Raw genomic sequence first — 57,671 nt, 5'->3', positions numbered from 1 at the left:
TTTTAAAGTCACACAATATAAATAAGTAGATATAGGATATGTCTGATTTTTAATATTTTCAGTCGTTGGCTCAACACCATCAACAGATAATATTTTTACATTTTGTTCTTGATGAAGCCCTTCTAAAAAGTATCTAAATGTATATCCAATGGCATCTTTTTCACCATTATATTGGGCTGTATCAGTAATAATACCAGTCATTGCTGAAACATATTCATATTGAAGAGGTTCCTTTAATGAAACATCTCCCATGAAATGGGTCATCATAGATTGACTGCCAGATCTTTCAGGTCTTTGAAAAGCAAGAATATCTTTGTTTAGTCCACCAACTTTCTGCCAGTTTGTTATATCACCATGATAAATATCTTTAATTTGTTGAGTCGATAGATTAGATACAGGATTATCTTTATTCACAAAGAAGACAAAAGCTTCCTGACCGATAGGTGTATATTCAAATTCGACACCAGCTTCTTTGGCTTCTGCTAATTGTGATTTTGAAGGTTTTGCGCCAAAGAACATATCAATATTCCCATTGATTAAACGGGTATAACCAACAGATGTATTAGTAAATGTGACAATTTTGCCATTAGTATTATAATAATTGTAGTCTTCTGACTCACTATATGCTTTTTCTATTTGATCAATATCTTTATAAACGGCTTTCGCAATAGCACTATAAACAGGATAACAAGCTTCCGCACCATCAAGAACAGGCATATCTTCTTCATTTTCAATGATAAAGGTACTTGGTTCTTGAAGTTCTACAAGTTGACTATCTTCAGTATATGGATAAAAAGGAGATAAGTCAGTGCAGGAATAACCATTCATATAGTCAAAGCCATGACCACCACTATATTTTCTGGCAGGTGATGTTTGGTATACATAAAAACTTGTTGTACAAAGAAGGACTAGACATAGAATTTTAACGATGTATTTCTTTATAGGAATTTGAGCTTGACTAAAAACATAAAGACTTACTAATTGAATGAACAAAAGAAGAATAGGACCAAATATCATTAACTGATAATGGGCAGTCAAGGAGCATAGAAGTAAAAATAAAGCAAAAGGAAAATAGAGTATGTAGTAATAATTCCATAACTGAGAAGAAAGATATCCTTGAGATAATAAACTGACAATGGTTAAGCAAACTAAAATGATAAGGATGATTGTTAATTGGATTTGAAATTGATGTGGATAAAGACGATTTTTTCTTTTCAGATAGTAAGTAAACAATACAACAAGGATTGCCATAATGATAAAGGCGGTCGTGGGCATAATGAAAAGACAAATGAAAGATAAAACGAAATAAAGAAGAACATAGCGAAAAATAAAGTATTTAAGATAGTCTTTCATAATGGATATCACCTCTTAAAGATATTGTACTATAAAGATGTGTATAACAAATGAAAATATATTTTTGTTTAACATAAAATTAATAAAATATTTATAAAAATGAGTCGAACAAAAATAAAAATTATGACATTCTATGAAAAGATGACATATGAAGGAGAATGATTTATGAGTGTTATAAAGAAATATTTTCATGTTTTGATTTGTTTGATATTACTGGTTATAGGGTGTTTATTTATGATGAATCGTCAAAGTCAAGATTTTTATAGTTATCTTATTCAAGATATATCAAAAAGAGATAGTCATTTTGAAACGATTGAAAAAGTAAAATATCAGGATAATTTGTATTTTATAGTTTATCAAGACGATCAAGCTCAAAGTCATTTGCTTATTTATGAAAATGTTCATAATTTATGGATGGATAACTATCAATTTTGGGGAGAGAGTTCTTCTTCCCAGGACATAGATACTTTCAATTATGCAGATTCTCATCAGGCTATGGTTGTTGTTTATGGAAAGAATAAACAAAATGCCTCTCAATATTCTTTTGTGAATAATGGGAAAGTTTATAAAAAAGAAATGAATGATTCCTATATTCTTGATATTTATATGTTAGAGGGGAGTTCATGTCATATAGCTGATTGGACTTTATATGATCAAAATCATCAAATTATACAAAATTGAAAAAATCAGCCTTGATGGGCTGATTTATTCTGTTTCAACTAAGATACAGGCAAGAATAGGTGTAATGCCTTGATCTTTCATATATTGTAATAATTGATCATCATATGTTCCTGGTTGCATCCATGCATAACGAATACCAATGCCAGACATTTCATCAATGTAATCATAGGCATATTTTGGATTGACCACAAAAACCACAACATCAATAGGATGATCAATAGCCTCTAAATGAGGATAAATATGATAATCATCTATATTTTGATAGATAGGGGATACACCATAAGTCTGATATCCCTTTTCTAATAAACGCTTAAAGATTTTATAACCGTATTTTTCTTGATTAGGAGTGACTCCTACAACTGCAAAATGATAATATTTTTCTAATATGTCTTTAGGATTCATAAGTTTTCACCTCAAAAGTATTATAGCATATGCTTCATTTTATGTGCAACAAAACTTCAAGATACCTAAAAGTTTTATCTATTAAGAATGTATGAATAATTCAATTTGATAATATGAATATTTTGTGCTAAGATGAAACAGATTAAAGGAGTGTGAGGGAAAATGTATGATGTCATTGTTGTAGGAGGAGGACATGCAGGAATTGAAGCATGTTTAGCTACGTCAAGAATAGGGAAGAAAACATTGTTAGTGACATCGAATTTTGAAAATGTAGGATCTATGCCTTGTAATACTTCTATCGGTGGACCAGCAAAAGGAATTATTGTCAGAGAGATTGATGCTTTAGGTGGTCAGATGGGGAAAACAACGGATGCGACATACTTGCAAATGAAGATGTTAAATACGGCCAAAGGACCAGGAGTTCAATCATTACGTGCTCAGGCAGATAAAAAAGCTTATCCACGTTATATGCAAAATGTCTTAAAACAACAGGAAAACTTAGATATCATAGAAGCTATGGTTGAAGGGTTAATCATTGAAAATCAGACAGTTAAAGGAGTCACTTTAGCTGATGGCACAGCTTATGAGGGACAAACTGTCATTTTAACAACAGGAACTTATTTAAAAGCTGAAGTCATGGTTGGAGATCAAAAGACACCAAGTGGACCTGATCAGGAAAAGCCATCATTGTATTTATCTGATCAACTGAGAGATTTAGGCTTCCGTATTCAAAGACTGAAAACAGGAACACCTCCAAGAGTAGAAATCAACAGTGTGGATTATTCAAAAACACAATTACAGCCAGGCACTGACGAACCTCTTGCATTTAGTTATGAAACAACAACATTTGTTCCTATTGAAAAACAAACTCCTTGTTATTTAACATATACAAATGAAACAACACATCAAATTATTAAAGATAATTTATCAAGATGTAGTATGTATTCAGGGATTGTCAAAGGAATAGGACCAAGATATTGTCCTTCTATTGAAGATAAAGTTGTGAAATTTTCTGATAAACCACAACATCAGATTTTCTTAGAACCAGAATCCAAAGAAATGAATACCATTTATGTTCAAGGTTTTTCAACATCCATGCCTCATGATATTCAAGAACAAATGATACGTACGATTCCAGGATTGGAAAACTGTCAGATTTTAAAATATGCTTATGCGATAGAATATGATGCGATTGATCCATTACAATTATGGCCATCATTAGAAACAAAAGTGATTAAAAATCTTTTTACAGCAGGACAAATCAATGGAACAAGTGGTTATGAAGAAGCAGCAGCTCAAGGATTAATGGCAGGTATTAATGCTGTGAAGGCAATCAATCATGAAGAACCATTAATTTTAAAAAGAAATGAGGCTTATATTGGTGTCATGATTGATGATTTGGTTACAAAAGGAACAAAAGAACCCTATCGTATGTTAACATCACGTGCTGAATATCGTTTATTATTAAGACATGATAATGCGGATGAAAGATTAAGACAATATGGATATGATGCAGGTCTTGTTAGAGAGGAAGTTTATCAGGCTTATTTAGAAAAGATGAATCATATTCATAATGAAATAGAAAGATTAGATACTATTCGTTTTACACCAAAACATGAAATCAATGAATTATTAGTACAATTAGGATCTACACCTTTAAAAGAAGGTATCAGTGCTAAAGGATTATTACAGAGACCAGAGATGGATTATCAGAAGTTAAAACCATATATTGAGGATGCTCATTTGACATTAGAAGAAGAAAAAAGAGTGACAATTCTTATTAAATATAAAGGATATATTGATAAGACTTTAAGACAAGTAGAAAAACAACGAAAAATGGAAGAAAAACAGATTCCTCAAGATATTGATTATGAAGATGTTTTAAATCTTTCTTTGGAAGCAAAACAAAAGTTATCTGAAATTCGACCAGTCACAATTGCTCAGGCATCACGTATTTCAGGAATCAATCCAGCTGATATTTCAGTCTTGTTGATCTATTTAAAACAACATTATTAAGAGGTATATATGAATCAGGAACAATTTATACAAGCCCTTTTAGATAAAGGTATCACTTTAACATCAAAACAACTTGAACAGTTTGAACTTTATTATCAAACATTAGTTGAATGGAATCAAAAAATGAATTTAACAGCCATTACTCAAAAAGAAGATGTTTATTTGAAACATTTCTATGATTCATTAACGATTTCATTTGATTATGCTTTGTCCAATCAATCTTTATGTGATGTAGGCGCAGGAGCAGGTTTCCCTTCTATTCCTTTAAAGATTGTCTATCCAGAATTAAAAGTTACTATAGTTGATTCACTTTCAAAGCGTATTACATTTTTAAAACATTTAATCCAAGTTTTAGATTTAAAAGATGTTGATGCTATAAGTGCGAGAGCTGAAGAATATGCAGTTAAACATCGTGAATCATTTGATATTGTCACAGCAAGAGCAGTCGCAAGATTAAATATTTTAGATGAATTATGCTTGCCTTTAGTGAAAGTTGATGGAGATTTTATAACTTTAAAAGGATTAAAAGCTCAAGAAGAGTTACAGGAAGCTATGCAGGGTATAGAAAAATTAGGTGGAGAAGTCATGAAACAGGAAAGCTTCACATTAACAGATGAAAATGATCATCGTTGTAACATCTATATACATAAAGTGAAGAGTACACCTTCTCAATACCCTAGAGATTTTAGTAGAATTAAAAAGAAACCATTATAACGCATCAGTTGATGCGTTTTTTCGTACATGATGATTTGATAAGCTTTTATATAATAAAAATCAGCTTTATATCATATAAAGCTGATTGAGGGGATATATGAACTATTTTATAGCATTATTCATATTTGTCTTATTGTATAAGATTCTATATATAGATACAACCTTCGTTTTTTTATCTACACCATAAAATACAATATAATTCCCTACTATAAAATATCTATATTGTTTCTTGAGTGGTTTTATAAAATCGTAATATTGATAAATTTCTGGATTTGTTTTTAATAGTTCTATTTTCTTTTGTACTTCATTGACTAATTTATGAGCTACAGGTTTATTATCAAGTTTTAATGTGATATATTTTACAATATCATTCAAATCGTCTTTAAATAATTGTAAATATTCTATTTTGTATTCATTCATTAAAGACTATCAATGAATTCATGCAAGTTATTAAATACTTCTTCATGGCTTAATCGTTTAGTATTTAATTCAGCATAAATTTTCGCTTCTTTCATTTTTAAATATATTTCATTGTTTTCAATCATTTCTTGATAAGCCTCCATACTCATGAGAACCATGTCTCCATATCCATTCTTTGTTAGATAAATAGGCTGGTTGCTTTCATGTATCTCTTTTGATATTTCAGTTAATTTCGTTCTCAAATCAGATATTGGTCTAATTGTAATATGTTCCATAATGAATCACCTCATTTATAGTATATCATATTTCTATATATATTTATACATAAATATATATAGAAATATAAAATGATAGAGAAAATAGTGTTGTTTATCATGGTTATGATTTATTGATGTGATTGTTTCATTGATTTGGATAGATCGTGAGAAGAAAAGATTTAATATTTACAAATAACAACTTCATAGATGATTAATTATCTAAATATGTAAACTTTTCTTCTATTTTGACTTATAAACAATTATAATAAAAGTATAGAAATCTAATAGGGGAAAGGGGAAATCATTATGCGTTGTGATGTATGTGATACAAAAATACCACCGGGAGCAGATAGGTGTCCAAATTGTGGCTATCGTGTTAGACACAGTTCAACAGCGACTCATACGCAGGCAACATCTGCAAATTATCCAGAGCCAGAAGTTTTTAAACCAAAACGTAATAAAAAAATTTATATACCACGTAGAGAAAAAACACGTAATCGTTCTCAACGAACAAAAACATCTACTTTTAGAAAATACATTATTTTTATAGTGGCATTGATTGCTGTTGTTCAGATGGCATCTGTTTTTATTGGAAATATTGTAAGTAATTATAATAGCCATAACTATACAGAAATTGAAGGAGAATCATTTCAGGAAGGTATTGATAATGGAGATGATGATGGAACAATGCAGATTGCATTGGATTATGAAAATGATTTGAAAACTTTCTTTAGTGATGAGTTGTTATTGCAAGATGTAGAGGCGAATGAAAATTATTATATTTATGGAGATAATTTAAGTGCTTCTACTAATGTATATGGATCTGATGATGTCATAAATTTAACAGCTTCTATTAGTTTTCAAAATCAGGAACCTTATCATCAATCTATAACATTATCATGGAATAATCAAGGAACGATTAGAGAAAATGACCTCAATTTAGATCAAGCACAGATAGAAAAGATTAATGAAAAGTTTAATATTGATATTTTTGGAGCTATTGAGGAATATAAATCAAAATTAAAAGTTGATGAAGATGATAATACACGTTTTGTTGTGAGTGATTATAAGGATGATGAAAGCATTTATTTGAGTGAATCTTATGGAATTGATGATGAATATTTCATTTATTTATCTTTAGGACAGGACATTGGTGATAACTAATGTCTTTTTATTTTCTCAATGAGAAAATGTATTGAAAACAATAAAAAATAATATATAATAAGATTAAACAATAAATACTAATAAAGGAGGATGAGAATGTTTGCGAAGGAAAGACAGGATGATATTGTTGAACAGGTGAATCAATCAGGCAGTGTTAAAGTCAAAGATTTAAGTTTGAAATATCAGGTTACAGAAGATTGTATACGTAAAGATTTGGCTGTCTTAGAGAAAAAAGGATTATTAAAAAAGACATATGGTGGAGCCATGAGTATTCGTACGAATCCTCATTTGTATAGCAGTTTACAACGTAAAGATATGAATAATGAAGAACGTATAGTCATTGCTGATAAAGTCATTTCATTATTAAAAAATCAGGATACTATTTTTCTGGATATCTCAAGAACGCATGTAGAGGTCGCTAAACTGTTAAATCAGTCGACATTAACGCTTAATGTCATCACCAATATGATAGAGATTTTAGATCTTTTAAGACATAATAAAAACATATCTGTTATTTTTATTGGCGGTGAACTGAATAAGGAAAGAGATGGTTTCTGGGGAGGATTATCTGTGCAGATGATTCAAAACTTTAAGATTGATAAGGCGTTTCTAGGTGTTGTAGGTGTTGATATGAATCATGGAAAGATTTCTACTTATTATGTGGAAGATGGTTTGATGAAACAGGCTGTTATGAAACAAAGTCAAATGAATTATATTGTATGTGAAGAAAGAAAACGAAGAGAAGATGGTCAATTTATCTATGGAAACTTAGAAGATTTAGATGGCATGATTGTAGCGGGTTCTTTAAATAAAGATGATCAAAAATATATCAAAGAGTATGACATAGATATCATATAGGAGGAAGCTATGGAAAAATTAATGAGTCAAAGAATTCAAATCTTAAAAGATAAAATGTTATCAGCACCACGTTATGCATCTATTGAACAGGCACGTATTATTACACGTGTTTATCAGGAAAATGAACATTTATCTATTCCTAAAAAAAGAGCCTTATCTTTAAAAGCAGCTATGGAAGAATTGGAAATAGGTTTTGAAAAAGAAGAGTTAATTGTTGGTAATCGTACAAAGGGTGTGAGATATGGTGTTGTTTTTCCAGAAAGTGGATGTTCATGGGTCAACAACGAATTTGAAACATTACCAACTCGACCACAAGATCAGTTTCATGTAAAAGAAGAAGATATTCAAGAATTTAGGGAAAAGATTTATCCTTATTGGAAAGGAAAATCAATGGAAGATGTCATTAAACATCATGGCGGTCAGGAAATTCAAAGTATTGCTAAGGTTGTAAAAATCAATCAAAAAGATCATGCTCAAGGTCATATTTGTCCTGACAGCGCATTATGGTTAAAGATGGGACCATTAGGAATCATGAATCAGGCTCAAGAAAAATTAAAGACATGTGAGGAATCACAAAAAGAGTTTTATGAATGTGTTGTTCTGGTTATGCAGGGTGCCTGTACATTTATGAAAAGATATCATGATATGATTATGGAAAATATTGATGAAGTGGAAGAACCTTATCAACAATCTTTAAGAACAGTCGCAAACAATTGTTTAAATCTCACAAAACGTCCACCTGAAACATTCCATGAAGCTGTGCAATCCTTATGGTTTTTATTCGTCCTATTGCATATGGAATCTAATGCGTCTTCTTTTTCTCCAGGAAGAATGGATCAATACTTATATCCTTATTATCAAAAAGATATAGAATCAGGAAAGATATCTATGGAAGATGCTTTAGACATCTTAGAATGTTTATGGTTAAAATTTAATCAGATCGTTTATTTACGTAATCAAAATAGTGCCAAATATTTTGCAGGATTCCCCATTGGATTTAATATTGCGATTGGGGGCGAGGATGAAAATGGTAATGACACCTATAATGAGCTTTCTTTACTTTGTTTACAGTGCCAATATGATTTAGGACTACCACAACCGAATTTATCAGTACGTTTAAATCGCAATAGTTCTCATGAGCTGATGCAAAAAGCCATTGAGGTTGTATCCAAAGGAAGTGGTATGCCACAATTCTTTAATGATGAAGCCATTGTTCATGCGTTAATGGAACTAGGTATTGAAAAGAAAGATGCTTTAAATTATGCAATCGTAGGTTGTGTAGAATTAACAACACATGGCAACAATTTAGGTTGGTCTGATGCAGCTATGTTTAATTTGAATAAAGCTTTGGAATTGACATTGAATCATGGCAAGTGTTTATTGACACATGAACAGATTGGATTGGATCTAGGAGGATTGGATACTTATCAGACATTTGAAGATTTAGAAAAAGCCTTTCAACAACAAATTGATTACTTTATAGACAAGATGATGCAATGTGAAGTCATCGTTGAAAAAGCTCATCAAGATTGTTTACCAACAGCTTTCTTATCATCAGTTATTGACGATTGTCTAGAAAATGGTTTAGATGTCACAAAAGGTGGAGCTAAATATAATCTATCTGGTATTCAAATGATTCAAATCGCAAACTTGGCAGATTCTTTAGCTGCTATGAAACAATTGGTTTATGATGATCAGGTTATTGATGCTAAGGAATTACTAGCAGCCTTACAATCAGATTTTAAAGGATATGAAATCATTCAGACAATGTTGTTAAATAAAGTGCCTAAATATGGAAATGATGTAGAATGGGTTGATCGTTTAGGAGCTAAATGGGCTGAGTATTTTAGATCAAGAATGAAAGATTATACGAATTATCGTGGTGGCCCATATCATACAGGTATGTATACAGTTTCAGCTCATGTTCCAATGGGAGAAAATGTTGGCGCTTCTCCTGATGGAAGAAATGCTTTAACGCCATTAGCTGATGGGGGTATGTCCCCTGTTTATGGACGTGATTTGAAAGGTCCAACAGCAGTTTTAAAATCAGTATCACGTTTAAACAATAGTTTAACAACGAATGGTGGCTTATTGAATATGAAGTTTTTACCAGAGTTTTTTGAAACAAAAAATGGAATGAACAAATTTGAAAACTTTTTAAGAGCTTTTGTTGATTTAAAAGTTACACATATTCAGTTCAATGTTGTCAGACGTGAAGATCTCGAAGATGCCCAGATTCGTCCTCAACTTCATAAATCATTAACAATACGCGTGGCAGGATATACAGCTTATTTTGTAGAGTTAGCGCATAAATTACAGGATGAAATCATTGAAAGGACAACATATGACAACATCTAAAGCATTAGTGTTTGATATTAAAAGATTTGCTGTACATGATGGGGATGGTATTAGAACAACCATTTTCTTTAAAGGTTGTCCCCTTCATTGTATATGGTGTCAAAATCCCGAGGGTATATCACCACAAAGACAACCTGTTTATTTTCAAAACAATTGTATACATTGTCGCTGTTGTGAAAAGTATGCAAAAGCAGGACAAATGATTTATCAAAATGATAGACCTTATTTCAATAAAGATTATCAAGGTGATTTTGATCAATTAATTCATGTCTGTCCATCGGCTGCAATTCGTTATGACAGTCAATATTATGATGTTGATATGCTGATGAAAGAAATTGAGTCTGATCGTGTTTTTTATCGTGATAGTGGTGGAGTAACTTTTTCTGGTGGAGAACCATTTATGCAGGGAGAGTTCTTAATTGATATTTTGAAACGTTGTCACCAACAATGTATTCACACTGCCATTGAAACAACACTTTATACGTCATTAGATTTCATTCAAAAAGCATTACCATATCTTGATCAGATTTATATTGATTTAAAAATCAATGATGAAGATATGCATCAAAAGTATGTTGGAGGTTCATTATCAACAATCAAAAAACATATTCAATATGTCTTAGAAAGTGAACATAGACATAAAGTGATTATCAGGACACCATTGATTCCTCAAATCACTGCAACAGAACAAAATATTCAATCTATTAGTCAATTTTTATCGCATATTTATCCAGATGTCCAATATGAATTACTCAATTATAATCCCTTGGCATCTGCTAAATATGAGTGGGTTGATTTTGATTATGGGATTGATTCAAAATATAAGAAATTAACAGATGAAGAAATGGAAACATTTTATCAAATTGTTTATCAAAATGGTATCAAAAATTTAATCAAAGAATAACAGGAGGAGAAGATTATGGAATTTATTATTGATACAGTTGATTTAGAAGAAATTAAGGAAGCCGTTGCTTATATGCCTATCGTAGGTGTTACAAGCAATCCTTCTATTGTCAAGAAGACAAGCCCAGAGGATTTCTTTGCACATATGCGAGCAATCAGAGATATTATTGGAAAGGATAGAAGTCTTCATATTCAGGTGATTTCTAAGGATTGTCAAAGCATGGTCAAGGAAGCACATAGAATTCTTGAAGAAATAGATAGACAGGTCTATATCAAAGTACCCGTATCTTATGAAGGAATCAAAGCGATTAAGATGTTGAAGGAAGAAAACATTCATGTCACAGCGACAGCGGTCTATGATTTGATGCAGGCTTATATGGCACTGGCAGCAGGGGCAGACTATATTGCGCCATATGTCAATAGAATTGGAAATCTAGGAGCAGATCCAATGGAGCTCATCAATGAATTATCAAATCGTATTGTCATGGATGGATATGATACAAAGATAGTCGCAGCATCATTCAAGGGAGTGCAACAGATTAGAGATGCCTTCAATTATGGAGCGCAGTCCATTACAGCACCAGTAGAGATCTTGAAACAGATTTTCAAGAATCCAAGCATAGAAAAAGCAGTAGATGATTTCAATGCCGACTGGTATAGCATGTATGGAGAAGGCAAAGGAATATGCGATTTATAAGACGAGGAAACTCGTCTTTTATGTTATAATGAAACTAAGGATGTGGAATGATGGATAAGTATTTATATATCAAACAGTTATTTGAAAATATGCAAGATCAAAATCAAGCTTTATCTATGGCCCAATATATGAAAAATCAGTTTGTTTTCTACGGAATACCAACCCCTCAAAGAAGAAAGCTTTATAAAGATTTTTTGAAACAGGAAAAGAAACACAAACAAATTGATTGGGATTTTTTAGATTTATGTTATCAAGATTCCCATAGAGAATTTCAATATTTTGTCTGTGATTATTTAAAAATGTTTCAAAATCAATTGGTTTATGAAGATATTCAGCATATGAAAGTTTATATAAAAGATAAACAATGGTGGGATTCTATTGATAATTTTGATACGATTATTGGTCAAATTGGATTAACAGACCAACGTGTTGATGATTTAATGCTGGAATGGTCATTAGATGATGACTTTTGGCTAAGAAGATTAGCTATTGATCATCAGTTAGGACGAAAAGAAAAAACAAATACCATCTTGTTAGAAAAGATTCTTGTGAATAATTTGAATAGTCATGAGTTTTTTATCAACAAAGCGATAGGCTGGATATTAAGAGATTATTCTAAAACAAATCCACAATGGGTTCGTGATTTTATTCAACAATATCATGAAAAAATGGCTAAACCTTCCATTAAAGAAGGCAGTAAGTATATATGATAGAATCTGATAGAGATTATTTTTTGAAGAAAATCAATAAGGAAAGGAAGTATTGAAAATGATAATGATAGGTGTTCTAGGCATTGTTTCATGTATGATTATTTTATATGTCATAGTAAGTCAAAATCGTTATTTTCAATGTCAACATTGTCATCGAACATGGAAACCTCACTTTTTTCAGGTTATAGGCAATGTGAATCGTCAGGTTCAAGATTATCATGTTCAATGTCCTTATTGTCATACGATTCAAAATATCAAGCTTTCAAAAAAGAAATAAGTTGTGTTAGAATAAAAAGTAAGAAAAGAGGTTAGGCGTATGAAGGAAATCATTTTAGGAAGTACAGGTATTCAAGTTGTACAAAATGGGTTTGGAGCATTACCTGTTCAAAGAGTTTCTAAAGAAGAAGGGGTCACTATTATAAGAAAAGCCTATGATGGAGGAATGCGTTTTTTTGACACAGCAAGAGCTTATAGCGACAGTGAAGAAAAATTAGGAGAAGCATTACATATTTATCCGCGTAGTAGCTATTATATTGCAACAAAGACAATGGCAACGACACCTGAGGAATTTTGGAAGCAATTGGACACATCATTATCGTTATTGAAAACGGATTATGTGGATATTTATCAGTTTCATTGTGCTTCACAAGTTTATGCACCAAATGATGGAACAGGTATGTATGAATGTATGTTAGAAGCTAAAAAACAAGGGAAAATCAGACATATTGGAATCACTGCTCATCAGTTACAAGTTGCATTAGATGCTGTTGATTTTCATCTCTATGAAACAATTCAATTCCCTTTTAGTTATTTATCATCTCAAAAAGAAATAGAACTGGTTCAAAAGAGTCAAGAAGCTAATATGGGATTCATTGCGATGAAAGGGTTAGCTGGAGGATTAATTAATCAGTCACGTCCAGCAATGGCTTATATGAGTCAATTTGATAATGTTTTACCTATTTGGGGAATTCAAAAAGAAAGTGAATTAGATGAATGGTTATCCTATATGCAGGATACACCGGTTCTTGATGATGAAATGAAGGCATTTATAGAAAAAGAAAAAATAGAATTATCAGGTGATTTCTGTCGAGGATGTGGATATTGTATGCCATGTCCAGCAGGTATTATGATTAATCAATGTGCCCGTATGTCATTGATGTTAAGAAGAGCACCATCACAAAACTGGTTGACTGAAGATATGCAGGCAGAAATGAAAAAGATTGAAGGTTGTTTGCATTGTGGTCAATGTTCAAGTCGATGTCCTTATGAATTAGATACCCCAGCACTGCTTCAAAAGAATTATGAAGATTATCAGAAAGTCTTATCTGGTGAAGTGAAAGTTCAATAACAGCATGATTTCATGCTGTTATTTTTTTGAAACATGTTATAATAAAAATAATAGTGGAAAAGGAGAGACAATATGAGCAAGATTATATTTTTAGATGTTGATGGAACATTAATTGATTATGAGGCAAAATTACCAGCTTCAGCTGCTCAGGCAGTTAATCAGGCACGTGCAAATGGACATAAAGTTTATATTTGTACAGGTTGTTCAAAAGCTGAAATTGAACAGAGAAACCTTTGTGAATTAGATGGTATGATTGGTGGGAATGGAGCTTATGTAGAAGATCATGGGCATGTTGTGATGCATCAGGGATTATCAAAGGAAGATGTCAAACATATTGTAGACTGGTGTAATGAAAGACATTTAGGATTTTATTTAGAAGCCAATAGTGGTATGTATTGTAATGATTATATGTTGGAACAGGGACCAGAAACAATGGTGAAATATGCACAGGGTAAAGGTGCAGATTTAACGAAAGCTAAAGAATCTTCAGAGAAGTTTATGGATGGTTTTATTCATTTGCAGGGAGAAGATTTATATCGAGATGATGTGAATAAAATTAGTTTTATTTTAAGTCGTTATCAAGATCATTTAGATTCTCAAAAAGAATTTCCTCATTTGATTGCGAATACATGGGGAGGTAAGGGAGAAGTGGCCTTGTATGGTGATTTAGGTCCAACTGGTATTACAAAAAGACATGCTATTGAAGTTTTATTGGATTATTTAGGTGCTGACCAAAAAGATACGATTTCTTTTGGAGATGCTAAAATTGATTTATCTATGTTTGAATGTTGTGATTATAATGTGGCTATGGGAAATGGTGGCGAAGAAATTAAAGCTGCTGCTGATTATATTACAACAGATGTTAATGATGATGGGTTATATAATGCTTTTCGTTATTTAAAATTAATTGATTAGGGATTGATGTTAAAATTATCAACAGAGACTCTTTATAAAGAGGTCTGTTGATAATTGTTTTTTTGTGTTATTGATTTCTTTTGTTTTTTGAATAAAAATGCTATAATAAGGAACGGATTATAAGGAGAGGATTTTGTGAAAGAGCCGAAATATAAATTTATAGATATACATAAAATTGAAGCTAATGAGCATCAGCCAAGAACACATTTTGAAAATGAAAAAATTCAGGAATTAGCTGTATCTATTCAACAAAATGGATTATTACAACCTATTGTGGTCAGACCTTATCATGGGAAGTATCAGATTGTTGTTGGGGAAAGACGTTATCGTGCATGTCTTTTGGCAGGTATAGAAGAAGTGCCATGTCTTGTTCAAAATTATGATGAACAACAGACTGCCACAGCTGCAATTGTTGAGAATATTCAACGAGAGAATTTATCAGCCATTGAAGAAGCATTAGCATATCAACAAATCTTAGATACACAAAATATAACACAGGAAGAATTAGCTCAAAAAGTTGGTAAAAAGCAATCAACTATTGCAAATAAGTTAAGGTTATTACAACTTCCGATGACTGTTCAAGAAGCAGTACGAAGAAAAGATATCACAGAAAGACATGCCAGAGCTTTATTAAAGTTAGATACAACAGCAAAACAAAATAATATGTTAAGAGAAATTATGGATAAGGGTTTAAATGTTGAACAGACAGAAGAAAAAATCAAAAAGAAAATTGAACCCAAAAAGCCAAAACCTAAAACAAAAAGTATTTCACAAAATTTAAAAATTGCTATGAATACATTAGATCAGGCTGCCATGATGGTACAGCAAGCAGGAGTGGAAACAACAGTAGATATTTCTGAAACAGATGAAGAAGTTGTTTATGTGATTAAGATGAAAAAATAATGAGATGTATTGATATATATTATCTCTTGTGATAGAATGCATAGCAGATATATGATTGTTTGCCGCCGGGTAAATTTTAAGCATTGGTTTCGTATCGATAGGCCATTGAAGATACGACAATCAGTGCTTTTCTTTTGTAAAGATAGAAAAGGTGACAAAAGTCAATAAAATGTTTAATATATCTATTCAATTGATAAAATGAAAGGATAAAGAAAACATGAAGAAATTAGAGAGTTTACAGGAATTTTTTAGGTATACATCTTTAAATGTGTTAGGTATGATTGGTTTATCGTGCTATATTTTAGCAGACACATTTTTTGTTTCTAAAGGACTTGGTACAGATGGATTGACAGCTTTAAATTTGGCTATTCCTATTTATAGTTTTATTCATGGAAGTGGCTTGATGATTGGTATGGGTGGTGGAACAAAATATTCCATATTAAAAAGCCAGGAACATCATCAAGATGCAAACAAGACATTCACTCATGCTGTTTTATTAGCTATATGTTTTGCGATTATTTTTGTTTTGATAGGTTTCTTATTTTCTGGAACAATTATTTCATTATTTGTTGAGCAGGGGAATGTTTTTGATATGTCAAAAACATATTTACAAGTGATATTATTGTTTGCGCCAGCTTTTTTAATGAATAATGTTTTTCTTTGTTTTGTACGTAATGATGGGGCACCACAGCTTTCCATGACTGCAATGCTAGGAGGAAGTTTTTCTAATATTGTTTTAGATTATATCTTTATTTTTCCTTGTCAAATGGGCATTTTTGGAGCTGTCTTTGCGACAGGATTAGCTCCTATTATCAGCATGTGCATTTTATCACCACATTTTTTCAAAAAGAAAAATCAATTTCATTTTATAAAAAGTACAATTTCATTAAAAACAATCACTGGTATTTTCTCAAGTGGTGTACCCTCTTTGGTTACAGAAGTTTCTTCTGGAATTGTCATGATTGTTTTTAATACCATTATTTTAAATCTTGAAGGGAATGTGAGTGTTGCTGCATATGGTGTTATTGCTAATTTATCATTAGTTGTCATGGCTATATATACTGGGATTGCTCAAGGTATACAGCCATTAATGAGTCGAGATTATGGCTTGAATCATTTAGATAACATTTATAGAGTATTGAAATATGCATTATTAACTATGTTAATAATTTCAGCTGTTATTTATACAACTGTTTTCTTTGGTGCATCTTCCATCACACAAATATTTAATAGTGAGAATAATGCAATGTTGCAGACAATTGCAGCACAAGGGTTGAAGTTATATTTCATTGCTTGTCCATTTGCTGGATTTAATATTATTTTATCAATGTATTTTACTTCTGTTGAACATCCTTTGCCTGCACATATTATTTCTTTATTAAGGGGATTTATCATTATCATTCCAATGGCTTTTCTCCTCTCCGCTATAGCAAAGATGAATGGTGTCTGGAGTGCATTTCCAGTGACTGAACTCATTGTGGCTGTTGTTGGACTGGGATGCTTTGAATGGTTAAAACATCATCATTATAGTGAATAAATAAAACACTATGTTTGAATAAACCTGATTGCTTGGTTAACAAATATAGTGTTTTTTTTAATGAATCAAAGTGATATGCAGAGTCTATTCAAAAGCTACACAAACAGGTTCAGGTATTTCAATTGAAGAGTCACTTAAAACAAGTTCTTCTGTATCTTCATTGAATGTCATCACCTGTAACAGATTGCTGCCTTGACAAGCAATAATTAAATAACGATCATCAACAATTTGGAAATCTCGAGGATCTTTTTTTGTATGAACCATATAGAGTAAAGAAATTTTACCACTTTCTTTATTGACGCGGTACATAGCTATACTGTCATGCCCTCTATTTGATACAAAAAGATGATTTCCACTATGACTTAAGCGAATAGCAGCAGCACTTGAAAAACCTTTAAAATGTCTTGGTATACAGTGAATAGCCTGTATTAATTGGAAATGGCCCTGATAATATTTAAAGACCATAATATTATTAGCAATCTCATTGACAAGATAGGCAAAACGACCATCATGAGAAAAAATCATATGACGTGGACCAGAACCAGGAACAATATTTAAAGTATAATGAGGATCTTCTAATAAAACACCTTGAGAGTAACGATACATAACGACTTTATCAGCACCTAAATCAACAGAATAAACAAATTCCTGATCAGGAGTGATGCCAACATAATGCGCATGTGGACCTGTTTGGCGTTTTAAAAGATCGGGACCTAAACCGACATGATGAACTGCACAAATTTTTTGAGTAATAATACTATTTTCTAATTGGTAAGAAGCAGTTGCGCCAACATGATAATTTGCCGCAAAAAGATAGCGATTATTTTGATCAACGCATAAATGTGTATAAGAACGACCGCTGGAATGATAATTATTATTTAAAATCAGTTCATCTTTATAGATTGAAAAACTTCCTAATCCCCCTCCATAACTATGAGAATTGGCATTTTTATAAGCGACATATAAAGTGTGATCATTACATATCATATAAGAAGGGTAGTCTTGAGTTTCGATTTGTTGAATACGTTTCATTTCTAATGTTTTTTCATCAAATTTCATGATATAAATACCTTTATCATGATGTTTTCCATAACTTGATACATAAAAGATTTTCATGTTAAAGCTCCTTTCGCTATATAAAATATTTTATCATAATATTTTATGAAATGAATAAAAAAAGGTATAAAAACATAGAAATAATAAAAAGAAAATTATAAAATTCTTTCATAATACACAAAAGTGTAATACAATAGATACTATATTGAAGGAGGAAGCGAATATGGAAGAGAAGTTAATGTTAAGTTTATTACAAAAAAATGCGAGGATGAAGATTACTGATTTAGCGGCCGCCTTAGATGAATCTAAAGATAATGTCATTCAAAAATTAACGGAATTAGAACAGAAGAAAGTGATCTGTGGTTATCATACAATTGTCAACTGGGATTTAACAAATACAGAAATTGTAACAGCATTGATTCAAGTCAATGCAAGTCCAGAAAGAGAATATGGCTATGATCGTATTGCGAGTCATATTTATAAATTTGATGAAGTTGATACAATGTATTTATTGAGTGGAAGTTTTGAATTTGTATGTATTGTTAAAGGAAAGACAATGCAGGAAGTTGCTCATTTTGTGGCTAGTAAACTGGCATGTGTAGATGGAGTGACAGGAACATCAACTTATTTTGTATTAAAACAATACAAAAATAATGGTGTTGTTTTAATTGAAGATGAAGATGGAAAAAATGATAGATTGGTGGTGACTCCATAATGGATTATAATGATATTTTAAGTGATAGAGTCAAAACAATTAAACCAAGTGGAATTAGAAAATTCTTTGATTTAGCTTCACAAATGGAAGATGTCATATCTTTAGGAGTTGGGGAACCGGATTTTACAACACCTTGGGCTATTCGAGAAGCTGCGATTTATTCCATTGAAAAAGGAAGAACATTTTATACAGCTAATCAGGGATTACAGGAATTAAGAGAAGAAATCTGTCGATATTATCGTGATCGTTTTCATGTGGATTATAATGCCAAAGAGAACTGTATTGTGACTGTTGGGGGATCAGAGGGTATTGATATTGCGATTCGTGCTATATTAAATCCTGGAGAAGAAATGATTGTTTTGGATCCTGGATATGTAGCTTATACACCTGGTGTTGAGCTTGCAGGAGGGGTTCCTGTCACAATTAATTTACGTCAGGAAGATGAGTTTAAATTAACACCAGAGCTTTTAAAAGCTGCGATTACACCCAAAACAAAAGCATTATTGATTAATTATCCATCAAATCCAACCGGTGGATTTATGACAAAGAGTGATTATGAAAAGATTGTTCCTATTATTAAGGAATCAGGTCTTATCGTGATTTCTGATGAAATTTATGCAGAATTGAGTTATGAAGAAGAATTTTGTTCAATTGCTTCATTTGATGAAATCAAAGATCAGGTGATTGTTGTGAGTGGTTTTTCTAAAGCCTTTGCGATGACTGGATGGCGTTTGGGTTATGTTCTCGCTAATTCTGTATTTACAAAAGCTATGAATAAAATTCATCAATATATCATCATGTCTGCTCCTTCAGCTGCCCAATATGGAGCTATTGAAGGATTAAGACATTGTTATGATGAAGTCTTGAAAATGCGAGATTCTTATAAGGCTAGACGAAACTTTTTAGTGAAAACATTTAATGATATGGGACTGGAAACATTTAAACCTCAAGGCGCTTTCTATGTTTTTCCATGTATTCGTTCAACTGGACTCACATCTGATGAATTCTGTGAAAAACTGTTAGAAGATCAAAAAGTAGCTTGTGTTCCAGGAACTGCTTTTGGACCAGCAGGAGAAGGATTTATCCGTGTTTCTTATGCTTACAGTCTTGAAGAATTAAAGATTGCAACTCAAAAAATAAAAATCTTTGTAGAGAAATGTAAGGCAACACATGATTAGAGTCTTATTATGCTGTGGTGGTGGCTTTTCATCAAGTTATGTCGCTGAAAGAATGAAAAAGGAGATTATTGCCAAGAACTTATCGAATCAACTTGAAATGGAGTTTTCTCCTTTTTCTCTTGTTTTAGAAAAGATAGATAACTTTGATATTATTATTTGTTGTCCACACCTTAATATTTATGTGAAACAGTTACTTGAAAAGACTGATGTTCAAGTCCCTATTTATATTTTACCACCAAGAATGTATGGAAATATGGAGATTGAAGAAATCTATCAGGATGTTATAGATTTGCTGGAGATTTATCAGCAGACACATATGAATCCTGTTCATTTTCCTGGTGAGGAAAATGTATTAAAAATAACAAGACAAAAAGCCTATAAACATGTTTATCAAAAGTAAGAACGTTGATTCTTGCTTTTTTTATAATGAAAATCGTTATAAAATAGAGTTATGAGAATGAAGAAAGAAGAAATACCAGAAAAGAGGTCAAAGAGATGTGGATTTTATATGCATTTGGTTCAGCATTTTTTGCAGGAATAACGGCTGTTTTAGCAAAATGTGGTATACATGATACAAATTCACATGTAGCGACAGCTCTCAGAACAATTGTTGTTTTGATTTTTTCATGGATTATGGTTTTTATTGTAGGTTCTTTTCATGAAATAGCGAACTTATCTTATCAGACAATACTTTTTTTGGTGTTATCAGGTCTTTCGACAGGTGCATCCTGGTTATGTTATTTTAGAGCTTTACAATTAGGGAATATTAATAAAGTGGCTGCAATAGATAAGACAAGTGTTGTTCTCACCGTGATTTTAAGTTTTATCTTATTTCATGAAACAGTCAATATTTATAAAATTATCGGGATGATCTTGATGATGACGGGAACTTTTTTGATGTTGGAGAAAAAGGAAACAAATCAAAAAGAAGACAATCATTGGTTGATCTATGCTGTGTTATCAGTTGTCTTTGCCAGTTTAACAACCATCTTAGGAAAGGTAGGAATCAGTCATATTGAAAGCAATTTAGGAACTGCCATTCGTACAAGTGTTGTCTTGGTGATGGCATGGGTTGTTGTGGTTGCGACAAATGCGCAAAATAGCGTTAAAGAAGTTCCTAAGCACGAATTGATTTATATTTTTTTATCAGGTATAGCGACTGGAACTTCATGGTTATGTTTTTATAGGGCATTGCAGATTGGGCCAGCCAGTCTTGTCACGCCGATTGATAAATTGAGTATCTTAGTCACGGTGCTTTTCTCTTATATTGTTTTTCATGAAAAACTGAATTTAAAATCTTTTATTGGATTAATGATGATTGTGGCAGGAACGCTTATTATGTTACTTTAATCACAAAAAACAGGATGCATTAGGCATCCTGCTTTTGTTCAACTTTATGTTCTTCTCTTTTTAACATTTCTTCATAACTGAACATACAGCCACAATAATTTTGGCGATACATTCCATATTCTTTAGTCATTTGTGTTGATTTTAAATAACCATTATTTTTCTTAAAATCAGCATATAAGAATTTGGGTGATTCACTTTGCCATTGATCTCCAATCTCATTAATCCATTGACTATTTTTATGTGGTGATACACTTAAAACAGTTGTCCAATAATCATAATGATTGATTTTTGCATAATCAAATGTTTTACGCATTCTCAAGCTATAACAAAGACGACATCTTATACTTCCTTCTGGATAATCTTTTAAAGGATAAAGATGAGAAATCCATTCACTATTATTATAAGGATCTTCAATGACTTGAATGTTTTGATTGAAATCATGATTAAATCTTTCAATAAAAGATAATAATTCATGGAAACGTCTTTGATATTCATCAGATGGATAAATGTTGGAATTGGAATAATAGATTGTGATTTCAAAATGTTCGCATAATTCTTTAATCACATTGCTAGAACATGGTCCACAACAGACATGAAGTAATAATGTTGGTTTCTGATTGCCAATTTTTTGAAGTTCTTCCTGTAATTTAAGATCATAATTGATTTTCATTATTGAATAAACATACAATCACCAAATGAGAAGAAACGATATTTTTCTTCCACAGCATGATGATAAGCTTTCATAATATAATCTTTATCAGCAAATGCACTCACAAGCATCACTAATGTTGATTTAGGAAGATGGAAATTGGTAATCAAAGCATCAATAGCTTCAAACTGATAACCTGGATAAATAAAGATATCAGTACTTTCCTGTGTAGCTTGAAATTTTCCATATTTTTTAAAGTTGGCTTCAAGTGTTCTTGTTGAAGTTGTTCCAACACTGATAATGCGTTGTCCATTGGCTTTGGCTTGATTAAGCTTTTGAGCAGTGTCTTCATCAATCATATAAAATTCACTATGCATATGATGTTCTAATACATCATCAACCTTCACTGGTCTAAAAGTTCCTAGACCTACATGTAAAGTGACATCTAGGATTTCAACACCTTTGTCTTGAGCTTTCTTTAAAATATCTTCAGTAAAATGTAAACCAGCGGTAGGTGCGGCGGCACTACCTTCGACTTTGGCATAAACAGTCTGATAACGATGAGGATCATCAAGCTTTTCCTTGATATAAGGAGGAAGTGGCATTGTGCCAAGATGATCTAAGACTTCATAGAAAATGCCTTCATACATCATTTGAAAATGACGAATACCTTCTTCTCCAATATGTACACATTTGGCTTTTAAAGAACCATCTCCAAAAGTAATGACAGTATCCATTTTCACAATACGTGCATTTCCCACAAGACATTCCCATACATCTTCACCTAAATCTTTAAGAAGCAAGACTTCAACATGACCACCAGTTTCTTCTTTTATTCCATAAAGTCTGGCAGGAATGACTTTTGTATTGTTTCTGACTAAAATATCCCCAGCATGTAGATAGTCTAAAATATCATAAAAATGCTTGTCTTCAATCGTTTTTGTTTTTCTATCTAAGACCATTAAACGTGAAGTATCTCTTTTTTGTAGAGGAGTTTGCGCAATCAATTCCTCTGGTAAATCATAATCAAATTCACTAATTTTCATTTAAAACGCCCTTTCATAAACATCTCTACCATAACTATTTAAAAATTCTTCTTTAAAATCTAATAAACGATCTTCCTGAATGGCTTTTCTTATATCTTCACTTAATTGAAGTAAGAAAGCAACATTATGAATAGATAATAAACTTTTTCCAAATAATTCATCACATTTATGTAAATGTCTTAAATAAGCACGTGTATAGTTTTGACATGTATAACAATGACATTTGTCATCAATAGGCGTAAAATCATATTTATATTTTTCATTATTAATATTCATACGTCCATGATGTGTCATTAATGCTCCATGTCTTGCAACTCTTGTTGGTAAAACACAGTCAAACATATCAATACCACGAATAGCACCTTCAATTAAATCAATAGGATTCCCAACACCCATTAAGTAACGTGGTTTATCCTGAGGGAGCCATTTCACTGCATCATCAATCATTTTATACATGACATCCTTAGGTTCACCAACACTTGTTCCTCCTATAGAATAGCCAGGGAAATCCATTTTCACTAATTCTTTAGCTGACAGTTCTCTTAAATCTTCAAATTCTCCACCTTGTACAATCCCAAATAAAGCCTGATCTTTTCTTTTATGAGCATCTTTACCACGTTTTGCCCAACGCAGAGTTCTTTCCACACTTTTTTTCATATATTCATGTGTTGAAGGATATGGAGCGCATTCATCAAAGCTCATGATAATATCAGCACCTAAATCATTTTGAATTTGAATAGATTTTTCAGGAGATAAAAATAATTTCTTTCCATCAACAATACTTTTAAAAGTCACGCCTTCTTCTTCAATCTTTCTTGTCTTTCCTAAAGAGAAGACTTGAAAACCACCACTATCAGTTAAAATAGGACCATCATAATTCATAAATTTATGTAATCCGCCAGCCATTTTAACAACATCTTCACCAGGTCTTAACCATAAATGATAAGTGTTTGCTAAAATGACTTGAGAATGCATTTCTTTTAATTGTTCTGGAGAAATACCTTTCACTGTAGCAAGTGTTCCTACTGGCATAAACATAGGTGTTTCAACATCGCCATGTGGTGTATGTAAAATCCCATATCTTGCACCAGATTGTTTACAAACATGTTTTAATTCATACCAAAAACCTTCCATTTTTTCACCTCTTTTTTAGCATACTCATTATACATGAAAGGATGTATAAGTTCAAATTTTATTGATTGAAATTCTATGAAAAAGAAAAGAGTATGTTAAAATAAAGATAAGGGATGTGACTGTTATGGAGTATGTTTGGATAGTGGTATTGTTGTTATTGGGGATTGCTATGGTAGGAAGACCTGATCTGTTATGGAAAATAGAACATTTCTGGGATGTGAAGAACGGAGAACCTTCAGAGTTGTATATCGCTTTGATGCGTGTTATGGGAACGTTTTGTATTATTGGTTCTATTATATTTTTAATTGCTCTTTTTATTTAAAATCATTCGATCATCTATATGTCAATATAATATGACTAAATCTAGATTTAGTAAATCGTGATTTAGTATAAATGGTTCATGAGATATATGTATTGAATTTATGATAGTTTTACAAAAGAAAAGGATAGTATCAGAAGTTTAGAAAACTGAAAATATGAAGCTTTATGAACTCAATAATATAGTCAATATTGATTTGGAAAGTAGCCATAAATAGGTGGCTTTTTGTTTATGATCAGCTTTGTTGGTATTTTGGATTACCATTACACATAAAAGGGTGTATAAGTTTAAATTTTATCAATATTCATCCATAAACATATCAATAAAAAGTAATATTTTCATATTGTTTGTTATAATATACATAAAATGATTCATATTATGTTTATCAATTTCAGATATAGTTTATAAAGTGTAAGTTTAAATGTTAAAAAAGATAGAGTTGTATTTTTTATAATATTATCAAATAAAGGGTTGAGAAAATATGGATATACAAATATATAAGAAGAAGTATTGCATAGTTATAGGTGTTATTTTACTTGTTTTAATGGGGATAGGTTCTATTTGGGATTATCAGATTTCACAGTTTTTTTATAATTCGTCTAATATTTTTGGTGTTTTTTTGGCTGGCTATGGTCAAATACCTGCCTTGTTATGTATGGCTGCAATTGGAACATTATTATTACATATGATAGATAAGGATAAGAAAATAAAGACGATGCTATATTGTTGTTTGTCACTACTTTTTAATTTTATTGCTGTTATAGGGATCACAATAGGAGCTTTATTATATATTTCTAGAATGACAACATTATTAAGCTTAGTGATAGCTATTGGCATTGTAGGAATTGTTGATGTATTGATTTATCGACTTAGTAGCCATGCATCTCAGGATACAATAAAAAAGATAGTGATTTTTATTTTATTAATAGTTTTAATTGAAGTTTTTGTTGTTAATATTGTGAAAATGACATGGGAACGCCCCCGTATGCGAATGATTCGTAGTCGTCATGATGTCAGTTTTCAGCCTTGGTGGGTTATAGGAAATACAATGAAAGATCAGCTGATGGCTTTAGGTGTAGCAGGTGAAGAATTTAAATCCTTTCCATCTGGACATACAGCGAATGCGGCTTGTGCGATGTTGTTATGTGTATTGCCTTTACTTAATAGAAAATTAAAAGGAAAAGAAAATTTATTATTTTTTATAGGGGTTTGCTTTACTTTTTTGGTTGCATTATCAAGAATCATTATGAGAGCTCATTTTTTAACAGATGTTGTGACTGGAATGGCAATAAGTCTTGTGATACAAATGATTATGGCTCGAGTCATATTCAAAAATTATAGCAAGGATAAGGTTGATTGTAATGGTGACATAGGAATAAGATATAAATAAAAAAGAGGATATGCATCCTCTAATCAAAAGTGACATATTCATTTTTTAATGGTGGAATGACTTTTAAGTCATCCACTTTTAATAAACAGAAATTTCCGTTGATATCTGGATCATACTGGACATCAATTGTACCAGTGACTTCAACCCATTCATTAGGAATCAGTTGTTTAGCAGCAGGATGTTCACAGACCATACCAATTAAAGACGTATCTTCTTCACAACAAACCATAGCTAAACGTCCTAATACAAAGCCATCTTCTAATTGTTTATCACGACCGATGAATTTTCCTCTGAGAGTGACTTTCTTATGATCATATTTATCGGGGTGATCTAGGGCATCCATGCAGAAAAGACCAAAATCATGGTCTAAAACATTGATATAATCCTGTTGAATATCAAATGGTAATTCATCATCTTCTAGAGTGTTGACAGTGCCATCTTCTTTTTCATAAATAATCTGACATGTAGAATTAATGGCTTTAATATTATTTCTTAAGAATGATTTTTTAATAGAATTATCAATTCTATTAAAAATCAACAAATCACTATGAACAACATGTTGATATAATAAAGAACGCATGTTTTGAATATACAAAGCAAAAGTCTTGGCATTGATAGTTGTTAAAACTTGGACAACGTCCCATCCTTCAGGTTTTTCACATTCAATAAGATGATCAACATTAAACATTCCATTCACTTCCATGAGGACTTGAGTTGGATGATATTTGTTTTTAAGTTCGGTTAAAAATTCAAGATTGAATTCATCTTCTTTATGAATATAAACCAAATCACAATTGAATGATTCAATATCTTCCTGATTATATTCTTTTTCACCTTGTTCACTGATAATTAATAAAGTTTTTTCATTATTACAGAAATCTGTTGTTGTAATGGTATCAATAATAAATGAAGATTTTCCGCTATCTAAAAACCCTGTAAATAAATAGATTCTTGTATTCATTATTCTACTCCAAATAATTCATAAATTTTGTCTTCTAATAAATCTTTACCAATGACACAGATACGACCAGTGTAATCAGCACTACCAAAACGAATTTCATATTCTCCAGGTACTAAATCAAAGTGTAACCATTTCTTATCTGGTGTAGGTAAAATACCTTTCGCACGCAAGATATCTCCATATTCATGAGATGAAGATAAAGTCTGAAGAATTTGATTTAACTGTTCCTGTGTATAAGTATGAATTGTTTCTTTTCCTAAACTTGTAAAGACTTCATCAGCATGATGATGGTGGTGATGATGACCACATCCACATTCATGGTCATGATGATGTCCATGATGACATTCTTCGTTTTCGTGATGATGATGGTGACAACATTCATGATGTTCATCATGATGATGACAATGTTCACCATGTTCATGATGATGTTCGTGATGGTGGCAATGTTCACCGTGTTCGTGATGATGACCACATTCTGGACAAATATCTGCTTCTTTCATTAAGATGTCCTGTAAAGAATTTTCATTTTCCATTGTCTGTAAAATTGTTTCACCACTTAATTCATCCCAAGGTGTTGTGATAATAGAAGCTGTTGTATTCATAGATTTAATGATATCAATAGCTTCCTGAATCTTATCTTGTGGTACATCTTGGGTACGACTTAAAATAATGGTAGAAGCATATTCAATCTGATTATTAAAGAATTCTCCAAAGTTTAGTGAATATGTTTTGCACTTTTTCACATCAATAACACTACAGAAACTATTCAATTGAAGTTCATCACTATGAACATCCCTAACAGCTTTAATGACATCAGAAAGTTTACCAACTCCAGATGGTTCAATGATAATACGATCAGGATGATACTTAGCTACGACTTGTTTTAAAGCTTCACTAAAATCACCAACTAATGAACAACAAATGCATCCAGAGTTCATTTCTGTAATTTCAATTCCAGCTTCTTTTAAGAAGCTTCCATCTATACCAATTTCACCAAATTCATTTTCAATTAAAACAACTTTTTCATTTCCTAAACAATCCTGAATAAGTTTTTTGATTAATGTTGTTTTCCCAGCTCCTAAAAAACCAGAAATAATATCTACTTTACTCATTTATTCGACCTTCTTTCTTTTTTGTATTATAGCACTCGTATTTTTAACAAGCAAATGAAATAACATACAATTCTCTTGATAAAAAGATTGAATAAGACTATAATTGTTAGTGTACTAATAATTAGTATGCTAACGAAAGGAGGAAAATCATGAAAACACCTTTTTATATGTTAGTTTTTAAAGCTTTTCATGCGCAAAGACAAAAGAATCGAATGAATATGAATGCTTTTCGTTTATCACCTGGTCAACCGAAAGTATTACGATATATTCAAAATCATAAGGATTGTAAATTAAAAGATATCGCAAAAGAATGTGATATTGAAAGTGCTACAGTAAGTAAGATTCTTGATAACTTAGAAGAAAAAGGCATGATTACAAAAGCTATAAATCCTCAAAATAAACGTGCTTATCAACTGAATTTAACAGTTGAAGGAGAAAAGGCTTTAGAAAAATGGGACGAACATTGTTTAGAAATAGAACAAATTTCTTTAAAAGGATTCAGTGAAAAAGAGAAGCAACAGTTTCAAGAATATTTATCTCGTATGTATACCAATTTAACAGGAAAAGAGATTTTATAGGAGGGGAAAATATGATTAAACGCTTATGGCCATATGCAAAAAAATATCAACGTTATTTTTTACTGGCATGTGCCTGTATTATTGGAGAAACAGTTTTTGAACTTGTGATACCTGTATTGATGGCTAATATTATTGATGTAGGTGTAGCCAATAAAGATACAAAATATATTGTCATACAAGGCATACTGATGATTGTTTGTGCCTGCATTGCTTATGTTTTAGGAGTCTTATATGCTCGTTTTGCAGCTACGGCAGGACAAGGATTTGGAGCCGAATTGAGAAAAGATGAATTTGAAAAAGTTCAGAATTTTTCTTTTGCGAATACTGATCATTTTTCAACGTCGTCTTTAATTACCCGTTTAACAAGTGACGTTATTATCATTCAAAATGCGATATGTAATGGAATTAGACCATTAGTCAGAGCACCCTTTATGCTTTTGTTGGCATTATTTTTTACTTTTACTATTAATGCAAAATTAGCTCTTATATTTTTGGTTTCTACACCTATATTGGGGATTGGATTATTTGTCATCGTAAGAAAAGTTGGACCACTGTTTAAGTTTATGCAATCAAGTATGGATAATATTAATACAATTGTCCAGGAAAATTTAAATGCTATTCGTGTTGTTAAATCATATGTTAGAGAGGGGTATGAATCTGAAAAATTTGAAGGCATGAATGAAAATTTAAGAGAAAATAGTGAAAAAGCCTTTCGTACTTCAGTATGGAATATGCCATTATTTCAATATGTGATGTATCTGACGATTGTTTCTATTTTATTTTTTGGTGGACAGATGATTTTAGCTGGAACGATGAAAGTTGGAGAATTGACTGGTTTTTTAAGCTATGTCATGCAGATATTAAATGCATTGATGATGATTTCTAATGTCTTTTTAATGTTAACAAGATCTATTGCCAGTTGTGAACGTATTATTGAAGTGCTTGATGAAGTACCAGATATACACGATCCACAAAATACATCAGAAATTGTTGAAAATGGTACGATTGATTTTCACCATGTTTATTTTAAATATAAATCAACAGCTAAAGAATATGTCTTAACAGATATTGATTTACATATACCGGCAGGATCAACGATTGGTATTTTGGGAGGAACGGGTTCAGCGAAAACGAGCTTAGTACAGTTGATACCTAGACTTTATGATGTTAGTGAAGGAGAAGTCTTGGTTGATGGACGTAATGTGAAAAATTATTCTGTAGAACATTTAAGAGATAGTGTAGGAATGGTTTTACAAAAGAATACTTTGTTTAGTGGAACGATTAAAGAAAACTTGCTTTGGGGTAATAAAAATGCAAGTGATGAAGACATTGAATGGGCTTGTCACATTGCTTGTGTGGATGAATTTATAAAAAATTTCCCAGAAGGTTATCAAACTGATATGGGACAAGGTGGAGTCAATGTTTCAGGTGGTCAAAAACAAAGATTATGTATTGCCAGAGCATTATTAAAAAAACCAAAAGTTTTGATTTTAGATGATTCTACAAGTGCAGTAGATACGGCCACAGAAGCCAGTATTCGAGAAGGGTTGGCATCTTTAAAAGATACAACAAAAATCATTATTGCTCAACGTGTTTCGAGTGTTCAACATGCTGATCAGATTGTGATTTTAGAAGATGGACATATTCATGCAGTGGGAATGCATGATGAGTTGTTGGCACATGATCACATTTATCAGGATATTTATTATTCTCAATTGGAAGGAGCTGGTTTATAATGGCAAGACAAATTACAAATGCAAAACCTCAAGATATGATGAAAACATTAAACTCCTTTAAAAAGTATATTGGATATCATAAATATGCTTTAAGCAGTGTAGCTGTTTTAGTTATTATCAGTACAGGAATTAATCTTTGGGGAACATTTCAAATTCGTACGGTCATTAATCAATATTTAATGCCGGGAGATTATCAAGGATTGGTTCGTTTTATTATTTTTATGATTGTTGTCTATATGATTGGAGCGACTTCAACAGCCATTTATAAACAATTGATGGTGCATACGTCTCAAAAGATTGTTAAAGAAATGCGACAAGACTTATTTGATAAAACACAAAAATTACCTATTCAATATTTTGATAGTCATACACATGGAGAAGTAATGAGTCATTTTACAAATGATTTGGATACAGTTCAAGATGCTTTAAATAACTGTTTTGATAATTTAATTCAAAGCTTTATTATGATTGTAGGAACATTGATTTTAATTTTTGTATTAAGTTGGCAATTATCATTAATTGTTTTTGCCTGTATGTTGATTATGTATTTTATGATTCAATATTTAACCAAAAGAAGTAAACATTATTTCTCTAAACAACAGGCGGCATTAGGTGATTTGAATGGATTTATTGAAGAAATGGTTGATGGTGTCAAAGTTGTCAAAGTTTTTAATCATGAACAGGCTAATATTGAAGAATTTAATCGTCGTAATCGTATTTTACAGGAGGCTGCGACTAATGCATTGACTTATTCAGGAAGAACAATTCCTACAGTTGTTAGTATTTCCTATTTTAATTACGCTATTGTTGCTTGTGTTGGCGGATTTTTAACAATCGGTGGTATTATGGATTTAGGAAGTTTATCTTCATATCTGGTTTTTGTCAGACAGACTGCGCAACCAGTCAATCAATTTACACAACAATTGAATTTCATTTTAGCAGCTATGGCAGGGGCTGAAAGAATATTTGATATGATGTCAGAAAAACCAGAAATTGATGATGGTCAAGTTACATTAACAAGAGTGCATAAACATAAAGATGGTCATTTAAGTGAATGTCAGGAACATACAGGATATTGGGCATGGCGTCATCCTAGACCAGATGGAAGTATTGAGCTTGTCGAATTAAAGGGTGATGTGCGTTTCCATGATGTGGTGTTTGGCTATGAAGAAAATGTTCCAATCTTGAAAAATATTAATTTGTTTGCGAAACCGGGACAAAAAATTGCATTTGTTGGAAGTACAGGAGCAGGGAAAACAACCATTACAAATCTGATTAATCGTTTCTATGATATTCATAGTGGGAGTATTACTTATGATGGCATTGATGTCAAATTAATTAAAAAAGATGATTTAAGACATTCGATTTCTATTGTTTTACAGGATACGCATTTATTCACGGGAACAATTGCTGATAATATTCGTTATGGAAAACTGGATGCGACAATGGATGAAGTGATAGAAGCAGCAAAATTGGCTAATGCTCATAGTTTTATCAAACGTTTACCAAATGGTTATGAAACTATGTTGAGTGGGGATGGGGCTAATCTCTCACAAGGACAGCGTCAGTTACTAGCTATTGCCAGAGCTGCCATTGCCAATCCACCTGTTTTGATATTGGATGAAGCAACAAGTTCAATTGATACACGTACAGAAAAGTTGATTGAAAAAGGTATGGATCGTTTAATGGAAAATCGAACAGTTTTTGTGATTGCCCATAGATTATCGACAGTCAGAAATTCAGATGCGATTATGGTGTTAGATCATGGCCAAATTATTGAACGTGGTAGTCATGATGAATTGATTGCACAAAAAGGACGTTATTATCAATTATATACAGGACAATTTGAGTTAGAATAAAACCAATGAGACCATAAGCCTCATTGGTTTTTAAGTGTATTTATGATTTTAATAATTCAACAATACTTCTGATCATAGCACCAGTTGCGCCATCAGGCGTTTTAGCAGTAGCTGCAATATCTAAGTGAATCCATTTGTTTCCATCTTCCACGAATTCATTCAACAAGCAGGCTGCCCCGCTGGCTTCTCCACCAAAAGTCATAGGACCATTCTTGAAATCAGCGCTGTTGGATTGGAGTTTTTCAAGGTATTCTTCGTCCATTGGTAATCGCCATCCTTTTTCATCAGCTGCTTTCATAGCTTCTTCAAATTCTTGATAATAGACATCATCATTAGCGAAAACAGCAGTATAAACATCTCCCAAGGCTGGGCCAGTCAAAGTTCCTAAATCAATAAGATGACTAGCTCCTAGTCTTTGTGCATATGTAATGGCATCACATAAGATTAGTCGTCCTTCAGCATCTGTGCTTACGACCTCGACTGTCTTTCCTGATAGTGTTGTGATGACATCCTGTGGTTTATAGGCTTTTCCATTCACCAAATTCTCTGTCACTGGAATGATTCCATAAACATTTGTCTTAGCTTGGATACCAGCAAGAATCTTCATGATTCCTAAAACATCTGCTCCTCCACACATGTCATACTTCATGCCATAGCTGTTTGATTTCAGGTTGTATCCTCCTGAATCAAATGTAATTCCTTTTCCTATCACGGCTTTATGCGGTGCATTTCCATTATGCGTATACTTCAATACAATCATGTAGGCTGGTATATGACTTCCCTGATTGACGGACAGAATGCCTCCTGCTTTCATCTCTTCCAAGGCACTCTTGTTGAGTATTGTATATTCAATGTTATACGTCTTAGCCAGTTCGACAGCTTCTTTGACCATGTCTTCCGGTGTCATCAGATTGGATGGTGTATCGGCAAGTCTTCTGGCATAGTTGATGCCTTCTCCATAGATTCTTCCTGTTTCAATATCCTTTTCAACATATCCTGATGATACAATATCCAAATCAGTTATCATTTTCGCATCATGTCCAATCTTGCATTCCTGATACTGGGCAATGATATGTGATTCTACCCATATTCTGACAAAGGCATGCTTGTCAATACCTTCATCAAGATGATCAGTCATCAGCTGAACAGGTTCACTGATATTTTTTGAAATATTCAAAACTAACTTTCTAAGTTTGGCTGTAGTTAGTTCACTGACATCACCAAGACCAACAAAAAGAATATAAGGGAAATCATATTTTCCAAGTGTATAGACTTTTGTTGAATGATTGAAGTCTTTATTAATGATTGTGTTGATATCATATCCTAAGGTATCACATATATCATTCAAGACACTTTGATGGTGATAAATCGGATAAATCATTATTTTATTGTCTGGTTGTTTTAACTGTTTCATGAAACAATCCTCCTTATGATATATATTTTATCACTATTTCAAGTGAAATGATGATTTTTGTGAAAAAGGCTTATGAGATAGAATGTTCTATCTCATAAGGCCTCTATTTAATAAGTAGAATTGTTGCTTGATATGGAGAAAGTTTTAATTGTTGGTTTTGAATATTGACTTGATCATTGGATAAAAGAACTTGAGCTTTTGAAGATAAAGGAAAATGAGTTTCTTTGTTTTGAAGGTTTTGAATACATAAGATTGTCTGTTGATCATCTTGACGCATATAGGCAATCACATATTCTTCGCTTTCTAATGGAATGAAATCTCCATATACGAGTGTTTGATGATACAAAGAATTCTGTCTTAAAGCAATCATCTGTTTATAATAAGATAAAACAGAATCGGGATCATTCGCCTGTTTAGCAACATTAATATCTTGATAATATTCATTATTCTTAAGCCAAGGTTGAACATCACTAAAACCTGCATATAACTGTGAATTCCAGCTCATAGGAGAACGGGTATTATCTCGACTGCGACGATTGACAAAATCTAAAGCTTCTTTTTCGCTATAACCTTCCTGTAAGGCTCTACGATATTGAGCATGTGAATTAAGATCATCAAAATCATGGATAGAAAGTCTATGATTGTTGATGGTTCCAATTTCTTCGCCTTGATAAATGAAAGGAGTCCCCTTTAAAAACATAAACATTTGACCTAAAGCTTTTGCGGCTTTTGGCGTACGTTCTTGAGGGTTACGAATAAGTCTGTTTAAACTTCTTTGCATATCATGATTTTCCAGGAAAGTTCCACACCATCCTGTTTTAAAGATTTCCTTTTGACTTAAAAAGAGCTTTTCTTTGTATTCCTGCATTGTCCAATTTTGAAGTGGGAACCATTCTTCATGTTCAGTAATATCAATATGTGAATAATTAAAATCAAACATCATTGAAAAGCATCCATCCTGACCGATAAAAATACTAAGCTGATCATAAGGAACACCCACAGCTTCCGCCACTGTCATACAATGATGAATATCAAATGTCTTTTCTCTCAACTCTTTGAAAAAGACTTCTATACCAGGCTGATTTCTTGTGAATTCAAAACATGATGAGAGTCCATCTGCGCCATCAACAGGACCATTTTGCCAGGATTGATCCTTTTTTATAAAGTTAATAGCGTCAACTCTAAATCCTGCAATCCCTTTATCTAACCACCAGTTAATCATGCGATAGATGTCTTCTCTCATTTGTGGATTTTCCCAGTTTAAATCAGGTTGCTTTTTAGAAAAAGAATGAAAATAATACATATTATCTTCGTGAGGGACTTTTTCCCAAACAGAACCACTAAAAACAGAACGCCAGTTTGTAGGAGGCTGGTTATCTTGACCTTCTTTAAAAATATAATATTGTCGATAAGGACTATCAGGATTTTTTAATGCTTCCTGAAACCAGGCATGTTCATCGGATGTATGATTAATAACAAGATCCATAATGATTTTGATATCTCTTTCTTTCGCTTTAACAATCAGTTCATTGACATCTTTCATACTTCCAAAATCAGGATGAATCTGATAATAATCAGCAATATCATAGCCATTATCATCCATAGGAGAACAGTAAATAGGACAAATCCAAAGCATAGTGACACCTAAATCTTTTAAATAATCAAGTTTTTGAATGATTCCTTGAATATCACCGATTCCATCATGATTACTATCTTGAAAACTTTTTGGATAAATTTGATAAACAATTTCTTCTTTCCACCATTGTGGCATATTGATCACCTCTAAAATGATTATATCATGAAAGTAAAAATAATGAATAATATGATTTTACAATTCAGAAATATCTTCATATAATAAATCAAAGGAGTTGATGAAATAATGAAGTATATTGATGGACATATGCATCTAGAAAATGGACCACTTACAAAAGAATATGTTTTACAATTTGTAGAAGCAGCACATCAAAAAGGATTAGATGAAATTCAAATTTTAGATCATACACATCGTTTTATTGAATTTGAACCCATCTATGAAAGACTCAAACAATATGATGTACAAAAGACATGGTTAGCAAATAAAGAAATGAAATTTAAAGATCATTTAAGTGATTTCATTGATTTAATGAAAGATATCCAACAAATGGACTTGCCTGTTAAAGTGAAATATGGACTGGAAGTCTGTTATGTTCCAGAATATGAGAACTTTTTAAAAGAATTATTAGGACAATATTCTTTTGATTTTCTGGTAGGGGCTATTCATTCTATTGATGGTATCTTATATGATATGAGTTTTTCAAAAGATTTATTATGGAATCGCTATGATGCCAATGATATCTATAAACGTTATTACGAACTTGTCTTTCAATTAATAGAATCACAATTATTTACCCAACTGGCACATCCAGATACGATTAAACTTTTTCAGATCTATCCTACATATGATTTAAAGCCAACTTATCAAAAGATGGCAGAGCTTTTAAAAGCACATCATATGAAAGCTGAAAACAATGTGGGATGTTATTATCGTTATCATCATCCAGATATGGGATTATCTCAGGAACTTTTACAGATTTTTAAAGACAATCATGTGGATTTGATTTATGCTTCTGATGCTCATCAGCCACAGGATGTAGGCAATTATATTCGTGAAGCAACATTACAGATGAACTAGTAAAAAGCTAGTTCTTTTTTGTTATAAAGATGAATATAGTTTAAAGGATGGGTGATAAATAGATAAAATTGTATACAATTTATATAAAAATAATTACAAATTATGAAAAATTATAAAATCATTTGATAAATTTGTATAAATCATATATAATGACATCAATATTTTAAAAAGGAGGGTGTCGATATGACAACAAAAAGAGTTTATAACTTTTCAGCAGGTCCATCAACATTACCTGTATCTGTATTAGAAAAAATCGCTTCTCAAATGTTGAACTATAACGATAGTGGTATGAGCGTAATGGAAATGAGTCATCGATCATCATCCTATCTTGACATTTTTAATGAAACAAAAGCTATGTTAAAAAAAGTCATGAATATTCCTGATCATTATCAGGTATTATTTATTCAAGGTGGGGCGACACAACAATTTTCAACGATTCCACTGAATTTGATGAAAAATGGAAAAGCTGATTATATTATTACAGGATCTTTTTCAAAGAAAGCTGCTCAGGAAGCAAAGAAATTTGGTGATGTGCATATTGCTTATGATGGCAGTGCACAGAACTTTAAACATATTCCAACTCAAGATGAATTAGATATAAGAGAAGATGCCTCTTATGTGCATTTATGTTCAAATAATACCATTTATGGTACAGAATGGAAGTATGTTCCAGATACACATGGAATACCTATTGTGGCTGATATGTCTTCTAATATTTTATCTCAGCCAATCAATGTGAATGATTATGGCATGATTTATGCTGGAGCACAGAAAAATATGGGGATTGCAGGACTAGGAGTTGTGATTGTCAGAGAAGATTTAATCAAAGATCATCAGGAAAAAATTCCAGTGCTGATGGAATATGATACAATCGCTCAAAATGATTCTATGTATAACACACCACCAACTTTTTCAATCTATGTATTAGGAGAAGTCTTAAAATGGATTGATTCTTTAGGTGGGTTAGAAGCTATGAAAAAAAGAAATGAAGAAAAAGCAAAGTTAATATATGATTATTTAGATCAGTCAGACTTTTATATTGCACATAGTGATCCAGATAACCGTTCTTTAATGAATGTGACTTTTACTTGTCCTAACAAGGATTTAGATGCAAAGTTTGTGAAGGAATCAGTAGCAGCAGGGATGACGAATTTAAAAGGTCATCGTTCTGTAGGAGGTATTCGAGCTTCTATTTATAATGCAATGGAAAAAGAAGGCGTTGAAACATTAGTTGCCTTTATGAAAAAATTTGAAGAAGAAAATAGGTGATGAAAATGTATAAAATCAAATTAATGAATAAGATTTCTTCAGTAGGGACAGCGTTATTTAATCAGGATTATCTTGTTGGAGAAGATCAGAAGGATGAAGATGGAATTCTTGTTCGTTCTGCAGCTTTGCATGATTATGAATTTCCGCAATCATTAAAAGCTATTGCGCGTGCAGGAGCAGGTGTCAACAATATTCCTATTGAAAAATGCAGTGAACAGGGGATTGTTGTTTTTAATACACCAGGCGCAAATGCGAATGCTGTTAAAGAGTTGGTTTTATGTGCATTGTTTTTATCTTCACGACAGATTGTTGAAGGCATTGACTGGGTCAAAACTTTAAAAGGACAGGAAAATGTAGGAAAACTGGTAGAAAAGGGGAAGAGTCAATTTGTAGGTCCTGAGATTGATGGTAAGAAATTAGGGATTATTGGTCTAGGGGCTATTGGTGTGAGTGTGGCGAATGCAGCGATTAAGTTAGGTATGGAAGTCTATGGATATGATCCATATATTTCAGTAGATGCAGCATGGGGTATGAGTAAATGGGTCAAAAATGCTCAAAATGTTGATACGATTTTCACTGAATGTGATTATATTACATTGCATGCGCCAAGCACGCCAGAAACAAAAGGAATGATCAATCAAGAAAGTATTCAAAAAATGAAAGATGGAGTTCGTATTCTGAACTTTGCTAGAGCAGATTTGGTGAACTCTCAGGATATTCTAGATGGAATTGCTCAGGGAAAAATCAAAAAATATATAACAGACTTTGCGACAGAAGATATCATTGATCAAAAAGATGTGATTGTCATGCCACATTTAGGCGCGTCTACACCTGAATCAGAAGATAATTGTGCAATCATGGCTGTTAGAGAAATGATGGATTATTTAGAAAATGGAAATATTACAAATTCTGTGAATCTTCCTTCAGTGAAAGAACCACGCACAACACAATATCGTATTTGTTTAATTCATAAAAATGTTCCTAATATGTTAGCTCAATTTGCGACAATTCTTGCGAATAAACATATCAATATTGAAAATATGGTCAATAAAGCTAAGGGTGAGTATGCTTATACAATGATTGATACACAAGATATTGCAGGGTTAGAAGAATTAGAAACTTTAGAAAATGTTATTAGAGTAAGAGTGATTAAATAAGGCTAAATCAAATTTTGACTTAGCCTTTTATTTATAGAAGAGATTATTTTTTTCGCTAAAAGATTCATTTATGGTAAAATATTGTCAAAGGGGACTGATATTTATGAAGAAAATAATCATTTTGCTGGTAGCTTTCATGCTATCAGGGTGCTCTTCTCCAAAATCGACGGAAACAAAAGTGACACCAACACAAACAGAGCTGGAAATGACAGAGGTTTACACAATTGACAATCAGTTGGAATTTGAAATGATAAAAACATCATTAACCGATGAGATTGCACCTGCTAATAAAAATAGAACATATCAATATTTAAAGCCAGCGGATAATCAACATATATTTATTGATATTATCGTGAGAACTCATAATTTATCAGAAAATGAGTATGAGTTATCAGATTTATATAGTGGAAACATTGAATTAAATAATGAAAAACATGATGTTCAGTTGGCTATAGAATCAATCCATTATACACAAATGAGTACCACAGATACTTTAAAACCACAAGAAGAACGCTATATACATCTTTATTGTGAAGTCGCCAAAAATAATACGAAACAACAGGCACAGCTAGCTCTTCAAGTTATGAACCAAAAAGATTATCAATATACTTTTTCTTTAGAAGAAGTACAGGAAGATAATCAAGTGAAGTCTATTGGTGATGTGATAAACTGTTCCAATTCACAAATCACCATATTAGATTGCCAGGAAAGTGAACGTATTGAGCCATCACAAAAAGGATTCTTTTATAGTTATCATCCTACCGATCGTGAAGACCAGATTTTTGTTGTGTTGTCATTAGAAATTCAAAATCAATCATCCCTGGATATAGATCCTGCAGAGTATATTTATTGTGAATATCAAATGAACGATGAAATCATTCATTCTCAAATTATTTTAGAGAGTGAGGATCATAAAACAATTTCAGAAAGTGGCAGTATATTAGCTGGACAAACAAGAACGCTTTATTTGGCTATGCCTATTTTAAAAACTCAGGCTGATACAGAGGGGACAATGACATTATTTGTAGAAGGATATACTTTTGAAATTCATCAATAAAAATAATAAACTTGGGGATGTTTGACTTCCCAAGTTTTTAAATACCTATAATTAATTTATTATACTATAAAATATAAAAATAGCTACTTTTTTGCTTGGAGTTATTGACAAATACAGGAAATGGTAGTATTCTATTCATGAGGTTAGATACGACTAACTTATATTTTTAATCAAGAGTTAGCTTTTGCTAATTATAAGAAGGGATGATTATGATGCCATTAACATTAGCTGGTGTTGGAGAAGTGAATACAATTCGCAGAATAGGTGGCAATGAAGAAACAAGGCGTTTTTTGGAAAATCTTGGTTTCGTTGCTGGAAGTGAAATTACTGTTTTATCTGCCATTGAAGGTAATGTCATTGTCAATATTAAAGATTCTAGAATTGCCATTAACAAAGATATGGCACGTCATATCATGGTATAGCTTTTAGGGTATTTGAAAAGGGAGGAGAGATGATGATGAATTTAAGTGAAGCGAAAGTTGGAAGTACAGTCACTGTTACAAAAATAGAAGGGGACAGTGCTTATAAACGACGCATCATGGATATGGGAATCACTAAAGGAACGAGTCTATATATTAGAAAAGTTGCACCATTAGGTGATCCTGTAGAAATTACAGTCAGAGGATATGAATTATCTGTAAGAAAAATGGATGCGCAGTGTGTCCAAGTGAAATAGAGGGGGTATTGGATTATGAATATGAAAATTGCTCTTGCTGGTAACCCTAACTGTGGAAAGACAACAATGTTCAATGCTCTTACTGGAGCGAACCAATATGTTGGAAACTGGCCTGGTGTTACAGTAGAGAAAAAAGAAGGAAAATTAAAAGGGAAGAGAAAAGATGAAGATATCATTATTACCGACTTACCTGGTATTTATTCTCTTTCACCATATACATTAGAAGAAGTGGTCAGCCGTGATTATATTTTAAATGAAAATCCAGATGTTATTATTAATTTGGTTGATGCTACAAATATTGAAAGAAACTTATATTTAACAACACAATTGATTGAAACTGGGGTACCAGTTGTGATTGCTTTAAATATGGCTGATTTATTGAAAAAAAGAAATATTAAGATTGATACAAAACGTCTTTCTATGTTATTAAACTGTCCAATTATTGAAACATCTGCTTTAAAACAGACAGGGTTAAATGATTTAATGGATGAAGCAATTAAAGTTGCGCGTAAAAAAGAAGTGGCTTTACCAAAAGATATCTTCTCTTCTGAATTGGAAAAAGCTATTGCAGAAGTCGAAAAATTGCTTCCTGTTTCTATAAGTGAAGGTAAAAAGAGATGGTATGCTGTTAAATTATTGGAAAATGATAGTAAAGTTGTTGAAAGTATTGGAAATCAAATTCAGAATAAAACTCTTATTGATCAACAACGTGAAGCATTGGAAAAGAAACATGATGATGATATGGAAAGTATTGTCACTGATGAACGTTATCAATTTATTCAAAAAATTATTTCTACAACTGTAAAAAAAGGTGGAGAAAAATTAACAGTATCAGATAAAATTGATAAAATTGTAACAAATCGTATTTTAGGTATTCCTATCTTTATTGCAGTGATGTTTATTGTTTATTATGTATCTGTCACAACAGTAGGAACTTGGGTGACAGATTGGACAAATGATGTCTTTGTTGTGGCCATTCAGGATGCTGTTGGATCTTTCTTGACAAGTATTGGAACTGGAGAAGTTGTTCAGGGACTTGTTGTCGATGGAATTATTGGTGGTTTAGGAGCTGTACTTGGTTTCGTACCACAGATGGCTATTTTATTCTTATTCCTATCCATTTTAGAAGATTGTGGATACATGGTTCGTATTGCATTTGTGATGGATCGTGTGTTTAGACATTTTGGATTATCTGGAAAGAGCTTTATTCCATTATTAATTTCTTCAGGATGTGGTATTCCAGGAATCATGGCTTCAAAGACGATTGAACAGGATAATGATCGTCGTTTAACAATCATGACAGCCACTTTCATTCCATGTGGTGCGAAGCTTCCTGTTATTGCACTGATGGGTGGTGTGATTGCAGGAGAAGCAGCTGGATATACAGAAAGTTCATTTGTTGCGCCAATGATGTACTTTATGGGAATTGTTGCCGTATTGGTTGCTGCTATTATTTTGAAGAAAACAAAACCATTCTCTGGAAAACCTGCACCATTTGTTATGGAATTACCACAATATCATATTCCATCTGCCAAAACAGTTTTATTACATGTATGGGAAAGATTAAAAGGATTTATTATTAAAGCTGGAACAATCTTGTTCTTGGCATGTGTTGTGATGTGGTTTTTAGGTGCTTATGGATTTGTAGATGGACAATTTGGATTAGTAGAGAGTGGCGATAGTTTATTAGCAATGATTGGTGGATTGATTGCTCCAATCTTTGCACCACTTGGATTTGGAAACTGGCAGGCCGTGGCTGCTTCGCTTTCAGGATTTACAGCGAAAGAAGCGATTGTTTCAACAATGGGATTATTGGCGAATGTTGCTGGAGATGTCGAAGATGCAGTCAATGTTGCTCAAGGTGTCCAGGCATGGTTCCCTACAACTTTATCTGCTTTATCATTCTTGATTTTCAACTTATTAGATTCACCATGTCTTGCGGCTATTGCGACTATGGCTCAACAGATGCAATCTCGTAAATGGTTCTGGTTTGCCATCATTTTCCAAAATGTCTTTGCTTATATTGTATGTTTATGTATTTATCAGATTGGAACATTCCTGATGGGTGGAGCCTTTGGAATCTGGACTGCTATTGCATTTGTCTTAGCAGCTATGATATTATTCTTATTGTTTAGACCTGATCCATATAAAAATCAAAAAGTTTATTCAAGAAGATCAGTTCAAGTGAATTCATAATCAAATAACTGGATACCTTGGTGTCCAGTTTTGACATATCAAAGGAGTTGAAAAAAATGGCAGATATGATTGTACTTATATTAATAATAGGATATTGTGGATTTGTCATTTTTCAGCGACATCGTCAAAAGAAGAATGGGACACAAAATGGATGTCGTGGAATATGCGATGGATGTAGTGGGTGTGGAGATTTGAGTCATTTAAAAGAAACATATTTTGCTGATAAAATGAAAAAAGAAAGGAAATTATAGATGGGTAATTCAACAGGTTCAATGTTTTATATGTTCATCATTGTGATTGGTGTTTATATCATAGGAATGTTAGCCTTTCTAGGATTTCAACGAATAAAGAAGTGGTTTCATAAGCGTCGTGATTTAAAGTTCCAGGAAAGAAGGGATCGTCATGGTTGATATGATTATTGTCATTTTAGTCATTGTATTATTAGTATTTGCATTAAAAGGAAGTATCAGACACTTTAAAGGTGAAGGAGCATGTTGTGGAGGAAGTCATGAAAGTTTAGATATGCAAGAAAAGAAATTGACTTCACCTGTTATTGGGAAGAAATTATTAAAAATTGAAGGAATGCATTGTGATCACTGTGCCAAACAGGTCATGGATGCTATAAATAAGATTGATGGAGTTAGTGCAAAGGTTGATCTTCAATCACAGACAGCGACGATTTTCTATGATCGAGAAATCAATGATAATGAGCTATATCAGGCTGTAAAAAGTGCTGGTTATCATATTCAATCAATAAGTTGTTCATAGAAAAGTATTGAAGAGGATCATAATCAAGAGATGTTATAGATGATATGTTTTATAACGTCTTTTTTAATATGTTTTGATAGCTGAATCAACAAGGAAAACAATGAATTTATTGATTAAAAAATCATATAAACTATTGACAAATTTATTATATATAGTATACTGATTATAGAGTTAGTTAAAGCTAACTGTTAATAATATATAGAAGTTAGCAAATCCTAACCGATATATCTAAGCGTGTAAAGATATATAAAGAATAAAAGAGGATATGAATGATAGAAATAGTTGCCCTCATACTCCTATTCATCGTCATTTTAGATTCAAAAGCCAGATTAGATCTAGACATACTTGTAACTATGATATATTCTATCCTTTAACAGACACATTTTGTGTATGATAAAAAGTAATCTTCGGATTACTTTTTTTCTTTAATGTATAAAGTTGCGTTTGAAAGTTGAATGTGATAATCTAAATGTTAAGGTGATGAATATGAAGAAAATGGAATTGCGTCATACAAAAATATTGGAGTTATTAACTGAAAAGAATAAAGTGGATGTTACAGAATTATCTCAAAATCTTGGTGTGTCACAAGTGACAATACGTAAAGATTTGGATATGTTAGAGAAAAAAGGATTGATTGTTAGAGAACATGGCTTTGCGACGCTGAATGGACAGGATGATATGAATAATAGATTAGCCTATCATTATGATATTAAACAACAATTAGCCAAATCAGCTTGTCAGATGATTGAAGATGGTGAAACAATTATGATTGAATCTGGTTCCTGTTGTGCCTTACTAGCTCAAGAGATTGCTTCAACAAAAAAAGATGTTACAATTATTACGAATTCTTCTTTTATTGCTGATTACATTCGTCAATATTCTCAAGTCAAACTGATTTTACTTGGCGGAGAATATCAAAAAGAAGCACAGGTTGTTGTTGGTCCAATGACAAGACGTTGCGTTGAAGCATTCTTTGTTGATAAGTTTTTTATTGGTACAGATGGTTTTTCAAAAAATACGGGATTTACTGGAAATGATTATATGCGTAGTGAAACAGTGCGAGATATGGCTCGTCAGGCTGCTCATGTGATTGTTGTGACAGAGTCTTCTAAGTTTCAACAAGTAGGTTTGGTTAATTTATTGCCCACACAAGATGTCTATTGTGTTGTTACAGATGGAATGATTCCTCAAGAAAGTGAAGAATATTTACAAAGTCAAAATGTGATTGTCAAAAAGGTATAATAAAAGGAGCAATGCTCCTAAATAAAACAATCTAAACCTTCATCAATAAAAATTTGCTGATAATCTTTTAAGTCCTCATTATGGAGGGCTTTTTGATTTTTATAGGTATATTCTTTATTCAACATGTCGTATTTTTTTTCACCAAATTGATGGAAAGGCAAGAGTTGCACACGTTTTAATCCAATCTTATGTAACATTCCAGCAAGTCCTCTTGCATCTTCTAAAGAATAATTGAAATCAGGAATGACAGGGATACGTGGTAATATGTCTATACCCTGTTGAAAAGCCCAGGTTAAGTTTTTTATAATCAGTTCATTATGAACGCCAGTTTTTAAGAAATGTTGTTGACTGTCGTGGTGTTTGACATCAAATAATAAAAGGTCAAACTGTGGGGCTAAATGTTGAAATGTTTCTTCTGGAACATATCCTGTCGTTTCAATTGCAGTATGGATATGTTCTTTTTTTAATGCCTGAATGAGTGCTTCAACGAATTGGGGTTGCCCCATACCTTCACCACCAGAAATCGTCACGCCCCCTTGAGATTCTTCATAAAAAGGAAGATCCTGTTTGCAGATACGAACAATTTCATCAATGTCCTGATACTCTCCTTCACATGATAAAGAATGTGAAGGACATTGTTGAATGCATTGTAAACAACCAATGCATTGATCAAAATGAACATGGATATATCCATCCTGAAATGAGATTGCTTGTTGAGGACAAGTTTTTACACAATGGCAACAATGTAAACATGTGTCGTGATGACATAGAATCTGTATATTTTCATTTTGTGATTCCGGATTAGAACACCACTCACATCTTAATGGACAACCTTTTAAAAAGACTGTTGTACGGATACCAGGGCCATCATGAATACTAAATTTTTGAATATTAAAAATGATACCTTTTGTCATAGTCATTCTCCTTTTGACTATATGTTATCACAAATGTTTTAAATAGTAAATAAATAAGTTTCAAATGAAATATAATATGTTTTTATTCAAATAAACATTGACTTTAATTAGATATATGTTAAGATATATTTGAAAATGAAACACATAAAACTTTCAAATGAAATAAAAAGGAGAAGAAAAATGAAGAATGTTGAACATTTTGGTGATTTAACACCACGTATGAATCATTTTAGAGAAGCTGTATTGGATAAGAAACCTTATATTGATGCTCAGCGTGCATTGCTTGTGACAGAAGCTTATGAGAAATATAAGAATCAGACACCTGTCATGAAACGTGCCTATATGTTAAAAAATATATTGGAAAAAATGTCTATTTATATTGAAGATGAAACTTTAATTGTAGGAAATCAGGCTTCATCAAATAAAGATGCACCGATCTTTCCTGAGTATACAATGAAGTTTGTTATGGATGAATTAGATACATTTGAAAAACGTGATGGAGATGTCTTTTATATTACAGAAGAAACAAAAGAAGCTTTACGTTCTATTGCGCCATTTTGGGAAAATAATAATCTAAGAGCTAAAGGTGAAGCTTTACTTCCTGAAGAAGTCAGTGTTTTTATGGAAACAGGATTTTTTGGTATGGAAGGGAAACTGAATTCAGGAGATGCTCATTTGGCTGTTGAATATCAAAAAGTCTTAGAAATCGGTTTAAAGGGTTATGAAGACAGAGTTTTAGATATCAAAAATCATTTGGATTTATGTGTTCCTGAAAATCTTAATAAATATCAATTTTATAATGCAGTATTGATTGTTATTGAAGCGGTCAAAACATTTGCAAAGCGTTTTAGTGTTCTAGCAAAAGAAAAAGCTGAAAAAGAAACAGGAAAAAGAAAAGAAGAATTATTGGAAATCAGTCGTATTTGTGACAAAGTGCCTTATCATCCAGCTCAAACATTTCATGAAGCGATTCAATCAGTATGGTTTATTCAATTGATTTTACAGATTGAATCTAATGGACATTCATTATCATATGGTCGCTTTGATCAATATATGTATCCTTATTTAAAACATGATTTAGATAACAATATCATCACAGAAGATGAAGCAGTTGAATTATTGACAAATTTATGGATTAAGACTCTCACAATCAATAAAGTCCGTAGTCAGGCTCATACATTTTCAAGTGCTGGAAGCCCAATGTATCAAAATGTGACAATTGGAGGACAGACAACAGATAAAAAAGATGCCGTGAATCAATTATCTTTCTTAGTTTTGAAGTCAGTGGCACAAACAAGATTGCCTCAGCCAAACTTAACGGTGAGATACCATGCTCATATCAATCAGGAATTCTTTGATGAAGCTATTGAAGTGATGAAATTAGGAACTGGTATGCCAGCCTTTAATAATGATGAAGTGATTATTCCTTCATTTATTGAAAAAGGTGTCAAAGAAGAAGATGCTTATAACTATTCTGCAATTGGTTGCGTGGAAACAGCAGTGCCAGGAAAATGGGGTTATCGTTGTACAGGTATGAGTTATATGAATTTCCCAAGAATTTTATTAATTGCGATGAATAATGGGGTGGATATGACTTCTGGAAAACGTTTTGTAAAAGAATGTGGTTATTTTACAGAAATGAAATCTTATGAAGAATTGATGCAGGCATGGGATCAGGTGGTTAGAGAATTAACACGTATGAGTGTGATTGTTGAAAATGCAATTGATTTAGCTTCTGAAAAAGATGTTCCTGATGTTTTATGTTCAGCCCTTACTGAAGATTGTATTGGTCGTGGAAAGACAATTAAAGAAGGTGGAGCTGTCTATGATTTCATTTCAGGATTGCAGGTAGGTATTGCAAATATGGCTGATAGTCTGGCAGCAATTAAGAAACTTGTCTTTGATGAAAAGAAAATCACTCAACAACAATTATGGGATGCTTTAGTTGATGATTTTCAAAGTGAAGAAAGTCAAAGAATTCAAAGAATGTTGATTGAAGAAGCGCCTAAATATGGTAATGATAATGATGAAGTGGATCAGTTGGTCGTTGATGCCTATGCATCTTATATTGATGAAATGAAAAAGTATCCAAATACGCGTTATGGTAGAGGGCCAATTGGAGGTATTCGTTATGCTGGAACATCATCTATTTCCGCTAATGTAGGTCAGGGATTTGGAACGATGGCAACACCAGATGGTAGACATGCTCATACACCATTGGCAGAAGGATGTTCACCAGCGCATAGTTGTGATAAAAGTGGTCCAACAGCGGTCTTTAAATCTGTGTCTAAATTACCAACTCATGAAATTACGGGTGGTGTTTTATTGAATCAGAAAGTAACACCACAGATGTTATCAACAGAAGAAAATAAACAGAAACTGGAAATGTTGATGAAAACATTCTTTAATAGATTGGAAGGATATCATGTTCAATATAATGTTGTGTCTAAAGAAACTTTAATTGATGCTCAAAAACACCCAGAAAAGCATAAGGATTTAATTGTGCGAGTGGCAGGATATTCAGCTTTCTTTAATGTGTTATCAAAAGCAACACAAGATGATATTATTGGGAGAACAGAACAAAGTTTATAGGGAGAAGATTATGGAATTTATTATTGATACAGTTAATTTAGAAGAAATTAAGGAAGCTGTTGCCTATATGCCTATCGTAGGTGTCACAAGCAATCCTTCTATTGTCAAGAAGACAAGCCCAGAGGATTTCTTTGCACATATGCGAGCAATCAGAGATATTATTGGAAAGGATAGAAGCCTTCATATCCAGGTGATTTCTAAGGATTGTCAAAGCATGGTCAAGGAAGCACATAGAATTCTTGAAGAAATAGATAGACAGGTTTATATCAAAGTACCCGTATCTTATGAAGGAATCAAAGCGATTAAGATGTTGAAGGAAGAAAACATTCATGTCACAGCGACAGCAGTCTATGATTTGATGCAGGCTTATATGGCACTGGCAGCAGGGGCAGACTATATTGCACCATATGTCAATAGAATTGGAAATCTAGGAGCAGATCCAATGGAGCTCATCAATGAGTTATCAAATCGTATTGTCATGGATGGATATGATACAAAGATAGTCGCAGCATCATTCAAGGGAGTGCAACAGATTAGAGATGCCTTCAATTATGGAGCACAGGCGATTACAGCACCAGTAGAGATCTTGAAACAGATTTTCAAGAATCCAAGCATAGAAAAAGCAGTAGATGATTTCAATGCCGACTGGTATAGCATGTATGGAGAAGGCAAAGGAATATGTGATTTATAGAGTCATCAGGTATTTTATGAAAAACTCATAAAATGCCTTTTTTAATGCACGTTATTTTACTTTATATCAAAAGTTCTTTACAATAAAAATAGGAAGGTGAAGATAATGAAAGTTTTAATTATTGGAGGTGTAGCTGCTGGAGCCACAACAGCTGCCAGACTGAGAAGATTAAATAAAGATGTAGAAATGATTGTTTTTGAAAAGGGAAATTATGTATCTTATGCCAATTGTGGATTACCTTATTATGTATCTGGTGAAATTCAAGGTAAAGAGGATTTACTGTTGATGACACCACAATTATTTTATGATCGTTTTCAGATTGATGTCAGAGTGGCGAGTGAAGTCACAGCGATTCATCCTGAAAACAAGAGTATCTCCGTTTATAATCATATGACAGGAGAAACTTATGAAGAAAATTATGATCAGCTGGTTATTGCGACAGGATCATCGCCTATTCGATTGCCGATTCCTGGAATTGATCATCCTGATATTCAACAATTATGGACAATTGATGATTTTGAAAAAATACGCCAAAAAGTGGAGCTGGAAAATATGCACACAGCATGTATTATTGGTGGAGGCTTTGTAGGGATTGAAACAGCTGAAAATTTAAAAGAATTGAATGTAGATGTTGATGTTATAGAAAAAGGACCACAAATCTTAAATAATTTAGATTTTGAGATGGTTCAGCCCATACATAAATATTTAAATCGAAAAGGTATTCATTTATATTTGAATACAGAATTATTAGCTTTTGAAGATCATCAATCCAAAATACAAGTCAAAACGAACTCTTTTACAAAAAGTTATGATTTGGTCATTCTTTCAGTCGGTGTAAAGCCACAAAGTGAAATAGCTAAAAAAGCTGGAATTGACTGTAATGCAAGAGGTGGTATTGTTGTAGATGAATATTTAAAAACAAATATTCCAGATATCTATGCAGTTGGAGATGTGATTGAAGTTGAACATTATATTCATCATCAAAAAACAATGATACCTTTAGCAGGTCCGGCTAACAAAGAAGGTCGAATTCTGGCAGATAATCTAGCAGGACATCCTCAAAAATATCTAGGATCATTAGGAAGTAGTATTATTAAAGTTTTTGAGATGGCCGCAGCAAGCACTGGCTTCAATGAAAAACAATTACAGGCTCAAGGTTTACATAGACATCAAGATTATGAAGTGGTTATTATCCAACAAAAATCCCATGCGGGATACTATCCTGGAGCCAAGCCACTGACAATAAAGGTGATCTATGACCTTGAACAGAACATATTAGGAGCACAGGTTATAGGTTATGAAGGTGTTGATAAACGTATTGATGTGATTTCCACAGCTATTCATTATCATGGGAAAGTAACGGATTTAAAAGATCTTCATATCGCTTATGCTCCACCGTTTGCTTCGGCTAAGGATGCAATCAATATGGTAGGATATGTCGCTGAGAATATGCAAAATGGTTATATACAGTTGATGCTGCCTGATGAATATCAACAAGTCAAAGATCATGTCATCACATTGGATGTCAGAGAAAACGATGAAAGAAAAGCTGGATATATTGAAGGATCTTATCATATTCCATACGGTGAATTAATCCATCGTTATCAGGAAATAGATCCAAAACAGACCGTTGTGATATATTGTGCAGTTGGAGTCAGAGCTTATAATTGTGCTAGAATTCTGATGCAAAGAGGATATCAGAAAGTTTATGTGTTAAGCGGAGGCTTAGGATTTTATTTGGATTATTGCTTCAAATAATCATGTGCTTTTACATAATCTTAACAAATTTTATACAAAAATATGATTTTTCCACCATTTAAAAAGATATACACTATGTTTGTCAATAAAGACGAATGATAAATGATAAAAAGGAAGGGTTAAAATATGAAAAAATTCGGAGCTTTATTATTAGCATGTGTATTAAGCTTTAGCTTGGTAGGATGCGGAAATAATGATGGAGGTAGCGATGCGGCTGCTTCAGGAAGTGGAGATGTGAGTGGAACTGTTGCTTTAAATGGTTCAACATCAATGGAAAAACTTGTTAATGGATTAAAAGAAGGTATTGTAGAAACTTATCCAAATTTACAATTAGAACCACAATTTACAGGTTCAAGTGCTGGGGTTGAAGCAGTAACAAATGGAACTGCTGATATTGGAGATGTATCAAGAGCTTTAACTGATGAAGAAAAAGCAGCTGGTTTAGTAGAAAATATTGTTGCTTTAGATGGTATCGCAGTTGTTACTGATACAGCGAACACAGCTACAAATTTAACAACTCAACAATTAAAAGATATTTACACTGGAAAAATTACTAACTGGAGCGAAGTTGGTGGAGCTGACCAAAATATCGTTGTTATTGGACGTGAAAGTGGTTCAGGAACAAGAGATGCATTCGAAGAAATCTTAGATATCGCTGATCAATGTCAATTAGCTCAAACATTAAATGAAACTGGAGCAGTTGCTGCAGCTGTACAATCTACACCAGGAGCAATTGGATATATTTCATTAGATGCATTAAATGATAAAGTTAAAGCATTACAATTAGATGGTGTTGCACCAAGTGAAGAAACAGTAAAAGACGGTTCATATACTTTACAAAGACCATTCGTTATGGCAACTAAAGGTGAAATCAGTGAACAATCAGCACAAGTTCAAGCTGTATTTGAATTCATTAATAGTGATGCAGGACAAGAAGTTATCTCATCTGTTGGTTTAGTTTCAGCAAAATAATCTTTTAAGGGGCATAGGATTATGCCTCTTTTTTTGTATAAAAATAAATTTTAAAGTTATACTGTTTGTAAAGAAAAAGTAAAGAAATAAATGTAAAAAAACATCGAAAATCATGGCTTAAATACATAGAAATTTAAATATTTTACATAATCTTAACATTTTTTATACAAAATATTGCTATTTCTTTTACGTGAAAAGATATAAACTAGCATTGATTTGTGGAGCTATATATAAAAGAAGGGGTTAAATATGGAAAAGAAGATGATATCTATTATTGCAAATAGAAAAACAAAATCAATGGTAGAAAAAATAGCGTCTATTATTTTTACTTGTTGTGCTGTTGTTTCTATTGTAGCTGTTGTTGGGATTACAGCATATATGTTTGTTTCAGGAACGCCAGCTATTTTTGAAGTTGGATTAACTGAAATTTTATTCAGCAATGTATGGGCACCAACTGCGGCTGATCCACATTATGGTATTCTTAATATAATCTTAACATCAATTGTTGGGGTATTCTTTGCAATTTTGATAGGAGTTCCTATTGGAATTTTAACAGCTGTCAACTTAGCTGAAATTGCTAATCCAAAAGTGAGAAATATTGTAAAATCAGCAGTTGAATTGTTAGCAGGGATTCCATCAGTCGTCTATGGACTTTTAGGAATATTAATTATCAATCCATTAATGTATCAATTGGAGCTGGCTATTTTTGCTGGATCAAAAACACATCAATTTACAGGTGGAGCCAATTTGATTTCAGCTATTTTGGTTTTGGCCATTATGATTTTACCAACTTTAATTAATATTACGGAAACATCATTAAAATCAGTACCAGATGATTATCGTAAAAGTTCTTTGGCGCTAGGTGCAAGTCAAATGCAGACAATTTTTAAAGTTGTTTTACCAGCTGCTAAAAATGGGATTATGTCAGCGATTGTTTTAGGAGTTGGTCGTGCGATTGGTGAAGCCATGGCTATCTTGCTTGTGGCAGGGAACTCAGTCAATTTCCCATTACCATTCAATTCAGTTCGTTTCTTAACAACTGGTATCGTTTCTGAAATGGGATATGCTTCAGGAACACATCGTGAAGTATTGTTTACAATTGGTTTGGTATTATTTATCTTTATTTTAGCAATTAACTTGATATTAACATTTATTTTAAAACGAGGTGGAGAAGATGGAAAATAGTATTTTTGATAAAAAAAGTAGATTAAGTGATAAAGTCTTAAGTTTTCTTATTCAATTATCCACTCTCATTTCCGTTGGTCTATTGATTGTTATTATTGGTTATATATTAATAAGAGGTATTCCAAGCTTCAATTTTGGATATCTTGTCAATACAACAAGTGTATTAAAGGATACAGTAGGGATTTTACCTAATATTATTAATACAGTTTATATGATTGTTGTGACATTATTGATCGCTGGTCCTATTAGTATTGGGGGAGCAATCTACTTAAATGAATATGCAACAAATAAGAAATTTGTTGAAATCATTTCATTTACAACTGAAGTTTTAGCTGGTATTCCATCTATTATTTATGGTTTATTCGGTATGTTGTTTTTTGGAAATTTATTAAAATTAGGGTATTCTATTTTAACAGGGGCCTTAACATTAGCTATTATGATTTTACCAATCATTTCTAGAAATACACAGGTTGCCTTGCAGGCAGTACCAAAAAGTTATCGTGAAGCAGCACTAGGAATTGGAGCGACAAAATGGTATATGATTCGTACAGTTTTATTACCAAGTGCGATTCCTGGAATCTTAACAGGTATCATTTTGGCAATGGGAAGAATTGTTGCTGAATCAGCTGCATTACTATTCACTGCAGGAAGTTTAGCAACATTACCTAGAGGGTTATTTGAACACTTATTCTCAAGTGGTGGAACTTTAACAATTCAACTTTATCTAGAAATGGCAAAAGCGAATTATGAGGTTGCCTTTGTCATTGCATTAATTTTAATTGTTGTTGTGTTAGTATTGAATTTCTTAGCAAAATGGATTTCTAAAAGATTTGATGTCAATAAAATTGATTAAGGAAGGTTAAAAAAATGAGTGTAAAAATTAGTTCTAAAAATTTAAATCTTCATTATGGAGAAAAACATGCATTGAAAGATGTGAATTTAGATATTGTAGAAAATAAAATCACAGCATTTATTGGTCCTTCAGGATGTGGGAAATCTACATTTCTTAAGACTTTAAATAGAATGAATGATTATGTAAATAATGTCAAAATTGATGGTGAAATTACATTAGATGGAGAAAATATTTATGATCCACGTGTTGATACAACAGTGTTACGTAAAAAAGTAGGGATGGTTTTTCAGCAACCTAATCCATTTCCAATGAGTATTTATGATAATATTGCTTATGGACCAAGAATTCATGGTATTAAAAATAAAAAGAAATTAGATGAAATTGTTGAAAAAAGTTTAAAAGCAGCAGCTTTATATGATGAAGTTGCAGATCGTTTGCATACATCAGCACTTGGTTTATCTGGTGGACAACAACAGCGTTTATGTATTGCAAGATGTTTAGCGGTAGAACCAGAAATCATTTTATTGGATGAACCAACAAGTGCCTTGGATCCTATTTCTACATTAAAAATTGAAGAGTTATTAATGGAATTAAAAGATAAATATACAATTGCAATTGTCACACATAATATGCAGCAGGCATCACGTATTGCTGATTATACGGCTTTCTTCTTAGTTGGAGAAATGGTAGAATATGGTGAAACAAAAGACATTTTCTCAATGCCTAAAGATAAACGTACAGAAGATTATATTACTGGTCGTTTTGGTTAAGAGTTGTGTTTTGCATGAAAAACAAATATAATGGAGGTATGTAAAATGATGAGAAAACTATTTGACGAAGAATTAGAAAAGTTAAATGTTGATTTAACAAAAATGGGGCATCTTGTAGAAGTTGCTATTGAAAATATGATTGATGCTTTTAAACATCAGGATAAAGCTCTTGCAAAAGAGATTATTACAAATGACCGTTTAATTAATGATATGGAAAGAACTGTTGAATCAAGAGCATTTAATTTGATTTTACGTCAACAACCTATCGCAACAGATTTAAGAAATGTGACAACAGCTTTAAAAATTGTTACTGATTTGGAAAGAATTGGGGATCAGGCTGCTGATATTGCAGAAATTATTATGAATTTTGAAGGTGAACATGCTTATAAGACTGTTGAACATATTCCGACAATGGCTAAAAAGGCTAAAATTATGGTTCATGAATCTATAGATTCATTTATTAAAAAAGATTTATCTACTGCACGTTTAGTGAAAAGCATGGATGATGAAATTGATGCTTTGTTTGAAGAAGTGAAACAAGAAGTTGCAGAAATTATTAAAGAAAACAGCGAAAGAATTGATTACTGTATTGATTTCTTAATGATTGCTAAATACTTAGAAAGAGTTGGAGATCATGCAGTCAATATCTGTGAATGGTTAGAATTTAATCAAACTGGTTCAGTGAATGATCAAAGATTGATTTAGGAGGGTTAACAATGAACGAACGTATTTTTGTCATAGAGGATGATGAAAATATTCAGGAGATAGTTAAACTATCTCTTGAATCTAATGGTTATCAGGTTACACTATTTGATAATGCTATTGATGCTATAATAGAAATAAAAAGAGAGGCACCAGATTTAGCTATTTTTGATGTGATGTTGCCACAGATGGATGGGATTTCTGCTGTCAAAAAGATTAGAGAAACAAATACAGAAATGCCTATCTTGATTTTAAGTGCCAAAGATAGTGAAATTGATAAGATTCATGGCTTAGATAGTGGTAGTGATGATTATATGACAAAGCCATTTGGTGTATTGGAGCTTTGTGCTCGCGTTCGTACATTATTAAGAAGAGTTCATCCTAAATCAAAAGTTTTAAGAACACCATCCTTATCTATTGACAAGTCAACACATGTGGTAAAACATCATCAAGAAACTATGGATTTAACACATAAAGAATATCAATTGCTTGTTTATTTAATAGAAAATAAAGATCGTGTTGTCGAAAGAGATGAATTATTAAATAATATTTGGGGATATGATTTTATTGGGGAATCAAGAGCATTAGATGTTCATATTCGTTCACTTCGTAAGAAGTTAAATGATGATGGAGAAAAATATATTAAAACAATTCGTTCGGTGGGTTATCGTTTTGTAGAAAAAGAGGAGGATAAGTATGACTAAATCTATCCTCCGTTATTTTATTGTGATTCTGGTTGTTGCATTATTAAGCAGTTGTGTGATTTCTGGAGCGCTGTTATCTAATAGCATTTTAGATACAACTGAACACGATATGCTGTATTCTTTAAAACTGATTGATTATGCCTTGGATTATCAGCAGCCACTTGATGGACAAATTGAAAAGTTAAATCCCTTGGCATATAGTGATGATACACGTATTAGTGTGATAGATCTTAAAGGTAATGTTGTTGCTGATACGGCAAAAGATTCTATATCTGAAAATCATTTGAATCGTGAGGAAATTCAGGAAGCTTTAAAATCCAGTGAAGGATATGCTCAAAGAAAATCTGAAACAACAGGTGAGGATACACTTTATGTAGCTTTATATAATCATGAAGACTATATAATTAGACTGGCTATTCCTTATCACGGTATTACTGATTATTTAGGTTCGTTAATTCCAGCTTTTGCAGTAAGCAGTATTATTTCGTTTTTAATTGCGTTTATACTATCACGTAAGCTGGCAGTGACAATCTCTAAACCTATTATTGAAATTAGTGAAAGTCTTGATCATATGAGTAAAGATTTTAGAGTTGATTTGAAGGATTATGATTATCAGGAATTTAATGTGATTGTAGACACGATTTATAATTTATCACATCGTTTACGTAAATCTATGCGTCAGGTCAAACTGGAACGTATTAAAATAGATGAAATTTTAAAACAAATGAATGAGGGATTTGTTTTATTGGATGAAGACTATCAAATTTTAAGTATTAATGAAAAGGCAATATCTATATTAGGAGATATGAAAGTACATGATCGTATTTTAGATTATCTTTATTTTCCTGATATTATACAAGCTTTACAAAATAATATTACAAAACAACAGGTTGAGCTAAAAATAGATCATAATATTTATGCTTGTTATATTTCACGAGTTGATTTTGGGACTACTTTGCTTTTCGTGGACATTACGGCATCGAAAAAAGCAGAAAAAATGCGTAGTGAATTTTTCTCTAATGTTTCTCATGAATTGAAAACACCAATGACATCTATTAGGGGATATAGTGATTTATTGGCTCAAGGTGTTGTCCAAAATGAAAGTCAAAAACAAGTTATGTTAGAAAAGATTCAAACAGAAGTTGATAGTATGTCACGATTGATTAATGATATATTGATGCTGTCAAGATTAGAAAGTATGGATATTGAAGCAGAAATGATGCCAATTAAAATGCGAAGTATCGTGGACGAAGTTTTAGAAAGTTATGAAGTAGAAATAGCGAAACATGATATCCATATGGAATATTCTTTTGAAGATATGGTGTATATAGGAAATCATCAACAAATCTATACATTATTAAACAATATTATAGGAAATGCCATTAAGTATAATAAAGATCATGGAAGTGTCTTTGTGGATATTGAAGCGCAAGGCGATGGTATGAAAATTGTTGTCAAAGATACGGGTATTGGTATTCCACTTGCAGATCAGGCACGTGTGTTTGAAAGATTTTATCGTGTGGATAAAGGAAGAAGTAAACAGCGCGGAGGAACTGGACTTGGTTTGGCTATTGTTAAACATATAGTATCGCATTATAAAGGTACGATTTCATTGAAGAGTGAATTGAATATAGGAACAACGATTGAAATTGTTTTACCGCAACAAAAAAGAACTGAATCTTAGTCAATGTCGTCAATTTAATGACATTAAAATAGAGAGAATATTTGATCAAATTCAAAATTCTCCCTTTTTTCTTTCTG

57 protein-coding genes (1 of these 57 running past the window's edge) are annotated in these 57,671 nt (G+C 32.3%); 44 read left to right on the top strand and 13 right to left on the bottom strand.

The features are described 5' to 3' along the window. Positions 1 to 1,353, bottom strand: the 5' portion of a protein-coding gene (locus ACESR5_RS03050) for a PstS family phosphate ABC transporter substrate-binding protein (protein WP_373154166.1). Its footprint begins 99 nt before the window's first position; the window shows 1,353 of its 1,452 coding nt (coding positions 1-1,353); it begins with the start codon at positions 1,351 to 1,353; the stop codon falls past the left edge of the window. 165 nt (positions 1,354 to 1,518) lie between these two features. Between ACESR5_RS03050 and ACESR5_RS03045 the strand changes: the two genes are divergently transcribed. Continuing rightward, entirely contained in the window at positions 1,519 to 2,034 is a 516-nt protein-coding gene (locus ACESR5_RS03045; protein WP_087936542.1) for a hypothetical protein, read from the top strand. A 24-nt stretch (positions 2,035 to 2,058) separates the two neighbouring features. On the opposite strand, the gene ACESR5_RS03040 is transcribed toward ACESR5_RS03045, so the two are convergent. After that, positions 2,059 to 2,436, bottom strand: coding sequence for a CoA-binding protein (locus ACESR5_RS03040; protein WP_087244617.1), 378 nt, complete (start codon positions 2,434 to 2,436; stop codon positions 2,059 to 2,061). Positions 2,437 to 2,598: 162 nt separating this feature from the next. Between ACESR5_RS03040 and mnmG the strand changes: the two genes are divergently transcribed. Both mnmG and rsmG read left to right on the top strand, forming a co-directional pair. Next, positions 2,599 to 4,452: a tRNA uridine-5-carboxymethylaminomethyl(34) synthesis enzyme MnmG gene (mnmG, locus tag ACESR5_RS03035; protein WP_373154163.1), complete on the top strand. Its 1,854-nt coding sequence runs from the start codon at positions 2,599 to 2,601 to the stop codon at positions 4,450 to 4,452. Between the two features lie 9 nt (positions 4,453 to 4,461). Then, positions 4,462 to 5,166, top strand: coding sequence for a 16S rRNA (guanine(527)-N(7))-methyltransferase RsmG (gene rsmG, locus ACESR5_RS03030; RefSeq protein ID WP_373154162.1), 705 nt, complete (start codon positions 4,462 to 4,464; stop codon positions 5,164 to 5,166). Between the two features lie 102 nt (positions 5,167 to 5,268). Here the strand turns inward: rsmG and ACESR5_RS03025 are convergent, their stop codons facing one another. Continuing rightward, positions 5,269 to 5,586 carry a type II toxin-antitoxin system RelE/ParE family toxin gene (locus tag ACESR5_RS03025; RefSeq protein ID WP_373154160.1) on the bottom strand — a complete coding sequence of 106 codons (318 nt, stop codon included), beginning with the start codon at positions 5,584 to 5,586 and terminating at the stop codon, positions 5,269 to 5,271. Continuing rightward, entirely contained in the window at positions 5,586 to 5,861 is a 276-nt protein-coding gene (locus ACESR5_RS03020; protein ID WP_373154159.1) for a type II toxin-antitoxin system Phd/YefM family antitoxin, read from the bottom strand. The genes ACESR5_RS03025 and ACESR5_RS03020 overlap by 1 nt, the downstream gene beginning before the upstream one ends. Before the next feature lie 288 nt (positions 5,862 to 6,149). On the opposite strand from ACESR5_RS03020, the gene ACESR5_RS03015 reads away from it, so the two are divergent. The 11 genes from ACESR5_RS03015 to ACESR5_RS02965 all read left to right on the top strand — a co-directional run bounded on the left by ACESR5_RS03015 (position 6,150) and on the right by ACESR5_RS02965 (position 17,236). Beyond that, complete coding sequence (locus ACESR5_RS03015; protein WP_373154158.1) at positions 6,150 to 7,007, top strand: hypothetical protein; 858 nt, start codon at positions 6,150 to 6,152, stop codon at positions 7,005 to 7,007. 96 nt (positions 7,008 to 7,103) lie between these two features. Beyond that, positions 7,104 to 7,865, top strand: a complete 762-nt coding sequence (locus tag ACESR5_RS03010) for a DeoR/GlpR family DNA-binding transcription regulator (protein WP_087297915.1) — start codon at positions 7,104 to 7,106, stop codon at positions 7,863 to 7,865. Between the two features lie 9 nt (positions 7,866 to 7,874). Further along, positions 7,875 to 10,223, top strand: coding sequence for a formate C-acetyltransferase/glycerol dehydratase family glycyl radical enzyme (locus ACESR5_RS03005; protein ID WP_373154156.1), 2,349 nt, complete (start codon positions 7,875 to 7,877; stop codon positions 10,221 to 10,223). Further along, positions 10,186 to 11,127 carry a glycyl-radical enzyme activating protein gene (locus ACESR5_RS03000; RefSeq protein ID WP_373154154.1) on the top strand — a complete coding sequence of 314 codons (942 nt, stop codon included), beginning with the start codon at positions 10,186 to 10,188 and terminating at the stop codon, positions 11,125 to 11,127. Before ACESR5_RS03005 ends, ACESR5_RS03000 begins: the two co-directional genes overlap by 38 nt. A 15-nt stretch (positions 11,128 to 11,142) precedes the next feature. Continuing rightward, the gene (locus ACESR5_RS02995; protein ID WP_087297917.1) at positions 11,143 to 11,823 is read left to right on the top strand and encodes a fructose-6-phosphate aldolase; all 681 of its coding nucleotides are present in this window, start codon (positions 11,143 to 11,145) and stop codon (positions 11,821 to 11,823) included. A gap of 50 nt (positions 11,824 to 11,873) precedes the next feature. Then, positions 11,874 to 12,533 (top strand): DNA alkylation repair protein, encoded by a 660-nt coding sequence (locus tag ACESR5_RS02990; RefSeq protein WP_373154152.1) that lies wholly within the window; start codon positions 11,874 to 11,876, stop codon positions 12,531 to 12,533. Between the two features lie 58 nt (positions 12,534 to 12,591). Beyond that, positions 12,592 to 12,810 carry a hypothetical protein gene (locus ACESR5_RS02985; protein ID WP_129738343.1) on the top strand — a complete coding sequence of 73 codons (219 nt, stop codon included), beginning with the start codon at positions 12,592 to 12,594 and terminating at the stop codon, positions 12,808 to 12,810. Between the two features lie 39 nt (positions 12,811 to 12,849). Further along, a complete protein-coding gene (locus ACESR5_RS02980) occupies positions 12,850 to 13,881 on the top strand; it encodes an aldo/keto reductase (protein ID WP_373154150.1) in 1,032 nt (343 codons plus the stop codon). Between the two features lie 72 nt (positions 13,882 to 13,953). Continuing rightward, a complete protein-coding gene (locus ACESR5_RS02975; protein ID WP_373154149.1) occupies positions 13,954 to 14,796 on the top strand; it encodes an HAD family hydrolase in 843 nt (280 codons plus the stop codon). 135 nt (positions 14,797 to 14,931) lie between these two features. Next, complete coding sequence (locus ACESR5_RS02970; protein WP_087244902.1) at positions 14,932 to 15,699, top strand: ParB/RepB/Spo0J family partition protein; 768 nt, start codon at positions 14,932 to 14,934, stop codon at positions 15,697 to 15,699. A gap of 217 nt (positions 15,700 to 15,916) precedes the next feature. Beyond that, the gene (locus ACESR5_RS02965) at positions 15,917 to 17,236 is read left to right on the top strand and encodes an MATE family efflux transporter (protein ID WP_373154148.1); all 1,320 of its coding nucleotides are present in this window, start codon (positions 15,917 to 15,919) and stop codon (positions 17,234 to 17,236) included. An 84-nt stretch (positions 17,237 to 17,320) separates the two neighbouring features. On the opposite strand, the gene ACESR5_RS02960 is transcribed toward ACESR5_RS02965, so the two are convergent. Next, entirely contained in the window at positions 17,321 to 18,352 is a 1,032-nt protein-coding gene (locus ACESR5_RS02960; RefSeq protein WP_087297924.1) for a lactonase family protein, read from the bottom strand. Between the two features lie 163 nt (positions 18,353 to 18,515). Between ACESR5_RS02960 and ACESR5_RS02955 the strand changes: the two genes are divergently transcribed. The 4 genes from ACESR5_RS02955 (at position 18,516) to ACESR5_RS02940 (ending at position 21,535) form a co-directional block, all read left to right on the top strand. Beyond that, the gene (locus tag ACESR5_RS02955) at positions 18,516 to 19,007 is read left to right on the top strand and encodes an Lrp/AsnC family transcriptional regulator (RefSeq protein WP_087244899.1); all 492 of its coding nucleotides are present in this window, start codon (positions 18,516 to 18,518) and stop codon (positions 19,005 to 19,007) included. Next, complete coding sequence (locus ACESR5_RS02950) at positions 19,007 to 20,185, top strand: aminotransferase class I/II-fold pyridoxal phosphate-dependent enzyme (protein ID WP_087244898.1); 1,179 nt, start codon at positions 19,007 to 19,009, stop codon at positions 20,183 to 20,185. The genes ACESR5_RS02955 and ACESR5_RS02950 overlap by 1 nt, the downstream gene beginning before the upstream one ends. Then, the gene (locus ACESR5_RS02945) at positions 20,178 to 20,585 is read left to right on the top strand and encodes a PTS sugar transporter subunit IIB (protein WP_087936529.1); all 408 of its coding nucleotides are present in this window, start codon (positions 20,178 to 20,180) and stop codon (positions 20,583 to 20,585) included. The genes ACESR5_RS02950 and ACESR5_RS02945 overlap by 8 nt, the downstream gene beginning before the upstream one ends. A gap of 95 nt (positions 20,586 to 20,680) precedes the next feature. After that, positions 20,681 to 21,535, top strand: a complete 855-nt coding sequence (locus ACESR5_RS02940) for an EamA family transporter (protein ID WP_373154147.1) — start codon at positions 20,681 to 20,683, stop codon at positions 21,533 to 21,535. A gap of 19 nt (positions 21,536 to 21,554) precedes the next feature. Here the strand turns inward: ACESR5_RS02940 and ACESR5_RS02935 are convergent, their stop codons facing one another. Genes ACESR5_RS02935 through tgt form a run of 3 tightly spaced genes read right to left on the bottom strand, consistent with a single transcriptional unit; the run spans position 21,555 to position 24,364 of the window. Further along, positions 21,555 to 22,205, bottom strand: a complete 651-nt coding sequence (locus ACESR5_RS02935) for an epoxyqueuosine reductase QueH (RefSeq protein ID WP_087244895.1) — start codon at positions 22,203 to 22,205, stop codon at positions 21,555 to 21,557. After that, positions 22,205 to 23,230 carry a tRNA preQ1(34) S-adenosylmethionine ribosyltransferase-isomerase QueA gene (gene queA / locus ACESR5_RS02930; protein WP_087304721.1) on the bottom strand — a complete coding sequence of 342 codons (1,026 nt, stop codon included), beginning with the start codon at positions 23,228 to 23,230 and terminating at the stop codon, positions 22,205 to 22,207. The genes ACESR5_RS02935 and queA overlap by 1 nt, the downstream gene beginning before the upstream one ends. Beyond that, positions 23,231 to 24,364: a tRNA guanosine(34) transglycosylase Tgt gene (gene tgt, locus ACESR5_RS02925; RefSeq protein WP_087298262.1), complete on the bottom strand. Its 1,134-nt coding sequence runs from the start codon at positions 24,362 to 24,364 to the stop codon at positions 23,231 to 23,233. A 124-nt stretch (positions 24,365 to 24,488) separates the two neighbouring features. Here tgt and ACESR5_RS02920 point away from each other — a divergent pair, with 124 nt between their 5' ends. Both ACESR5_RS02920 and ACESR5_RS02915 read left to right on the top strand, forming a co-directional pair. Continuing rightward, on the top strand, positions 24,489 to 24,686 hold the full coding sequence (locus tag ACESR5_RS02920; RefSeq protein ID WP_087244892.1) for a DUF6199 family natural product biosynthesis protein: 198 nt from the start codon (positions 24,489 to 24,491) through the stop codon (positions 24,684 to 24,686). Positions 24,687 to 25,164: 478 nt separating this feature from the next. Continuing rightward, entirely contained in the window at positions 25,165 to 26,073 is a 909-nt protein-coding gene (locus ACESR5_RS02915) for a phosphatase PAP2 family protein (RefSeq protein WP_373154146.1), read from the top strand. Between the two features lie 19 nt (positions 26,074 to 26,092). Here ACESR5_RS02915 and ACESR5_RS02910 read toward each other — a convergent pair whose 3' ends face one another. Next, positions 26,093 to 27,034, bottom strand: a complete 942-nt coding sequence (locus ACESR5_RS02910) for a GTP-binding protein (RefSeq protein ID WP_087244891.1) — start codon at positions 27,032 to 27,034, stop codon at positions 26,093 to 26,095. Continuing rightward, positions 27,034 to 28,146 (bottom strand): CobW family GTP-binding protein, encoded by a 1,113-nt coding sequence (locus ACESR5_RS02905; RefSeq protein WP_373154145.1) that lies wholly within the window; start codon positions 28,144 to 28,146, stop codon positions 27,034 to 27,036. Before ACESR5_RS02905 ends, ACESR5_RS02910 begins: the two co-directional genes overlap by 1 nt. Positions 28,147 to 28,295: 149 nt before the next feature. On the opposite strand from ACESR5_RS02905, the gene ACESR5_RS02900 reads away from it, so the two are divergent. Genes ACESR5_RS02900 through ACESR5_RS02890 form a run of 3 tightly spaced genes read left to right on the top strand, consistent with a single transcriptional unit; the run spans position 28,296 to position 32,319 of the window. Further along, the gene (locus ACESR5_RS02900) at positions 28,296 to 28,724 is read left to right on the top strand and encodes a MarR family winged helix-turn-helix transcriptional regulator (RefSeq protein WP_087244889.1); all 429 of its coding nucleotides are present in this window, start codon (positions 28,296 to 28,298) and stop codon (positions 28,722 to 28,724) included. Between the two features lie 11 nt (positions 28,725 to 28,735). Beyond that, positions 28,736 to 30,460, top strand: coding sequence for an ABC transporter ATP-binding protein (locus ACESR5_RS02895; RefSeq protein WP_373154144.1), 1,725 nt, complete (start codon positions 28,736 to 28,738; stop codon positions 30,458 to 30,460). Beyond that, complete coding sequence (locus tag ACESR5_RS02890) at positions 30,460 to 32,319, top strand: ABC transporter ATP-binding protein (protein WP_373154142.1); 1,860 nt, start codon at positions 30,460 to 30,462, stop codon at positions 32,317 to 32,319. The genes ACESR5_RS02895 and ACESR5_RS02890 overlap by 1 nt, the downstream gene beginning before the upstream one ends. A gap of 40 nt (positions 32,320 to 32,359) precedes the next feature. Here ACESR5_RS02890 and ACESR5_RS02885 read toward each other — a convergent pair whose 3' ends face one another. Together ACESR5_RS02885 and ACESR5_RS02880 are read right to left on the bottom strand one after the other, a co-directional pair. Continuing rightward, entirely contained in the window at positions 32,360 to 33,733 is a 1,374-nt protein-coding gene (locus tag ACESR5_RS02885) for a M17 family metallopeptidase (RefSeq protein ID WP_373154141.1), read from the bottom strand. Positions 33,734 to 33,836: 103 nt separating this feature from the next. Beyond that, positions 33,837 to 35,504: an alpha-glucosidase gene (locus ACESR5_RS02880; protein WP_373154139.1), complete on the bottom strand. Its 1,668-nt coding sequence runs from the start codon at positions 35,502 to 35,504 to the stop codon at positions 33,837 to 33,839. A gap of 108 nt (positions 35,505 to 35,612) precedes the next feature. Here ACESR5_RS02880 and ACESR5_RS02875 point away from each other — a divergent pair, with 108 nt between their 5' ends. The 11 genes from ACESR5_RS02875 (at position 35,613) to ACESR5_RS02825 (ending at position 44,769) form a co-directional block, all read left to right on the top strand. Then, complete coding sequence (locus ACESR5_RS02875; protein ID WP_373154138.1) at positions 35,613 to 36,404, top strand: PHP domain-containing protein; 792 nt, start codon at positions 35,613 to 35,615, stop codon at positions 36,402 to 36,404. 183 nt (positions 36,405 to 36,587) lie between these two features. Further along, positions 36,588 to 37,673, top strand: a complete 1,086-nt coding sequence (gene serC, locus ACESR5_RS02870) for a 3-phosphoserine/phosphohydroxythreonine transaminase (RefSeq protein WP_373154137.1) — start codon at positions 36,588 to 36,590, stop codon at positions 37,671 to 37,673. Between the two features lie 5 nt (positions 37,674 to 37,678). Further along, a complete protein-coding gene (locus ACESR5_RS02865) occupies positions 37,679 to 38,830 on the top strand; it encodes a phosphoglycerate dehydrogenase (RefSeq protein ID WP_373154135.1) in 1,152 nt (383 codons plus the stop codon). A 103-nt stretch (positions 38,831 to 38,933) separates the two neighbouring features. After that, complete coding sequence (locus tag ACESR5_RS02860; RefSeq protein WP_373154133.1) at positions 38,934 to 39,887, top strand: hypothetical protein; 954 nt, start codon at positions 38,934 to 38,936, stop codon at positions 39,885 to 39,887. 209 nt (positions 39,888 to 40,096) lie between these two features. Next, a complete protein-coding gene (locus ACESR5_RS02855; RefSeq protein ID WP_204209694.1) occupies positions 40,097 to 40,309 on the top strand; it encodes a FeoA family protein in 213 nt (70 codons plus the stop codon). A 35-nt stretch (positions 40,310 to 40,344) separates the two neighbouring features. Next, the gene (locus tag ACESR5_RS02850) at positions 40,345 to 40,563 is read left to right on the top strand and encodes a ferrous iron transport protein A (RefSeq protein ID WP_087244908.1); all 219 of its coding nucleotides are present in this window, start codon (positions 40,345 to 40,347) and stop codon (positions 40,561 to 40,563) included. Between the two features lie 15 nt (positions 40,564 to 40,578). After that, complete coding sequence (gene feoB, locus ACESR5_RS02845; protein WP_373154130.1) at positions 40,579 to 42,759, top strand: ferrous iron transport protein B; 2,181 nt, start codon at positions 40,579 to 40,581, stop codon at positions 42,757 to 42,759. 56 nt (positions 42,760 to 42,815) lie between these two features. Beyond that, the gene (locus tag ACESR5_RS02840) at positions 42,816 to 43,010 is read left to right on the top strand and encodes a FeoB-associated Cys-rich membrane protein (RefSeq protein ID WP_087244875.1); all 195 of its coding nucleotides are present in this window, start codon (positions 42,816 to 42,818) and stop codon (positions 43,008 to 43,010) included. Beyond that, a complete protein-coding gene (locus ACESR5_RS02835) occupies positions 43,011 to 43,169 on the top strand; it encodes a hypothetical protein (protein ID WP_164483499.1) in 159 nt (52 codons plus the stop codon). Continuing rightward, positions 43,162 to 43,527 (top strand): heavy-metal-associated domain-containing protein, encoded by a 366-nt coding sequence (locus tag ACESR5_RS02830; protein WP_373154128.1) that lies wholly within the window; start codon positions 43,162 to 43,164, stop codon positions 43,525 to 43,527. Before ACESR5_RS02835 ends, ACESR5_RS02830 begins: the two co-directional genes overlap by 8 nt. 495 nt (positions 43,528 to 44,022) lie before the next feature. After that, positions 44,023 to 44,769, top strand: coding sequence for a DeoR/GlpR family DNA-binding transcription regulator (locus ACESR5_RS02825; RefSeq protein WP_087244907.1), 747 nt, complete (start codon positions 44,023 to 44,025; stop codon positions 44,767 to 44,769). A 17-nt stretch (positions 44,770 to 44,786) separates the two neighbouring features. On the opposite strand, the gene ACESR5_RS02820 is transcribed toward ACESR5_RS02825, so the two are convergent. Then, the gene (locus ACESR5_RS02820; protein ID WP_129738315.1) at positions 44,787 to 45,683 is read right to left on the bottom strand and encodes a glycyl-radical enzyme activating protein; all 897 of its coding nucleotides are present in this window, start codon (positions 45,681 to 45,683) and stop codon (positions 44,787 to 44,789) included. Between the two features lie 180 nt (positions 45,684 to 45,863). Between ACESR5_RS02820 and ACESR5_RS02815 the strand changes: the two genes are divergently transcribed. From ACESR5_RS02815 to ACESR5_RS02770, 10 genes are all read left to right on the top strand, one after another. After that, a complete protein-coding gene (locus ACESR5_RS02815; RefSeq protein WP_373154126.1) occupies positions 45,864 to 48,275 on the top strand; it encodes a glycyl radical protein in 2,412 nt (803 codons plus the stop codon). A 10-nt stretch (positions 48,276 to 48,285) separates the two neighbouring features. After that, on the top strand, positions 48,286 to 48,966 hold the full coding sequence (locus tag ACESR5_RS02810) for a fructose-6-phosphate aldolase (protein ID WP_373154125.1): 681 nt from the start codon (positions 48,286 to 48,288) through the stop codon (positions 48,964 to 48,966). Positions 48,967 to 49,071: 105 nt separating this feature from the next. Further along, complete coding sequence (locus tag ACESR5_RS02805) at positions 49,072 to 50,724, top strand: FAD-dependent oxidoreductase (protein WP_087246012.1); 1,653 nt, start codon at positions 49,072 to 49,074, stop codon at positions 50,722 to 50,724. A gap of 126 nt (positions 50,725 to 50,850) precedes the next feature. After that, positions 50,851 to 51,696 carry a phosphate ABC transporter substrate-binding protein gene (locus tag ACESR5_RS02800; RefSeq protein WP_087246010.1) on the top strand — a complete coding sequence of 282 codons (846 nt, stop codon included), beginning with the start codon at positions 50,851 to 50,853 and terminating at the stop codon, positions 51,694 to 51,696. Between the two features lie 249 nt (positions 51,697 to 51,945). Beyond that, positions 51,946 to 52,881, top strand: a complete 936-nt coding sequence (pstC, locus tag ACESR5_RS02795) for a phosphate ABC transporter permease subunit PstC (RefSeq protein WP_087246008.1) — start codon at positions 51,946 to 51,948, stop codon at positions 52,879 to 52,881. Next, on the top strand, positions 52,871 to 53,734 hold the full coding sequence (gene pstA, locus ACESR5_RS02790) for a phosphate ABC transporter permease PstA (protein WP_191341905.1): 864 nt from the start codon (positions 52,871 to 52,873) through the stop codon (positions 53,732 to 53,734). Before pstC ends, pstA begins: the two co-directional genes overlap by 11 nt. 14 nt (positions 53,735 to 53,748) lie before the next feature. Continuing rightward, positions 53,749 to 54,504, top strand: a complete 756-nt coding sequence (gene pstB, locus ACESR5_RS02785) for a phosphate ABC transporter ATP-binding protein PstB (protein ID WP_087246003.1) — start codon at positions 53,749 to 53,751, stop codon at positions 54,502 to 54,504. A 45-nt stretch (positions 54,505 to 54,549) separates the two neighbouring features. Beyond that, on the top strand, positions 54,550 to 55,209 hold the full coding sequence (gene phoU / locus ACESR5_RS02780; protein WP_087246000.1) for a phosphate signaling complex protein PhoU: 660 nt from the start codon (positions 54,550 to 54,552) through the stop codon (positions 55,207 to 55,209). An 11-nt stretch (positions 55,210 to 55,220) separates the two neighbouring features. After that, positions 55,221 to 55,910: a response regulator transcription factor gene (locus ACESR5_RS02775; RefSeq protein WP_087245998.1), complete on the top strand. Its 690-nt coding sequence runs from the start codon at positions 55,221 to 55,223 to the stop codon at positions 55,908 to 55,910. Next, a complete protein-coding gene (locus ACESR5_RS02770) occupies positions 55,903 to 57,594 on the top strand; it encodes an ATP-binding protein (protein WP_191341907.1) in 1,692 nt (563 codons plus the stop codon). The genes ACESR5_RS02775 and ACESR5_RS02770 overlap by 8 nt, the downstream gene beginning before the upstream one ends. Positions 57,595 to 57,671 lie beyond the last annotated feature (77 nt).

Origin of the sequence: Clostridium sp. AUH-JLR23 (assembly GCF_964238065.1) — a bacterium.
Taxonomy (GTDB): Bacteria; Bacillota_I; Bacilli_A; order Erysipelotrichales; family Coprobacillaceae; genus Allocoprobacillus; species Allocoprobacillus merdigallinarum.
Note: the sequence above shows the minus strand (reverse complement) of the source record. Positions and strands in the feature narration are given on the sequence as shown.

Excerpts from the sequence above, each read along its gene's own strand:
- ACESR5_RS03045 (WP_087936542.1), top strand. The coding sequence starts at position 1,519 with ATGAGTGTTATAAAGAAATATTTTCATGTTTTGATTTGTTTGATATTA.
- ACESR5_RS03040 (WP_087244617.1), bottom strand. The coding sequence starts at position 2,436 with ATGAATCCTAAAGACATATTAGAAAAATATTATCATTTTGCAGTTGTA.
- mnmG (WP_373154163.1), top strand. The coding sequence starts at position 2,599 with ATGTATGATGTCATTGTTGTAGGAGGAGGACATGCAGGAATTGAAGCA.
- rsmG (WP_373154162.1), top strand. The coding sequence starts at position 4,462 with ATGAATCAGGAACAATTTATACAAGCCCTTTTAGATAAAGGTATCACT.
- ACESR5_RS03025 (WP_373154160.1), bottom strand. The coding sequence starts at position 5,586 with ATGAATGAATACAAAATAGAATATTTACAATTATTTAAAGACGATTTG.
- ACESR5_RS03020 (WP_373154159.1), bottom strand. The coding sequence starts at position 5,861 with ATGGAACATATTACAATTAGACCAATATCTGATTTGAGAACGAAATTA.
- ACESR5_RS03015 (WP_373154158.1), top strand. The coding sequence starts at position 6,150 with ATGCGTTGTGATGTATGTGATACAAAAATACCACCGGGAGCAGATAGG.
- ACESR5_RS03010 (WP_087297915.1), top strand. The coding sequence starts at position 7,104 with ATGTTTGCGAAGGAAAGACAGGATGATATTGTTGAACAGGTGAATCAA.
- ACESR5_RS03005 (WP_373154156.1), top strand. The coding sequence starts at position 7,875 with ATGGAAAAATTAATGAGTCAAAGAATTCAAATCTTAAAAGATAAAATG.
- ACESR5_RS03000 (WP_373154154.1), top strand. The coding sequence starts at position 10,186 with ATGAAATCATTGAAAGGACAACATATGACAACATCTAAAGCATTAGTG.
- ACESR5_RS02995 (WP_087297917.1), top strand. The coding sequence starts at position 11,143 with ATGGAATTTATTATTGATACAGTTGATTTAGAAGAAATTAAGGAAGCC.
- ACESR5_RS02990 (WP_373154152.1), top strand. The coding sequence starts at position 11,874 with ATGGATAAGTATTTATATATCAAACAGTTATTTGAAAATATGCAAGAT.
- ACESR5_RS02985 (WP_129738343.1), top strand. The coding sequence starts at position 12,592 with ATGATAATGATAGGTGTTCTAGGCATTGTTTCATGTATGATTATTTTA.
- ACESR5_RS02980 (WP_373154150.1), top strand. The coding sequence starts at position 12,850 with ATGAAGGAAATCATTTTAGGAAGTACAGGTATTCAAGTTGTACAAAAT.
- ACESR5_RS02975 (WP_373154149.1), top strand. The coding sequence starts at position 13,954 with ATGAGCAAGATTATATTTTTAGATGTTGATGGAACATTAATTGATTAT.
- ACESR5_RS02965 (WP_373154148.1), top strand. The coding sequence starts at position 15,917 with ATGAAGAAATTAGAGAGTTTACAGGAATTTTTTAGGTATACATCTTTA.
- ACESR5_RS02960 (WP_087297924.1), bottom strand. The coding sequence starts at position 18,352 with ATGAAAATCTTTTATGTATCAAGTTATGGAAAACATCATGATAAAGGT.
- ACESR5_RS02955 (WP_087244899.1), top strand. The coding sequence starts at position 18,516 with ATGGAAGAGAAGTTAATGTTAAGTTTATTACAAAAAAATGCGAGGATG.
- ACESR5_RS02950 (WP_087244898.1), top strand. The coding sequence starts at position 19,007 with ATGGATTATAATGATATTTTAAGTGATAGAGTCAAAACAATTAAACCA.
- ACESR5_RS02945 (WP_087936529.1), top strand. The coding sequence starts at position 20,178 with ATGATTAGAGTCTTATTATGCTGTGGTGGTGGCTTTTCATCAAGTTAT.
- ACESR5_RS02940 (WP_373154147.1), top strand. The coding sequence starts at position 20,681 with ATGTGGATTTTATATGCATTTGGTTCAGCATTTTTTGCAGGAATAACG.
- ACESR5_RS02935 (WP_087244895.1), bottom strand. The coding sequence starts at position 22,205 with ATGAAAATCAATTATGATCTTAAATTACAGGAAGAACTTCAAAAAATT.
- queA (WP_087304721.1), bottom strand. The coding sequence starts at position 23,230 with ATGAAAATTAGTGAATTTGATTATGATTTACCAGAGGAATTGATTGCG.
- tgt (WP_087298262.1), bottom strand. The coding sequence starts at position 24,364 with ATGGAAGGTTTTTGGTATGAATTAAAACATGTTTGTAAACAATCTGGT.
- ACESR5_RS02920 (WP_087244892.1), top strand. The coding sequence starts at position 24,489 with ATGGAGTATGTTTGGATAGTGGTATTGTTGTTATTGGGGATTGCTATG.
- ACESR5_RS02915 (WP_373154146.1), top strand. The coding sequence starts at position 25,165 with ATGGATATACAAATATATAAGAAGAAGTATTGCATAGTTATAGGTGTT.
- ACESR5_RS02910 (WP_087244891.1), bottom strand. The coding sequence starts at position 27,034 with ATGAATACAAGAATCTATTTATTTACAGGGTTTTTAGATAGCGGAAAA.
- ACESR5_RS02905 (WP_373154145.1), bottom strand. The coding sequence starts at position 28,146 with ATGAGTAAAGTAGATATTATTTCTGGTTTTTTAGGAGCTGGGAAAACA.
- ACESR5_RS02900 (WP_087244889.1), top strand. The coding sequence starts at position 28,296 with ATGAAAACACCTTTTTATATGTTAGTTTTTAAAGCTTTTCATGCGCAA.
- ACESR5_RS02895 (WP_373154144.1), top strand. The coding sequence starts at position 28,736 with ATGATTAAACGCTTATGGCCATATGCAAAAAAATATCAACGTTATTTT.
- ACESR5_RS02890 (WP_373154142.1), top strand. The coding sequence starts at position 30,460 with ATGGCAAGACAAATTACAAATGCAAAACCTCAAGATATGATGAAAACA.
- ACESR5_RS02885 (WP_373154141.1), bottom strand. The coding sequence starts at position 33,733 with ATGAAACAGTTAAAACAACCAGACAATAAAATAATGATTTATCCGATT.
- ACESR5_RS02880 (WP_373154139.1), bottom strand. The coding sequence starts at position 35,504 with ATGCCACAATGGTGGAAAGAAGAAATTGTTTATCAAATTTATCCAAAA.
- ACESR5_RS02875 (WP_373154138.1), top strand. The coding sequence starts at position 35,613 with ATGAAGTATATTGATGGACATATGCATCTAGAAAATGGACCACTTACA.
- serC (WP_373154137.1), top strand. The coding sequence starts at position 36,588 with ATGACAACAAAAAGAGTTTATAACTTTTCAGCAGGTCCATCAACATTA.
- ACESR5_RS02865 (WP_373154135.1), top strand. The coding sequence starts at position 37,679 with ATGTATAAAATCAAATTAATGAATAAGATTTCTTCAGTAGGGACAGCG.
- ACESR5_RS02860 (WP_373154133.1), top strand. The coding sequence starts at position 38,934 with ATGAAGAAAATAATCATTTTGCTGGTAGCTTTCATGCTATCAGGGTGC.
- ACESR5_RS02855 (WP_204209694.1), top strand. The coding sequence starts at position 40,097 with ATGATGCCATTAACATTAGCTGGTGTTGGAGAAGTGAATACAATTCGC.
- ACESR5_RS02850 (WP_087244908.1), top strand. The coding sequence starts at position 40,345 with ATGAATTTAAGTGAAGCGAAAGTTGGAAGTACAGTCACTGTTACAAAA.
- feoB (WP_373154130.1), top strand. The coding sequence starts at position 40,579 with ATGAATATGAAAATTGCTCTTGCTGGTAACCCTAACTGTGGAAAGACA.
- ACESR5_RS02840 (WP_087244875.1), top strand. The coding sequence starts at position 42,816 with ATGGCAGATATGATTGTACTTATATTAATAATAGGATATTGTGGATTT.
- ACESR5_RS02835 (WP_164483499.1), top strand. The coding sequence starts at position 43,011 with ATGGGTAATTCAACAGGTTCAATGTTTTATATGTTCATCATTGTGATT.
- ACESR5_RS02830 (WP_373154128.1), top strand. The coding sequence starts at position 43,162 with ATGGTTGATATGATTATTGTCATTTTAGTCATTGTATTATTAGTATTT.
- ACESR5_RS02825 (WP_087244907.1), top strand. The coding sequence starts at position 44,023 with ATGGAATTGCGTCATACAAAAATATTGGAGTTATTAACTGAAAAGAAT.
- ACESR5_RS02820 (WP_129738315.1), bottom strand. The coding sequence starts at position 45,683 with ATGACAAAAGGTATCATTTTTAATATTCAAAAATTTAGTATTCATGAT.
- ACESR5_RS02815 (WP_373154126.1), top strand. The coding sequence starts at position 45,864 with ATGAAGAATGTTGAACATTTTGGTGATTTAACACCACGTATGAATCAT.
- ACESR5_RS02810 (WP_373154125.1), top strand. The coding sequence starts at position 48,286 with ATGGAATTTATTATTGATACAGTTAATTTAGAAGAAATTAAGGAAGCT.
- ACESR5_RS02805 (WP_087246012.1), top strand. The coding sequence starts at position 49,072 with ATGAAAGTTTTAATTATTGGAGGTGTAGCTGCTGGAGCCACAACAGCT.
- ACESR5_RS02800 (WP_087246010.1), top strand. The coding sequence starts at position 50,851 with ATGAAAAAATTCGGAGCTTTATTATTAGCATGTGTATTAAGCTTTAGC.
- pstC (WP_087246008.1), top strand. The coding sequence starts at position 51,946 with ATGGAAAAGAAGATGATATCTATTATTGCAAATAGAAAAACAAAATCA.
- pstA (WP_191341905.1), top strand. The coding sequence starts at position 52,871 with ATGGAAAATAGTATTTTTGATAAAAAAAGTAGATTAAGTGATAAAGTC.
- pstB (WP_087246003.1), top strand. The coding sequence starts at position 53,749 with ATGAGTGTAAAAATTAGTTCTAAAAATTTAAATCTTCATTATGGAGAA.
- phoU (WP_087246000.1), top strand. The coding sequence starts at position 54,550 with ATGATGAGAAAACTATTTGACGAAGAATTAGAAAAGTTAAATGTTGAT.
- ACESR5_RS02775 (WP_087245998.1), top strand. The coding sequence starts at position 55,221 with ATGAACGAACGTATTTTTGTCATAGAGGATGATGAAAATATTCAGGAG.
- ACESR5_RS02770 (WP_191341907.1), top strand. The coding sequence starts at position 55,903 with ATGACTAAATCTATCCTCCGTTATTTTATTGTGATTCTGGTTGTTGCA.